We start from the raw sequence: 52026 nt of genomic DNA on the forward strand, positions 1-52026 counted from the left end.
ACAAGTTTCTTCAAATCATACAGATGGTTTTGAATTAGGAGAACAATTTCTTGGATACGATTCAATTTTAGAACAATCAACAAAGCATTCTCATAATTAAGAACACATGGCAATACTTATTAAATTTTTTTTACAATTCCTTTTAGTACCAATCATCAGTGCTTTAGCAATTATCATTCTTGGAAATATTGCGAAAGGACGAGCTTTACTAAAGAAGAAAAGACTAATAGTATTTATTTTAGTTCTCGCTATTATTTTAACGCTTCCTAGTTTATATGGATTATTAAAATACGAATTTGTTTGGGGAGGATTATTAGTTACAGTTCTGACTTATTTGTTATTGGGTTATTGTTTTAATCTATATTCCAAAACACAATTATTTCAATCAATCGGTTTTGAAAACAACAAGACTTTTATTTTTAGTTCTTTATCTGTTTCTATTTTAATCGGTGGTTGGCTTTACTATTTATCATTCTCTTATTTAAGTCAATTAAGCTATTCTATTTGGGGAGTTTTCACTTTATTTTGGTTTTTAGTCCCTCCTATTTTTAGCGTTTCAAGACAAAGATATATTGACATTCCTACACCTTTTTACAAACAATGGATTGTAGATTTAAAAACAAATGACGAAGAATTTTGGAATCATGTGGATACTTTTAAATTAATGCAGGTAAATGTAAAAATTAAGAGAAGTGAAAAAGATAATGAATACGCTTCCTTTTCTGTAAAACTACCAGAAAAAGTAGGATTAGGAGTTTGGTTTAACAGATTTGTTGAAGATCAAAATATACGATTTCCTGGAGAGCCAATTGAGCTTAAAAATGAATCCCAAACTTATGGTTGGATTTTTTATACAACAAAATGGCTTCCAATTCCATTATTTACAAAAATGCTCGATTTTGATGGAGATGTAAAAGAGAATGAAATCTCGAATAAATCTACCATTTACATTCGTAGAGTATTAACAGATAATTCCTCTTATTAAAAAAAAACTTACATGAATAATATAAAACATTTAGCAATTAACTGGACGGATGGTGTTAAAATTAATAAAGACCATTTTAAAAACAGTTATTTTCATTTAATCGAAACAATAAAAGAGCAAAACCAAATTTCATTAAACGACTATAATTTTGGTTTATTAGCTCCTTTAAATGGTTATAATAGTCCACTTGTTTTAAAAACAACAAGTGATTCTACAGAGCGTTTGACAATTCAATTAGAATCTTGTCATGCTGTAACGCAAGGTGGTTATCAAATTCTGTTTAGTAGAGAACTTTATGGAGATGATTTACCTTCTATTACTTTAAAAAATGACGTTTCAGAATCTGAAACTTCGTATCATATTCTACTAACAATTCATCCTTTTACACAAATTCCAGTTGGTGAACCAGATCCGGAAGTTATTCCATTACACCAACCATTTGTACTTCCAAAAATTACTTTAGAAGCAGTTTCAGCGGTAGATTTTAATCCAAAAGGATATAAAAATTATTATTTGGTAATTGGAAGAGTAAGTAAAAGAAATGGTGTTTTAAGTTTTGATCATTCATATATTCCACCAATTTCTCAAATTCAACATTTCGCTATTACAAATGATTTGTTGAGAACTTTGACAATGCGTTTAGTGAAAATTAAAAACTACGCTTTAGATATTTATAGAAAAAATAAAAATAAAACAGTTAATAATCCTTTAGTTACAAATACATTTTTATTAAATCATAAGATGCTTTCTTATATCAGTCATCATCTTTTTGATTTTCAAGAAATGGGAAAAAACCAACCTCCTATTTTCTTGCTTCAAAAATCTGCAATTTTAGGTCATGAATTATTATTAGAACTAGAATTGATGAGTGATAATGATAGAGAGCAATTACTTCAATATATCTATGAATGGATTGATGTTAAACCTTCTGATTTAGAAAGTACACTTTCTTCTGTTTCAGAGTTATCTTACAATCATTACAATTTGAAAAATATTTTATTCTGGATTGAAAAATTCACGAGTTTATTAGAAGTTTTATGGCGAAAGTTTAGCGATTTAGAATATATCGGTCAAAGAAAAGAAAACATTGTAATTAGTGAAGATATTCCAGTAGAGAAAAAAGTTGAAAAACAAAAAAGATCTTGGTCTATTATTGATTAAAACTAATTCACATGAAACCATTAAATCATAAAGAACTTTCTCAATCAAAGAGAAAGTTCACTATTGCATTTTCTATCAATCTTTTCATCATTGGAATAGGAATGTTTTTTACATTTTTTATCGCAAAAAAAGGAATGGAAGTTTTGACAGAAAAGCAAACATCTTATAATCATATTTTTCAAAAACAAGCAGCAATTACGTTTGAAATTGATCATATCACAAAAATGTTATATCAATTAAAAAACAAAAATAGAACACTTAGCGAGCATCGTCAATTTCAGGGAATTATCAATGAATTACGAAGCACATTGGAAGAAAATATGGAAAAAGACGGAAAACTCTCTAAAGAGTTTGAGTTATATGGCGAAATGCTTTCTCAAATTAAAGCAATTCAAAATACCATAGATATTTATGAAGAACAATCAGAAGAGTATGAATATAACAAAGAATTACTTGAAAGATGTAGAAAAAAATATCGTGAGGATAAACTTAAAATGAAAGAAGAAGAATGAAAACTTTAAATCAAATCAGTGAAATTTTTTGGAAGAAAATTAAATTCATAATGGTATTTACGTTATCTGTTTGTTTGATTTATATCGTTATCACCAAATTTATTTTTAAAGTTCCAATCACAGACAATCAAGAATTATTAGAATCTATCAAACAGCATGAAACGCTTTTGGAAGATCAGCAAATGCATATTCAAAAAATTAAAGATATAAGAGAACAAATTAAGAATATGGATTTTCAGATTCATCAAGTGCAAACTGAAGATGATATAAAGCGAGCTATATTTCAAATTCGTTCTATTTATAAAGACAATAAAATGAATTCAAAATATCTTTTTAGTATTCAATCTTCGAATTTACTTCAAATGTATTTTGACACACGAGAACAACATAGTTCATTGCAAAAAAATAAAGAAATTATCTTGAATAATTTGAACGAATGTAAGGCAAACATTTAATGTTTCGAATACGAATTTAAAACCTATTATGAAACCAAATAAACTTATTACTTTTCTACTTTTATTAATCACAATTTTATTAGCACTCGCTATTGCAATTTGGATGCCTTTTAAATCAAATATTAGTCATCTGGATTTTTCTATTATCGATTCTAATAAAAATTATCATTTTGAAAAAGGAGAACGCTTAACGATGTTTGCAAATGACAGTACGCTTACAAATTCTCATGATGTCATTTGGTATATGGGAAATGGAGATACTTTAAACAATAAAAATAGTGTTGATTATACTTATGGTTTAAGCGGAAAATATCTCGTAACTCTTGAAGTTGACGAAACATATAAAGTTTCTAGATACATTGAAATTATTTCACTTTCCAATAATAAAGCAATTGATTCTATTCCTAAAATTTATGGTGTAGATTATGGTTATGTTGGCGAAGAATTAGTTTTTTCTTCAAAAGGAGAAGGAATTACTTCTTGGCTTTGGGAATTTGGAGAAACTGGAACAGTAGACGCTTATGAAGGTCAAGTTGTTTATGTTTACAAAACTCCAGGAATCTACAATGTAAAATTAAAAACAAATACATCAAAATATCCTGTTGCTCATCGAATTGAAGTTCTTCCTCAATTTGAAGTAATTGAAGAATCACAACCTGTAGATTCTCTGTCTTTAGCTGTTTTAGATATCAAAAAAAATCTACAAGCTATTGCAAAATCTACAACTTCTGATACCAAAAAGTTTTACAGACATTTAAAATATATTCAAAACAAATATTTATGTAATCCTGAAGAAGTTGTTGTCATTGTAAATGAAACAAAATACAACGATTTCTTTAGTTATTGTCAAGGCTTACATTATTTAGAAGGCGGAGATTCTGATAGAATTGCTATTAAAGATGTTGCTATTGATACTTTTAAATGTGTACAAAGAATTGAAATCACACAAAATATTATTAAACGTTAAAGGAATTTGGAAAAAATGATAAAAATGCAACAATCTACTTTTACTTATTTTTTTGTGATTTTATGTTTCATTTTCTTTCCTCATAAAATTGTTGCACAAGTAGGAAATTATGAAAAAGTCGCCATTAAAAAAGAGCAATCTTTCAATTTAGATTCTTTAATTAAAATAAAAAAAGACAAATCACCTCTGATTGTTTATTCTGATCGTGATGAAAATAAAGCCTTTTTAGATGCTTATTCACAAAAGAAAACAAATGATCAAAAACTATTAGATGCTTATTTTATTATAAATTATAAAAATGATCATTATGAATTAGTCACTTATGATCCAAAAATGATTGGAAAACCAAGTGGAATGTTTTCTATCTTTTATGGTAAAAAAAGAACTTTTAAAGATGCTAAAAGTGTCGCTTATGTTGGTTGGGTTCATAAAGATAAATTACTTTATTATTCCAATGCAAAAATAAGTTCAAAGAATTTTAAACCTATAAAATATGTTTTAGGAATTCATGATAAAGAGGATTTGACAAAGCTTGAAAATTATTTCACAAATGATTCTGTAACCTTATATTCTTCTCCTGCTTTAAGGAAAAAAAGAGGAAAATCACTGAATTCAAACCAATTCGTTTATGTTTATAAATATAGCATGGACGGAAAAAGTGTTTTGATTTCAAATCAAGCAAATATTAGTTATCCGCAAAATGAATCGCAAATTGTCGGTTGGGTTTCTTCAAAATTAGTTCAAAAAATGGGACAAGAATTTGTTTATAAAGTAGATTTAAATGATTCTATTTTTATAAATAAAGGAGAAGTAAATTCTAGGAAAATTGCAGCGATGGAATTGGCAATGCCTTATCTTTTCAACGGAAAAGAGAATCCAAAAAATGAGGACAATGATTCTACAAATGTGGTTTTACCAATTCAGATTTGGGATTTACCAAATTTGCGACTTTTAAATATTGAAGGAGAAGATTTCTTTGCAAAAATTGTAAAACAATTAGAAAAAAATCAATTTAATTTTAATATTCATTTAGTTTTTGATGAAAGTCCATCTTTAAAAAAGTCGCGTTATCGAATGTTAAATGGACTGCAAACTCTTTGGGAATCTTTACGAAACAATCCAAAATACCAACCTTATAATTTTACTTTTAGCGCATCTTCGTATGGAGGTCAAATGCCGTTTTCGATAAAACCAACGAAAGTTTTTCCAAAATTGATTCAGAAATTATACAATCGATTTGACGAAAATGTGAAAATGGATACGATTCAATATAATTATCAATTGACGGATTATTTACCGAAAGATTTTGATAAAAATCCATATACACCAAAAATATTGATTGTTGCTGGAGCACAGAATAAATTTACATCTAAAAAGATTAATTATATTTCTAAAAAATTAGCCGATTCTAATACAAAACTAATTTTCTTACAACTTCGAAATAGATCAGACGATTCATATCAAAATTTTGTTTTAAATGCAAAACAATGGATGTATAAAACTGGAAAATATTATTCTAATGGAATCAAACCATATAGTGTAGAAGATATTCATTTTAGCGATAAAAATCAGATGATTTCTGTTCCGGTGAAAAAGGATAATTTATTTATTTACAATACACCAGACAATAGTAATTATCAAGGTGGAATTGCATTTCCAAAGCCAAATGAAACTTTACGTTCAACCTCGGTTGAAAAAGTTACAGATACAATCATTCATCAAATAATCGTACATCGAAATACACTGATAAAAGATATCAAAGAGCATATTATAAAATTTGGTTTAGTTCGAAGTGATCCAAATAAAAGTATCAAAAATATGCTGGAAGAAGACGATGAATATTTGATAAATAGAAATCATATTTTTGATCGAGTTCATGTGGAAAATAAATTGGATTCTTTACCAAAAAGTAAAGGATATTTATTAGATGAAAATGAATTAACGCAAGCAATTGAAACTTATAAATCTTTTCTGCCAATTTTTCATGGAGAAATCACAAGAAAAGAAAGACGAATTTTATTTAAAATTCTTAAACAAAATATGAAAGGTTTTAATAATCAAGCGTCTAAAAAAGTAGTTAACCGAAAAAGTAAAATAGCAGACCTTATATATTTTAAAACAGGTTGGAAAACACAAAATGATTGGTTTTCTAAGCTTCGTTTAAAAGATATTAAGAAAAAGAAGAAAATTAGTGAAAAAGAGCTTCGTGCATTTCTGGGTGATATTCTAAATAAAGTAGAGTTTTTAGAAAAAAATCGAGATAAATTCAAAGCTTCTTTGAATATTGAAAGTGATATATCTTTCTATTATTTACCAGTTGAAAAACTTCCATAATATGAAGAAAAAACATACAAAAGCACCATTGCATGAAGTTGTTCTAAGAATCATGTTTCATCAAAATAAGAAGAAAGCAGAATACATGTCTGTGAATGATATTTTATGGAAAATTGATAATCCTGATATTGCAGAACGTCAAATTAAAGAAGTTTTAGATTGGCTTGTTCATCATAGGAAAGTTGAAGTTTATCTTGGTAAATATTGTTTAGACAGAGTAGAGTTTTTGGAACAAAAAAAATTCTATGAAGATAATATCGATTTAGATTCTAATGTCGATGTTGATTTGGATGTAGAAAGTCCAAATTTTTACATTGAAGATTCAAGAAAACCAAGAAATAACAAACGAATACTTTTTTGGATTTTCATTGGAATTTATATTGTTGGAATATTTTTCTCATTTAATAGTTTAAATTCTTTTTCTGGACTTTATTCAAGAAAAGAAAATGACACTATTTTAAAAAATGAAATTAAAACTAAAATTCCATCTCTATATATTTCTTCAGATACTGTGTACAGTGTAAAGTCCGTAAAAGATATCAGAAGAGCTTTTTATAGACAAAATAAAACGAATGAAAAATTTCAATCACAAATAGATAATTTTCAAGTACAAGTAGATAGTGTTTTAAATAAATATAATAAACTACTATTACTTCAAGAACAAAAAATAGAACTATTAGAACAAAAGGAAGAGAAACAAAAATCGTTCTTTTTAGGTTTTCAAATATTTATATGTCTACTATTAATAATCGCTTTTTTCAAATAGAATCATTCAAATAATATATAATATGTTCGAAAAACTAAAGACGACAGCTTTTATAGCTGGTTCATTTATCAAACATGGTATTTTACCTACTAGAGACCACAATTTTTCTTGTCCAAATAGACAAGAATTTTCACATCATTTAAATCAGCTAAATCCTTCTGATGCACAATCTTCAGCATGGATTCAACATTTAAAATCAGTGAATATTTATTGTGATGAGCACAATGTGACTTTAAGTCCAAGAGAATTATCAGGTTTAACTGAAACTTATGCACAGAGCCGTTCTATCTCTGTTCGTGATGCAATGTCAAGAGAAGCTAATATTTTCGGAGCAAATGCAAGTGATTACCCACAAGGAAGTCTTGCTCATGATTTAAGAGCTCACCGCCCATCTGCATCTTTATTTCCAAATGGAAAAATTTCTTTTAACTAAAAAATAGGATCCGTTCAACTTATGAACGGATTTTATTAGTTTCTGAAATAAAAAAATCCTCTTATTTCTAAGAGGATTTTTAAAATAGTATGTGATCGCGATAGGATTCGAACCTATGACCGTCTGCTTAGAAGGCAGATGCTCTATCCAGCTGAGCTACGCGACCATTTGAATATATAACTTGTTTTGCTCAAAAGCGGTGCAAATATATGCAGTTTTTCTATTTATACAAGTTTTTTTCCGTTAAAAATTACACTTTTTTTATTTTATTTTTCTTCAAATTTATAATCAATTAATTTAATGAAAGTTACATTTTTTTTCAAAAAACTCTTTTTTACCAATCTAAAGTACGATTTGCATCTAATCGTACAAAAATGAATAGTAAAATTGCAAATGCCCAAAGTGAAGAACCTCCATAACTAAAAAATGGTAATGGAATCCCAATAGTCGGAAGAAGCTTTAAAACCATTCCAATATTAATCACAAAATGAAAGAAAAATATGGAAGCAATACTATAGCCATAGATTCGACTAAATGGCGATTTTTGGCGTTCTGCAACATAAATTATTCGAAGAATAAACAATGAAAATAAAAGTACAACTAATGCACTTCCAACAAACCCCCATTCTTCTCCAATTGTTACGAAAATAAAATCAGTATCTTGTTCAGGAACAAATTTTCCTTGTGTTCTATCTCCATTTAAAAAACCTTTTCCAAGAAGCCCTCCAGAAGCTATAGAAATTGCTGCTTGCTGTTGATTATAACCTTTCCCTGAATTGTCTGTTTCTTTATTTAAAACAATATTAAAACGGTCTCTATGACGTTGTTTAAATACATTGTTAAAAATAAAACTAATACTTAACACATAAAGAGAAATAATGATATAAGTTCCAATGATAGAAAACATGTTTCTTTTAAAAACACGTTGTTTTTTACTATATAAATAAATACTTAAACTTGCAAAAACAACGAAAATAAAAGCTAGTAAAGCTATATAACCAAAAACTAAGGTTGCGATAAAAAGTAAAATCGCACCTATTCCAACTGAAATATAATAGGATGGTAAACCTTCTCTATAAAAAACAAAAAAGAAAGAAAAATATACCAAGGCAGAACCTGGATCTGGTTGTAATGTGATTAAAATTACTGGTACAAAAATGACTAAAAATGCTTGTATTTGATATTTCCTCTTTTTGAAATCAAATTGTTTATCTGTAATTAATCTAGCAATTGCTAGTGCTGTAGCCGCTTTTGCAAATTCACTGGGTTGAAGAGTAAATCCACCAATCGCATACCAAGAAGTTGCTCCTTTAATCGTTTTTCCAAAAAGAAAAAGACCTATTAAAGTCAACATGGAGAGAACATAAAAAACACTGGAAAATTGTTCGTAAAACTTAGATTCTAAAAACATTACCATTAAAATCAAAGGAATACTTAAACCAAAAAAGATTAATTGCTTTCCGTATTTCGTAGAAAAATTTAGAATTTCTACATTTTCATCTGGTGAAGATGCTGCATAAATATTTAGCCATCCGATAAAGCATAAAGCGATATAAAAGAAAACTAAAATCCAATCTATGTTACTTATTATATTTTTATTTCTCGTCCTCAACTTCTGTGATTATTTTCTTTTTATATTCTTCTTCCAAACTTGTATTATACATTCTTTCTTCCATCCATGAACGTTTCACTTCTCCAGTTAAATATTTTTCAATCATTAAACTTGTGATTGGAGCAGCGATATTTGAACCAAAACCACCATTTTCTACATATACAGCGATAGCAATTTTAGGATTATCTTTTGGAGCAAAAGCAACCAAAATCGAGTGGTCTTCTAGAGAAACTTTTTTTCCATCTACTCTGATAAAGTTTTCTACTGTTCCTGTTTTTCCACAAATTTCAATTCCTTGAATTTTAGAAGCTCTTGCTGTTCCTGTTTCAAAAGTTTCTAACATTCCTTGAATTACTGGATCAAAATGTACAGCATCTACTGTTGTATATTTTTTCTCAACAAAATTTGGATTTTCAATTGCTCTATTATTAATTTTTTTCAGAATATGTGGTGTATAATAATATCCTCTATTTGCAACAATTGCAGTTAAATTAGCTAATTGAATTGGTGTTGTTAAAATCTCTCCTTGTCCAATTGCATTGGAAATTGTCGTTACTGCTTTCCAATTTTTTAATGGATAATATTTGTTATAAAACGCAGCATTTGGAACTAAACCTTTTTGTCCAACAGACAAATCATATCCTAAATAATTTCCAAGTCCAAAACTTTGAACATGCTTACTCCATGCATTCATTCCTTCTTGAGCAGTTGGATAATTTTCAATAATTCTTTTATAAGTATTTGAGAAATAACTATTACAAGACTTTGCTATTCCTTTTTCTAAACGAATTGGATAACCAACAATTCCACAGTGACATTTCATGAATTCTTGTGCTCTTCCTCCATATCTAAATCCATGATAACAAGTAAATCCTGTTTGTGGTGTGATAACACCTTCTTGCAAACCAATTAATCCATTGACAATTTTAAAAGGTGAACCTGGAGCATAAGTTGCTTGTAAAGCACGATCAAACATTGGTTTGTTTTCTTTATCTCCATAAAGTTTTGGAGAATTTTTACTTCGCTCACGACCAATCATTAAATTTGGATTATACGTTGGCGTTGAAACTAAAGCTAAAATTTCTCCTGTTTTTGGCTCAATTGCAATAATTCCTCCTCTTTTATTTTGCATTAATTGTTCACCATATTTTTGTAAATCAATGTCTAGTGTTAATGTCAAATCTTTTCCAGGAATTGCCAAGGTATCATAAATACCTCCTTTATAAGGACCAATTTCTTTATTGTGTTTGTTTCTTTGAATTCTTTTGACACCTTTCTTCCCTCTTAATTCATTTTCATAATATCTTTCTACACCAGTCAATCCGATATTATCTCCTAATTGATAATACGGTTTTTCTTCAATTGTTTCTTGATTTACTTCGCTTAAATATCCTAAAACATTTGCAGCAGAATTAATCGGATATTCTCTCAGGGTATTTTTCTGAATAAAAAACCCTTCATATTTATGCATTTTTTCTTGTAATGCAGCATAATCTTCTTTGGATACTTGTGGTAAAAATACAGAAGAACTTCGCATTGAATAACGTTTTGCTCGTTCCATATTTTTGATAAATCTTTCTTTATCAATTCTTAATAAAGAGCAAAACTCTAGTGTATCTAAAGATTTTACATCTCTAGGTATCACTTTTATATTGTAGGATGGTTGGTTTGCAACCAATAATTTATTGTTTCTATCGTAGATATATCCCCTTTCAGGTATTTCTTGTACAACTTTAACAGCAGAGTTACTCAATGGAGATAATTGATAATTATTATCTGTCATTTGCAGATAAAATAATCTACCAATAAAAGCTAAAGTTGCAAGAATTACAAATGAGATAAGTAAAACTTGTCTTTTCATTTTGTTTTCTTCTCAAATAATAAGATACTTAGAACTAATAATATAGTCGTAAAAATAGTTGAAATTGTAATTTTTGTCAATAAGTTTAAGAAATTATGAAAGCTAAAATTACTCAATAGATAAAAAACGAATTGATGAATGAATGTTAAGATTCCAACATAAGAAACCATTTTTCCAAAGGATAAACTTCTTGGATGAAATAAAACGAAATCAAACTCTCTATTTCTATGTAGGAAATTAATTACATAAATTCTCAAATAAGCAATCAATAATATAGATGCAGCATTGATTCCACCCGAATTAGAGAAAAAATCAATAAATAATCCTAAAAAGAAACTCGAAACTAAAAAGATTGTTCGATCTTTTCTAATAGGAAAAAGAAATACAAAAAGAATATATATAGCGGGATTTAAGAATCTTAAAAATTCAAAAGAATTAAATACTAAAACTTGTAATAGTATTAAAACAAAAAAACGTAAAACGTTTATTAATATAAGGTTATTCATTATCGTTGCTCCTCTCCTCTAATTGTTCTAATTCCTTCTTGTTTAAATTTGTAATTACATCTACATAACTTAAAGCACTCATATCATTGAATAATGAAATATCAATTTTCTCGTATTTATTATTATCGTATTCAAAGTCTTTTACAATACCAATCGGAATTCCTTCAGGAAATAAAAGAGAACGTCCTCCAGTTATAATCGTATCGCCAATACCAAATTTTGCTTGCCTTGGAATATCTGTTAATTGTGCAGTTGTATAACTTTCACCATTCCAAAGTAATGTTCCATAATGAGAACTATTTTTTAGTTTTGCATGAATTTTAGAATTAGAATTTAAAATCGACAAAACTGTTGCGTGATTCGAACCAACATCTTTTGTAATTCCGATTACACCAAGACTGTTCACCACAGCCATGTCTTCTCCAATTCCTTGATTACTTCCTTTATCTATTGTCAGGTAATTATTTTTTCTTGTATATTGATTATTAACAACTTTTGCTACGGTATATTTATATTCTTGGTAATAAATAGAATCTACCATAGTAAAGTTTGTTGTATCTTTTTCAGCAGAAATTCGTGCAATAATATTTTTTAATCTAGCATTTTCATTTGCTAAATTTTGATTTTCCTTTTTCAATACAAAAAACTCTTCTATAGTTGCTGTTTGCTCATAAATTCCTCCTGTAATTGCATTTGCAGAATTTACAAAATGACTTTTATGATAAGAATGACTTTGAATTGTAAATATGAGGGCAATACTTTCCAATAATAAAAAGATTAGAAAGAATTTGTATTTCAATAAAATATAAACAATAAAGCGCATGTATTCCTATAGAAGATTTCTTTAATTATTATTTCATTAATACGTTTTTGTATTTCTCTAAATCTTTTAGAGCAACTCCAGTTCCACGAACTACAGCTCTTAACGGATCTTCTGCAACATAAACTGGTAAGTCTGTTTTTCTAGAAAGACGTTTATCTAAACCTCTTAACATCGATCCTCCTCCAGCTAGATAGATTCCAGTATTATAAATATCCGCAGCAAGTTCTGGTGGTGTTTGCGATAATGTCTCCATTACAGCATCTTCAATTCTTAAAATAGATTTATCTAATGCTTTTGCAATTTCACGATAAGAAACTTGAACTTGTTTTGGTTTTCCACTTAATAAATCTCGACCTTGTACTAAAATATCATCTGGAATACTTTCTAAATCTTCCGTTGCAGCTCCAATTTGAAGTTTAATTTTTTCAGCAGTACGCTCTCCAACATATAAGTTATGTTGTGTTCTCATGTAATAAGAAATATCATTTGTAAACACATCTCCCGCAACTTTGATCGATTTATCACAAACAATACCTCCAAGTGCAATAACAGCAATTTCTGTTGTTCCTCCACCTATATCAATAATCATGTTTCCTTTTGGCTGCATAATATCAATTCCAATACCAATTGCAGCTGCCATAGGTTCATGAATTAGATATACTTCTTTAGCATTCATATGCTCAGCAGAATTTGTAACGGCTTTTTTCTCTACTTCTGTAATTCCTGAAGGAATACAAATTACCATTCTTAAAGCTGGTTTAAACAACTTTTTCTTGATTGTTGGAATGTGATTAATAAATTCCGTAATCATCTTTTCAGAAGCTTCAAAATCTGCAATTACTCCATCTTTAAGTGGACGAATTGTCTTAATATTTTCATGGGTTTTTCCCTGCATCATACTAGCTTTCATACCTGTAGCGATGATTTTCCCGGAGGTCCTATCTTGTGCTACTATAGAAGGTGCATCTACGATAACTTTTCCATTGTGTATAATAAGTGTATTAGCTGTACCAAGATCAATTGCAATGTCCTCGGTCATAAAGTCGAAAAAACCCATAAAAATGTTTTAATTTATATTGTTATATACTGCTGTTTGCAAATTTAATAATTAATGAAGCAAATGAAACCTTTAACTCTAATTTTTCCTAAGGTATTATGTTAAAAATCAAAGATAAATTATGTTAAAAGTTTCAGTTTACTTCTTTAGTGTTTAAAATGTCTTGTTCCTGTTGTTACCATTGTCATATTATTTTCATCACAATATGCAATTGATAACTTATCATTTATAGAACCTCCTGGTTGAATTACAGCATTTATTCCATCTTTATTTGCAATTTCTACACAGTCAGGAAACGGGAAAAAAGCATCACTTGCCATCACTGCTCCATCTAAATCGAAATTGAAATGTTTTGCTTTCGCAATTGCTTGATTTAAAGCATCAACTCTTGAAGTTTGTCCTGTTCCACTTGCACATAATTGTTTTCCTTTTACTAAAACAATTGTATTAGATTTTGTGTGTTTTCCAATTTTTGAAGCGAATAATAAATCTTCGATTTCTGCTTCTGTTGGTGCAAGTTTTGTAACAGTTGTTAAATCTTCCTTCGTATCTGTTTTTAAATCTTTATCTTGGAATAAAACACCATTCAATGCAGTTCTATATTGCGTTTCAGGTAATTTTATATCTTTTTGAATTAAAATAATTCTGTTTTTCTTTCCTTTCAGAACGTCTAATGCTTCTGTTTCGTATGCAGGTGCAATAACAACTTCACAGAATAATTTATGTATCTCATTTGCAGTATCTAAATCGATTGCTGTATTTGAAATTAAAATTCCTCCAAAAGCAGAAGTTGGATCTCCAGCTAAAGCATCTAAATATGCTTCTTTAACAGTTTCTCTTTGTGCAACTCCACAAGCATTATTATGTTTTAAAATCGCAAAAGTTGGTGCGTCATTCTTGAATTCTTCCATTAAGTTTACAGCTGCATCAACATCTAATAAGTTATTATAAGAAAGTTCTTTTCCATGTAATTTATCGAACATTTCTTCTAAATTACCAAAGAAATATCCTTTTTGATGTGGATTTTCTCCGTAACGTAATTCTTTTGTTTCTCCAATACTTTCTTTAAAAGTTCTTACAGTTCCTTCGTTCATATAATTGAAGATTGCTGTATCATAATGCGAAGAAACATTAAACGCTTTCGCTGCAAATTGCTTACGTTGCGCAACAGAAGTTGTTCCTTCATTTTCAGAAATCACTTGTAAAAAGTCATCATACTGATCCATTGAAGAAACACAAATTACATCTTTAAAGTTTTTCGCAGCTGCTCGAATTAATGAAATTCCACCGATATCAATTTTTTCAATAATATCTTGTTCTGAAGCTCCACTAGCAACTGTTTTTTCAAAAGGATATAAATCTACGATTACAATGTCAATTTCTGGAATTTCAAATTCCTCAATTTGTGCAACATCTCCATCGTTATCTCTTCGATTTAAAATTCCTCCAAAAACTTTTGGATGTAAAGTCTTTACTCTTCCTCCTAAAATAGACGGATAACTTGTAACATCTTCTACAGGAACTACATCAATTCCTAAGTTTTTGATAAACGTTTCTGTACCTCCTGTTGAATAAATCGTTACTCCTAACTCGTTTAGTTTACGCACGATAGGCTCTAACCCATCTTTATGAAAGACAGATATTAACGCCGATTTTGCTTTTTTTAAATTGTTCATGTTGTTGTGTTGTGATTTTTCGCAAAGCTACTAATAATCACATGGTTTTACAATAGAAAAAATAGGAATATTCTAGTTTATTTTTAATTATTTTATATAAAAATTGGAGAAGAGGAAAATAAAAATAAGTAGTTTCAAAAATCTTTTTAATTCTAAATTCGGGGAGAACTATAAAAATAAGGATAAATCTAAAATTTTGAAATATTTTTTAAGAAAAAGAAATTTCTTTGAGTTAGGGATTGCAGCGGCATCCTTTTGTGGAAGAATGGAACAAAAGATATAGCGGAAAGCCCGACCTTTTCTTGTTTTCGGAACAAGAAAAGGGAACTTCCAAAAAAATATTTTAAATAAACTCTGAAACAAGTTTACAAACGTGTTCTAAAAGTCTTTCATCTTTTTCTGAAAATGCAGAAGCTGTATTTGAATCAATATCAATTTGTCCAATATTTTCTCCATCTTTAAAAATTGGAATTACAATTTCCGATTTCACATGAATGCTACAAGCGATATAATTATCTTGTGCGTGCACATCATCTACAACAAAATTTTCATTGCTAACAGCAACTTGCCCACAAATTCCTTTTCCAAAAGGAATAATTGTATGATCTGTTTCTTCTCCTGTGTATTGTGCAAGTTTTAATTCTTCTTTGTCACCATTTTTGAAATAAAATCCTACCCAATCATAATAATCTAATTCTTTCTCTAATGTATCAGTAATTGCTTGTAATTTTTCTTCTATTGAATTGAAAAGTTTGATTTGCTCTTCAATTTTCTGTTTTAATGCTTCCATGTTTATATCTTTAGTGTAAATTTGATGTCTAAATTAACCTTGCAAAATTAGGGACAAATCACATGAAAAAAAACAAATATTTGTTGCTATTTCTATTAAAGTTTTTCGGAACATATTTTTTGTTATTTATATTTTATAATTCGTATTTAAATAGCAATCAAATCACTGCTCCATATTTTTCTTGTGAACCTATTACGCAAAATGTTGCAATGTTGACCAAACGTTTAGGAGATTTCGTCGGATTTCCAATGCGATTATTACAAAGTCAAAACGAACTTTCTGTCTTAGTTTACACTTCGAAAGAATATCCTGTTGCAGCAATTGTGGAAGGATGTAATGCAATTAGTGTTATTATTTTATTTATCTCTTTTATTATTGCTTTTTCTGGCAGATTTTTAACAACTTTCTTATTTATTTTATTCGGAAGTGTTTCTATTTATTTTTTCAATATTTTCCGAATTTTTATTCTGATTGTCATTCCAGAATATTATCCAGAATCACAACATTTTATGCATCATTATATTTTTCCAACATTAATTTATGGATATACTTTTCTTCTGTGGATTTGGTGGATTAAAAAATATGCTGGTTTTAATTTAAAAAAGAAAAAAAATGAACAAAAAGCTTAGAATTTTTCTGATTATTTGCGGATTTATAAGTTTGGTTCTCGTTCGTTTTTTATCAAATAAATGGCTACAAGATCCTTTGCGAACTTTTTTTGAAACAAAAGCAATTTCCGATGTGTTGCCAAAAATCAATTTTTGGTCGCATTTTTGGAAAAACAGTATTTTATTTTTTATAAATGAATGTATTTCTATCGCAATTCTTTTTCTTTTTTTTATGGAAAAAAATGTGGTAAAATTTTCTCTTTGGTTTTATCAAATTGCTTTCATTATACTATCTATCGCATTTTTTATTTTATTAGAAATTAACAATCCAGAATACAATCGAATTTTATTTTACATTCGACGTTTTCTGATTCATCCTTTATTTTTATTGATTTTACTTCCTGCTTTTTATTTTCAAAAAATGAAAGAATAGAACACTTATTATCAAATAGTTATTTTACACCTAAATCTTCATTTTTACTTCTTTAAAATTGTAAATTTCTTTTTTTTAAAAAACTTATTCATCTAACAAATAAATTTAAAAAAGGAAATTATGAAAAAAATTTTTACAATTTTAATTTTGTCACTAAGCTTTATTTCTTGTGATGTAGCAACAGAAAAAGAGAATAATCCACTGAATAAACAAAACGAAAATTTAGCTTTAATCAAAGAATATTTTGTGCATTTTAATAATCATCATTGGGATACAATGGCAAATATGTATGTGGAATCTGCGGAATTTAAAGATCCTTCTTTTGGAATTAAAACAGTTAAGCAAACTCAAAAAGAAATTTTCGAAAAATATAAAGAATTAAATCAAATTTTTCCAGATTTAAATGATAAAGTAATTGCGATGTATCCTTCTGGAGATAAAAATATAATTGTAGAATTTATTTCTACAGGAACTGCACCAGATGGTTCAAAATTCGAGCTACCAATTTGTACAATTTTCACAATTGAAAACGGGAAAATCACAAAAGATTATACTTATTACGATAATTTTGAAGAACCAAATTCTGAGGAAGAAAAATCTTAAATAAAAAAGCATATTGAGAAAAAATTCAATATGCTTTTATTTTTATGTTTTAAAATTATTAAACCGAAATACTTTGTAATTCATCAATTGAAATCGGTTCAATAATACTTTTATCATAATTAATTTTTACACGCAAAGCTTTCAACCCAACAATTCCTTGTAAATCTTCGATATCTAAAAATTCAATATCTTTTTTCAAGTAATTTTTCGATTGTAAAAACTGAATATATTTTACATATTCTTCCGCTTCTTTGTCTTGTGTATAAACAATTGCTAATTTTCCAGGTTGTGTCAAACGTTCTGAAGTTCCTTTAACAAGCGATTTATCAATACGTTTTTTAATTATTTCATATCGAATATTATACGCTCCATTTACATCAAATTGTTTTTCATCCATTCTAAATTTTATAGAAAGTGGCATATGATGAACTAAAACTAAAGAAGCAATTTGCAATGAAAACTGATTCTCAGATTCCAATTGTTTTGCAAGATTCTCCATTTCACAAATCACTTGCAATTGCCACAACCTTAAATTATGTAGATACAATAGATTAAAATTCTTATTTCGAACCAATGTTTGTCCGATATACATATTAAAATCTACACCATCTGTTTTAAATCGCTCAAAATAATGTGGAAACATCTGTTGTGCTTCTTCTTGTTTTGAGTCAATATAATCTGCCAAAACAGTATTTAATCTCGTTACATAATCCTCGTAAGTTTTTCGTTTTTCATAAACTACTAAAACATTCGAATCAATTCGTTCATCATAAGCTTCTACTAAAGCTTTTAATTCGCTATTAATTGTCTTTATGTAATTAAAAACTGGATAAATATCTTTCTTTAAAAAGTCTGTAATTCCAACTTCATCTCCAGATTTTATTCCTTTTCTAATTTGCCCTAAATACTTATTAATTCTAAAAATTAATTCTTCATAAATAGGAAGTTTATCCAATTTATACGTTTCCTTCAAAATTGCAATTGCCATTTCTAATTGCGCAATTAAATCTTGCTGAATTGCTTTATTTCTAGCTACAGAAGAACCTTTAATATCACATTGTCCGTAAATCGGATACACATTATCAAAAACGATATCTTCTAATTTTGCGTTTTTGATTTTGTTCATTTTTTGAATTAAATAGTTTTCTACAGCATCATGAAAACGCCATTTTACACTGGGATGAATCGAAGTATAATGTTCTTGAATTAAAGATTCAAACTGATTGTATTCTTCTTGTACTGAACGTTGAACAGCCGTGATAAATAAAGGTAAAATATCGTCCAGTTTTTGCACGTTTACAGAGTTCAATTCATGTTTTCTTCTCGAACCTAATTCCATAATTCCAAGATGTTCTTCATCTAAATCAATTGGAACTAAAACAAAACTTTGAATATCCTGTTTTTTTAGAACTGTGTAAAAATCATTATAATCATTCTTTTTACCATAAGTTTCTAAATCAGAAATAGTGAAAATTTGTTTGTGATTAAAAACATTATTTAAAATTGAACTACAGAAAAAGTGTCGTGTACATTCACAATGAATTTCTTCAAAAAGTAAACTATGTACATTTTTAACAGCTGTTTTTTGTGTTTTTTCTTCCGAAATATTGATTATCGAAAAACCGAATTCCAAATCTGGAATATTCATCAATTTTCTTAAATCTTCTTGAAAACGGAAAACAGCTTCATCATCTTTTTCTAGTAAAGTTGTATGAATATTTGAAATAATTTCCTCTGTAGTTACATCAAATAAATTCATGATTCCAAAACCATCTATGATATAACTATTTGCAGGAACTTTTTCTTTCCAAGCATCAAAGTCATGAAAATTATCCATTAAATAATTAAAATCTTCTTCTGATAATTCAGGTGCATCATCCGATTTATGAATAGAACAAAAATCAGAATTAAACGCTGCTCTATATGTGTACATTTTATTTTCATTCACATTTGGAATATCATAGAAAAAAGGTCGTTTCATATCGATATTTTTTCCATAATACATTGACAAAATAAAAGAACAACACATTACATAGAGTTTTGATTCATCGAAATTTCTAATTTTCAATTCAAAATCATCTCCTGCATTCTTGACAATATTCCTAAATCTTTCAGAAAGTTTAAACATTGTCATATCAAAAGGAACACAACCTGCTTTAATTTCGTTTGTTTCCAAAAATTCTGGAAAAAGAAAACGCATCAAAAAGTCGATTGGTTCTGCATATTTTTTTAGAAGTCGGACATCTTCAAAACCGTGCAATAAATCTGGATAATCTTTAAATATCTTTAAACCTCTCGGCGCAGCATCATACAATACACTTTTTGGATCATTTGCATGTTCTTGCAAATAATCATAAATCGCTCTAAAATGAATATTAAAACGAACAGGCAACTCTCTTTTTGTATTGTTTGAGTAAATGATATCCATATTGAATTATTACAATTTATTGTGATTTACAAAAATACTGCTTTTTTTATAAAAAGTAAAAAACGCCTCAATATGAGACGTTTTTTAAAGAATATTTTAAGTTTTTTTCTATTTTTTACGCATATATAGAGAAATTGGAACTCCTGTAAAATCGAATTCCTCTCTCAATTTATTTTCTAAGAAACGTTTATATGGATCTCTTACATATTGTGGTAAATTTGCAAAGAATGCAAATTGTGGTGTTCTAGTTGGAAGTTGTGTACAGAATTTAATCTTAATATATTTTCCTTTTGTTGCTGGTGGTGGATTTTGATCGATGATTTCCAACATTGTTTCATTTAACTTACTTGTCGGAATTCTATTTCTACGATTCTTGTGTACCTCAACAGCAGTTTCAATTGCTTTGTAAATTCTTTGCTTTGTTAATGCAGAAATAAAGATAATTGGAACATCTGTAAATGGCTCAATTTCCTTACGAACCATTGCTTCATATTTCTTCATAGTATTTGTTTCTTTATCTTCAATCAAATCCCACTTATTAATTAAAACAACAATTCCTTTTCTATTTTTCTCTGCTAACCAGAAAATATTTTGATCTTGACTTTCGAATCCTCTAGTTGCATCTACAACTACAATTGCAACATCACAATGTTCAATTGCACGAACTGCACGCATTACAGAGTAAAATTCTAAATCTTCTTTTACTTTTGATTTCTTACGAATTCCAGCAGTATCTACTAAATTAAATTCAAATCCAAAACGATTGTATTTTGTATCGATAGAATCTCTTGTAGTTCCCGCAATATTTGTAACGATATTTCTGTCTTCACCAATTAAAGCATTAATGAAAGAAGATTTTCCTGCATTTGGTCTACCAACGATTGCAAATCTTGGTAATTCTTCTACTTCTTCCTCTTCTTCAATATCATCTTTTACCTCTTTTGGTAAAACTTTCACTAAGGCATCTAATAATTCTCCTGTTCCTCCTCCGTTAATCGAAGAAATTGGATAATAATCTCCTAATCCTAAATTATAGAATTCTAAAGCATCATCTTGACGCATTGCATTATCAACTTTATTAACAGCTAAAAGAATTGGCTTTGTAACTTTTCGAAGAATTTTTGCTACTTCCTCATCCATAGGAGTAATTCCATCCACTACATCAACCACAAAAATTAAAGCATCCGCCTCGTCAATAGCTAACTGAACTTGTTTTCTGATTTCTCCTTCAAAAATATCATCAGATCCTTTTACATATCCTCCTGTATCAATTAAAGAAAACTCTCTACCAGTCCATTCACTTTTTCCATAATGTCTATCTCTTGTAACTCCACTAACCGAATCTACGATTGCTTCTCTTCTCTGTATTAATCTATTGAAAAATGTTGATTTCCCAACATTTGGTCTTCCTACTATGGCTACTATACTCATCTTCTATAAGAAATATATATTTTTTGCAAAGGTATCACTTTTTAAACAAATGAATGTTTATTATTTATTGTTTTAAAAAAGATTACCATTTCTCTCTACTTTTTTGAGAATAAAAAAACTCACTCCAGTTCGAAGTGAGTTTTTATTTCTATTTATTTTAATTTTTATTTCTCTTCAAGTTGATGATTAATCATCCATTGAATTCCGAATTTATCGGTTAACATTCCAAAATATGCTCCCCAGAAAGTTTCTGCTAATGGCATTGTTATTTCTCCTCCTTTTGCTAAAGCATTGTAAATTTTGTCGGTTTCTTCTTTTGAATCTGTATTAATCGAAATTGAAATATTATTTCCTGAAACGTCTGTTGCTCCAAAAGCTGCATGTGTATCACTTCCCATTAAAATTGTTTCTTCTGAAATTTGTAAAGTAACATGCATTATTTGATTTCCAATTTCTTCTGGAAGCGGTTCTTCAGAAGGCATTTCATTGAATCTGTTGAAATCTGTAAATTCTGTCAGACCAAATGCTTTTTTATAAAATTCAAAAGCTTCTTCACAGTTTCCGTTAAACATTATATAAGGATTAATTCGTGCCATGGTTTTATATTTTTGGTTTAAATTATTTCTATTGCATTAGGGATTGCAGCGACATCCTTTTGTTGCTTGCAGATTTGCAGCAAAAGATATAGCGTAAAGCCCGACCTATTTCCTAAACGAAGTCAAAGGAAATAGGGAATGCCATTCAAAAAATAATAATTTTAAACAGCATGTTTCAAAAATAAATTTCCAAACCGACAAAATACGTCGTTTAAAACTATTTAACTTTCAGAATTTTAGAATCCAAATCCAACTCCAAATGTAAATCGAGCTCCATCAACTGAGTCAAATAACGAAAAATTCATTGAGATACTTTCTGCACCTGTTACCCAGATTCCTCCTCCATAGGAATCATGCCATCTTCTAGAGTTGTCATCTTGTGTCCAAACACGACCATAATCGTAACCTCCAAAAATCCCGTATGTTATTGGAACTAGACTTGTAACTGTTTTTCCGATTTGGAATCGTAAATCTGTATTTTGGTAATAACTTCTTTTTCCAGTAAATCTTTCTTCACGGAAACCTCTTAAACCATTATCTCCTCCGATAGAATTTGCATGATAAAATTCAAAATTATTTCCAAAATTAAAAGCTCCATTAATTTTAGAAGCTAAAACTAATTTTCCACTTGGTATTAATCTATATTCTCCAGCCAATGTTGTATTTAAGTAACCGAAACCTTTCTTTGTTTCCGAAATACTTGTTTTCCAACCTCCAGTTATATTAAAATGAATTCCTAAAGTTGGAATTGCATTATTATTTACATTGTTATAAGAATAGCTTGCTTCTGCTCCAACATAAGATTGGTTTTCGAAAAGATATTTAGGTAAAATCCCAGGAACATTCACAAAACGATTATTTGAATCTTCTACTTCTAAAAGTTGAAAACTTGGTTTGAATTGGAAGTTTGCTCCAAATCTCCCTTTCCAGATCAAAGAAGGAGCAAATTCAATTGTTTTTAATTTTACACGATTGTAATTTCTACCAAAATCATCTTGATTATTTTGTGTATTATTTCCATATCCAAAATAATTGATACTATAATTTGGACTTGTAAATAAACCATCAATTCCTAGATTCCATTTTCCTCTTATAGCAAATTCTCCATTATATTCTATTTCAAAACCATCTGTTGCAAAATAATATTCTGCTCTCAAACTATGTCTTGAAGTAAATGGATTTCTTTTAAACCCTTCTTTTGTAAAAGTATTTTTGATTCCTATTTTAAATCCATCATCAGGATTTGAACCAATCGAAGGAATTAATTGGTTTGTTGTTTTCGTAACTTTCTTATAATTATAAGCTACTAAATCGTATTCATTCGTTAATTTAATTGGAATATTTTCTTTATTTGATTTATACTCTTTGTCTTTTTGTTGGTAAATTTTTAGATTACTATCATTTTCAATAATGTAATTATTTTTACCTTCACCTCCGATAATTCGAATTGGAATACATCCTTTTGCATTTCCGATAACTTCAAATTTATCATCATCTCCAAGACCATAAACCCAAATTTCTTTATGTAAATCTTTCGAATATGTTCTATCTAAAAGCAACGCTTCTTTTTCGCCTTTTACTTTTCTATGAATGGTAATTCTTGTTTTCTTTTCATCCAATCTTTCAATTGTAATCCATTCATCTTTATCTGTTCCTTTTACAACAGGATATTTATTTACATATTCAAAATATTCTCTTGCAATTTTCAGAATATTTCCTCTTCTCCCTCGAAGTTTTTTCTTGATTTCTTCGATTGTTTCATCCTGTAAATTTTCAGGTAAAGTAGTAAATGCTTTATCAATTACCTCATCTGTTACATTTTCTTGAATATATTTTGCTTGAGCTTCCCAAACTTCCCAATCACTTTGTACAATTAAATTCTTATCTAAAGGAAAAGGCTCATAATTAAACCATTTTACACTTCTTAAATCTTCATCATAAGATTGCATCATTCTTAAAGCAGGAATTAATCTTGTTAAAGCAGCAACTAAAACACCATCAAATTTTGAAAAAACTTGATCTCTATCTCTAGGAATCACTTTATACAATCTTTGCTTTCCTGTTTTAAATTCTGCCCAACGCCATTGGTCTTCGTGTCTATCCCAATCTCCAAGTAACATATCAAACAAACGAGCTCTAATATAAGATGGCTCGTCTACTTTATAATTATCACTTTTTTGAAGGTTTTTTAATAAATCATCTGTACTTATAATTGTATTCGTTCCACCAAAACTTTCTACATCACCATGGTTATCTGCAACACGTTCTTCAATCATGTACAATTCATTTCCGTATGTATTATTAAAAATTCCAAGTGTTTTTTGTTTTGGAATATAATAAAGCTTCGGATTTGAATGAAAAACTCCTGCTGCATCCGATAAATCACCAACAACAAAAGGCGCATAAGGATAAGCTGTTGTATAAAAATCTAAAAGAACAGATTCTACATATGTTCCTTCCATTTTCTTTGCCATATACACTTTTTTAAATGCCACAGCTTGTAAAAACTTTGTCGCACTTTTCTTTAAAGCACGCATTACATATTGCTTTTCAAACTGATTTTCCAAACGTAAAGAATTTGATTGATGTCCTCCTCCTTTTCTAACTGGATGTAAACCTCCGAAAATTGTATCTATTAAAACTCCAGGAACTGTTACTGGTTCGCTATAATATTTACGATAATGTTTTCCCCAGATGAATTCATAAAATCCGCTTTTGTTTGTTTGTTTTTTAGTATAAATCGAAGAAGTATATGTTTTTTGAAATGAAGTTGGTAATTCTCCTTCATAATCTTTTGGTTCTGGAACTAAAATTTCTGTTCTATATAAAAGTTCTTTTTTATTTCCTTTTGTTGCAAAAAACGAAACCCAAACTGAACCATTTTTATACACATCTAAAGTTGCATACCCTAAACCACCATAAGAAAATTGTCCACCATCTATTGCTCTTGCTCCAGAAGTTTTAGAACCTGAACCACTAACAATTTGCGGTGTATTATTTTTATGAATGTATTGTAAATTATGTTCATGACCAGAAACAACAATCAAATTTTCTGATTCTTGCACTAAAGTAGAAACTCGTTGAATAAATTCATTATACACTTTATTTTGCATGTCTTGTGGTGAAGCTCCAGAAGTTTTTCTCAAAGTTGTCAAGAAAGTTCCTAAAATCGGAAGTGGAACTTTTGATTTAAATGGATGAATATTATCCTTTAATGTATATTGTCCTCCATGTGGCCCGTTACTATAAAGTGGATGATGAATAGCTAAAATGGTTGTTTTTGCTTGATTTTTCTTGATTAAATCTTCTAATTCTGTATAAAACTTATCTCTAGTTTTAATAATCGAACAATTCTCATTAATTCCTGGATTTTTATCCCAATCTTCCAAAAACCATTGTGAATCTACAGTAATTACAACGATATTATCTGTCAAATTTACTTTATCTAATGGACATCCAGCTTCAGGTAAATAAACATCTTTTTTCTGTAATTGATCATTGATAAATTTCTCCTGCCTTTCCAAACCTTTAATTCCATATCTCCAATCATGATTTCCAGGAATAAAAATTGGTTGTCCTTTAAAGTTTTGTAAAATATCAGTTTGTGTTTTTAAACGATATTCTGCAAATTCTCTTCCTTCTTTATCTTTTTTTGGTGGAATTCCATTTGGATAAATATTATCTCCTAAAAATAACGCAGCCGAATTTTTAGGTGCTTTTTGTAAATCTTTTTCTAAAACTACAAGAGAAGAAAGTGAATCATTTGGCATTGCATTTCCTGCATCTCCAATCAAAAATACTTGATAAGCAATTTCATCTTTCCCATATGGAGCTTCTTTTAGATAATTTTCAAAGTTTTTTGCATATTGCACTTTTTTAGTTGCGCAACCATAAAACACTAGAAAAGTTATCGTTAGTATATAAAAAGTGATTTTATTTTTCATTATTCCCAGATTAAAAACTAAAAATTAAAAGTACAATAAATTTAATATATTTAACCTTGGATTAAAAGAGAAGCTGATGGCTGAAAATAAATTATTAAAAGATATCAAGAAATTCATTTTTCAAGAATTTAAAACCAAGTTATCTTCTGAGTTTGTTTACCATAATTACAATCATACTTTAGATGTTGTAAAAGCTGCAACAGAAATTGGTGTAGCGGAAAAATTATCAGATGAGGATTTGGAAACAGTAATTATTGCTGCTTGGTTTCATGATATAGGACATATCAATTCTTATAAAAATCATGAAGATGAAAGTAAGAAAATCGCTAAAGAATTCTTAGAAAAAAAGAAATTTCCTGAAACCAAGATTCAACAAGTTTTAAACTGTATTGAAGCAACAAAAATCCCACAATCTCCAAAAAATTTAATGGAACAAATTATTTGTGATGCAGATTTATTTCATTTTGGTTGTGATGATTGTTTTGAAAAAGGTGATTTATTAAGAGCTGAATGGGAAATTTTAGGTGTTTCTGAATTTACAGATGCAAGTTGGTATGAAAATACGATTAACTTTATGAAAGAACATCGTTTTTTCACAGATTATGCTTTTAAAAAGTTGAATGGAAAAAAAGCGGAAAATCTTTTAAAAGTTAAAGAAAAGCTTAAAAAAGCTGAAGTAAAAAGTACAGAAGCTTCTGAGAAGAAAAAAGCCAAAAAAGCCGCTGAAAAGAAAAAAGAAGCAAAAGAAAGCAGACCAGAAAGAGGTATTGAAACAATGTTTCGTGTGCAACTTCGAAATCATATTAAATTAAGTGATATCGCTGATACAAAAGCAAATATTTTACTTTCTGTAAATGCAATTATTCTTTCCTTAATGCTTTCTCAATTGGCTCCGAAATTAGACAAACATTCTAATGCTTATTTAATTGCTCCAACTTTAATTTTTCTTTGTTCAAGTTTGTTAACAATGATTTTTGCCATTTTATCTACAAAACCAAAAATCACTTCTGGCACTTTTAATAAAGACGATATTAAAAAGAAAAAAGTGAATATTTTATTCTTTGGAAATTTCCATAAAATGCCTTTGAGTGATTTTGAATGGGGAATTAATTCTATCATGAATGATAAGGAATATTTGTATGGAGCATTGACAAAAGACTTATATTTCTTAGGGAAAGTTTTAGATAAAAAATATCGATTATTAAGAACAACTTATACAATCTTTATGATTGGAATTATTGTTTCTGTGATAACATTTATTATTGCATTTTATACAATAGACAAACCAATGATGACAAATTTCTAAGATTTAAAAATATCTTATTTTTATAAATTCAAAATTCGACTTTGAAAAGCTCATTTTTTTTCATGGTCGAATTTTGTTATTTTTATAGAAAAGTGAATCGATGAAAGAAACTACTAATTTAAAGTTAGTACCACGAAAAAATCTTTTTCGTTTAGTTCTTTTCCCAAAGAGAATGAAAAAGAGTGAGAAGGAAATTATTGCAGCTAAAAACGAATTCTATAGAGCACTTACACCTTTTCAAAAATGTTTATTTGAGCATCGTGTTTTAGTGTTTATCAAAAACCATCAGTTTATTGGAAAAAACTTAAAAGTTACAAGAGAAATGGAACTTTTAATTGCTGCAACAGCAATCATGCTTTCTTTTGGTTTAGATCGTTATTTATATTTAAGTTTTGACTACATTTTAATTTATCCAGATATTTTTTATTCACAGCTTTCAAAAGAAGAACACAAAGGAGAAGCAAATCCGAAGTATAAGGTGATTGTATTCTCTTGGAAACATTTTTTAGAAGGATTTGAAGATGCTACAGACAATTTGAATCTCGGAATTCATGAATTAACACATGGATTACATTTTAGCTTTTTAAAATATCGTAATTATACTTCTAGAAGATTTATTTCAAAATACAATGAGTTATTAGAATTCTTAACAGATAAAAAAGAGCAGAAAAAAATTATTGCTTCCAAATATTTTCGAGATTATGCTTTTGAAAACCAATATGAATTTCTTTCTGTTTTGGTAGAGCATTTTTTTGAAACACCTCATGAATTTTATAGAAAGCATCCTAAGATTTATAATTATTTAAGAGATATGTTTAATTTGGATACAAGAGTTGTTTTTAAGGATTAAATTTCGGCAAGTCAACCTAATAAAATTACTAAGAAGATAATTAATAATTATTGATAATTATCACAGTTTTTCGGTTTAGTTATCAGGAAATTTACAATATAGATAAAGAAAAGAGAATTAATTAACTTTAAAAACTAAACCAATGAAGAAAAGAGAAGCAGTAAGTAAAATCATGTCTACTGACTTAATCACTATAAATTTGTCTAACACTTTAGTGGATGCTGAAAGACTGTTTAAAGAAAATAGCATTCGTCATATTCCTGTTGTTTCTGGCGATAATTTAATTGGGATTTTAAGTTTAACAGATCTAATGAGAATTAGTTTTGTGGATGCATACAACGAAGAGAATGGGGAAGCTGCAGTTGATACAGCAGTGTACAACATGTTAACAGTAGAACAAGTAATGGTGAAAAATTTAGTAAAAGTTGATGTGAATACAACTATTAAAGAAGTAGCTGAAATCTTATCAGAGAACGAATTTCACGCCTTGCCTGTAATGAATGGAAATAAAATCGCAGGGATTGTAACAACAACTGATTTATTAAGATACTTATTAGAACAATACTAATATCAACCAACCAATTTTTTCTGATTCCTCAAAATAAAAAAAGCTTCTCAAATTTGAGAAGCTTTTTGCGGTCTGGACGGGACTCGAACCCGCGACCCCATGCGTGACAGGCATGTATTCTAACCAGCTGAACTACCAGACCGTTTGCTTGATTGCGATGCAAATATACAAGCTTTTTTTATTTTCACAAGTCTTTTTCTAAAATTTTATACCCTTTTTTTTGAATAAATTTTCTTTTTTAATATTAAGTTTTTGTAAAAACTTTTTATGTTGCTCAGATTCAGGATTAAAAGGCTTATGTTGTATTCCTTTTTGAATGGAATCAATTTCTTTCATTGTTGAAAATTCTTCAGAATCAATCCAAGTTTTTTGAAATTTATCCCAAATATATTCGATTGCTAAGTCATTTGGGTGTAAAAAATCATCTTTATAAAAACGATAATCTCTTAAATCGTCCATCATTATTTCAAAAGAAGGAAAATAAAAACAGTTTTCATTTCGATCAATTATCGTATGAATAGCACTTAAAAGATTTGCTTTACTCCTCATATTTTCTACAATACCATTTTTTATATGTCGAACTGGACTTACAGTAAAAATGATAGAAACTTTCGGGTTTTCATTTTTTAGTCTAAAAATAATTTTATTTAAACTACTCTGAATTTCTTTTACACTTAATAATTCTTTCTGAAACTCTTTTTGTGGAATTTTATGACAATTTGAAACCAGTTTTTCTGTTTTTAAATATCTATAAACCCAAGCAGTTCCTAAAGTGATAAAAACATGTGAAGCATTTTTTAATTTTTCTTTTGTTTTAAAATTAATTTCAGAAGTATTTTTAATTAAATCTGAAAGAGAGGCATTAGAAAAAACAGAATGGTGTTTAAAACTATGCCATCTTTCATTTTGAAAAACAAAATCGGAATTTATATATTTTCGTTCTTCTACAATATCTCGAACAGCATTTTCAATTGCAACAGGATGAAATAAAATTCCAAAAGGATTTTTAAGAATTAGGAATTTAAAATAATTCAACTTCTCCCCTATATTTTCTACAAAACAAGAACCAAAAGTTACAATAGAAGAATTGTAATTGATTTTATTCTCAGCTTCTAAAATTTTTATTTCTGTTCTAAAATTCATCTTCAAAGTTTTTGTTTTAAAATAAAAAACACCCTTTAAAATTAAAGAGTGTTTTTCAAAATATATGTTTTAATCTTATTTTCTATCTCCTAAAAATCTTAATAAATAGATAAATAAGTTAATAAAGTCTAAGTATAATGAAAGTGCACCCATAATTGCACCTTTCTGCTCCATTTCTGTATCTCCTTGCGCAATTTGTAATCCCATTTGCTTGATTTTTTGGGTATCATAAGCTGTTAATCCAACAAAGATAATTACCCCAGCGAAAGATGTAATCCAGTATAATGTAGAACTGAAGAAGAAAATATTTACAATTGACGCGATAATCAATCCTATTAATGCCATCATTAATAATCTACCCCAAGAAGTTAAATCTTTTTTCGTATAATATCCATAAGCACTCATTGCTCCGAATGTTCCTGCTGTAATAAAAAATGTGGAAGCAATGGAAGCATTCGTATATGCATAAAATATGAAAGAAAGTACAACTCCTGTAATTACAGAATAAACTAAAAACAGTAGAGTTGCCACTTGTGCAGATATTCTATTGATTGCTCCAGCAATTCCAAATACTAAAAGTAATTGTACTCCAATTAAACCAAATAAAACCAATCTATTTGATGTAATCAAGGTAGAGATTGTTTCATTTCCAGCTGCCCAAACAGCAGTTAAACCTGTTATAACTAAAGCTAAAGTCATCCATCCATAAACTTTTGTTATGAAATTTGCTTGAATAGCTTGTGCTTCTTCATGTGTTAAATGTGAATTTATCATTTTCTCAATTTTCCTTTTTATAGTTGTTCTCTAATTTTAATTAGTTCTGCTTTTACAGCTTCTAATCTAGAAATAATTTCAAAGTTTTTCTTCGTTTTATCTGGAGTTGCTTTTAATCTTTTTTTTGCTCCATCTAAAGTAAAACCTTTTTCTTTTACCAAATGAAAAATCAATTGAAAATTCTTGATATCATTTTGAGTAAAAAGTCTATTTCCTTTACTATTTTTTTTTGGTTTTATGACGTCAAATTCTTTTTCCCAAAAACGTATCAAAGACGCATTAACATTAAAAGCTTGTGCTACTTCTCCAATTCTATAATATCGCTTTTCTGGTAAATTGACATTCATAAAAATATAGTTTTAGTCTAAAGATTGTCCTTCTTCGTGAGATGCTTTTAACATCTTCTCAAATTCTTCTGGAGTTAAATCTGCATAATAATAGTAAACTGGATTTACAGGTTTTCCATTCTTATGTACTTCATAATGTAAATGAGGTGCAGCAGAACGTCCTGTATTTCCAACAAAACCAATTACATCTCCTCTAAGAATTTTCTTTCCTTTTTTCGTATTCATTTTACTCATATGCGCATAGATTGTTTTAAATCCATATCCATGATCTATGATTACATGATATCCAAAAGTTGCACTTCTTTGTGCTTTCACAACAGTTCCATTTCCAGTTGCATAAATTGGTGTTCCTTTATTTGCAGTAAAGTCCATTCCGTTATGCTTCTTTCTATATTTCAAAATTGGATGCATACGCATTCCAAATCCTGAAGCCATTCTTTTTAAATCATTATTTTTAATTGGCTGAATAGCAGGAATTGATGCCAACATATTTTCTTTATCCTCTGCCAATTTGACAATTTCATCTAAAGACTTTGATTGCACATAAATCTGATTTGCCAAATTGTCTAAATCTTGTGTAATATGAATTACTTTATCAGAAGAAGAATAATTTTCTAGCTTTTTATAACGATTAACTCCTCCAAATCCTGCTTTTCTTTGTTCTGTAGGAATTGGATTCGCCTCTAAATATTGTCGATAAATATTGTTATCTCTTTCTGCTAATTCATCTAATAAAGTCTGCATTTCTGCAATTCTTTTTGCATGTAATTCTTCATTAAGCTTTAAATATTCAATCTCTCTTTTTAAGTGTTTCTCTTTAGGAGAACGAACAAAAGGTGTAATAAAGAAATATCCCCAAACCATTAATAAACTTCCAGCTATAACTAAAGATACAGCTTTTGTAATTTTTTCTTTAGGTTTTACTTTTATTTTTTTATAAGATAATGTTTCTGGATCGTAGTAATACTTTACTTTCGTCATAATATGAAAAATATATTATTTTTGCATCAAAATAGGTGCCAATTTTCTGTAAATTGCACCCTCATTAAAAAGCAAATTTACAAAATGTTTTACAAATGCTTAAATCTTAGCTTGCGTAAACATAAATATATAATTAACATTTTATGAAATCACAGAAAATTAGACAGCAATTTTTAGACTATTTTGAGTCAAAAAAGCACAAGCTAGTTCCTTCAGCGCCAATAGTAATTAAAGATGATCCAACTTTAATGTTCACAAACGCCGGAATGAACCAGTTCAAAGAGTTTTTCCTAGGTCATGGAAAACCAGAATCTGTTCGTATTTCTGATACTCAAAAATGTTTGCGCGTTTCAGGTAAACATAACGACTTAGAAGAAGTTGGTATGGATACTTACCATCACACAATGTTTGAAATGCTTGGAAATTGGAGTTTCGGAGATTACTTTAAGAAAGAAGCAATTGCCTGGGCATGGGAACTTTTGACAGAAGTATATAAAATTGATAAAAACAGTTTATATGTTTCTGTATTTGAAGGAAGCGAAGATGATGGATTAGGCTTAGATCAAGAAGCATTTGATTTATGGAAAGCTATTGTTCCTGAAGACAGAATTATTTTAGGAAATAAAAAAGACAATTTCTGGGAAATGGGTGATCAAGGACCTTGTGGACCTTGTTCTGAAATTCATGTGGATATTCGTTCGGAGGAAGAAAAGAGAAAAGTTCCTGGAAAAGATTTAGTAAATGCAGATCATCCACAAGTTGTTGAAATTTGGAATTTAGTATTCATGCAATTCAATAGAAAAGCAGATGGTTCTTTAGAAAATCTTCCTGCTAAACATGTGGATACAGGAATGGGATTTGAGCGTCTTTGTATGGTACTTCAAGGTGTTCAATCGAATTATGACACAGATGTATTTACACCATTAATTCGCGAAATTGAAACAATCACTCATTCAAAATATGAAAATAACGACGAAAAAGTAGATGTTGCAATTCGTGTAATTGCAGATCACGTTCGTGCAGTTTCTTTTGCAATTGTTGATGGACAATTACCTTCAAACAATGGAGCTGGTTACGTAATTCGTCGTATTTTAAGAAGAGCTATTCGTTATGGATTTACATTCTTAAACCAAAAAGAACCGTTTATCTATAAATTAGTTGAAACTTTAAGTAAACAAATGGGAGATGCTTTCCCAGAATTAAAAGCAAATAAAAACTTAGCGATTAATGTAATTAAGGAAGAAGAGCAATCTTTCTTACGTACATTAGGTCAAGGTTTGGTTTTATTAGATAGAATTATTGAGGAAACAAAAGGAAATATCGTAGATGGACAAAAAGCTTTTGAACTTTATGATACTTATGGCTTCCCAATTGATTTAACTTCTTTAATTTTAAGAGAGAAAGGATTAGATTTAGACGAGGATAAATTTAAAGAAGAGATGGAGAAACAAAAGAATAGATCTAGAGCTGCTTCTGCTGTTGCAACAGATGATTGGGTTGTTCTTTTAGAAGATCAAGCGGAAGAATTTATCGGATACGATTTATTAGAAGCAGATGTAAAAATCACTCGTTATAGAAAAGTTGTTTCTAAAAAAGATGGTGAAATGTATCAAATCGTTTTCAATATGACACCTTTCTATCCAGAAGGTGGAGGTCAAGTTGGAGATAAAGGATATATTGAAGTTTCAAATGGAAATGTGATTTATGTTGAAAACACAAAGAAGGAAAACAATTTAATTGTTCATTATACAAAAAACATTCCTTCAGATCCAACACAAAGATTCCATGTTGTTGTAGATACAAAACAACGCCATAGAGCAGCTTGTAATCACACAGCAACACATTTACTTCATCAAGCTTTACGTACTGTTTTAGGAACTCATGTAGAACAAAAAGGTTCTTTAGTTTCATCTAGATATTTACGTTTTGATTTTTCGCATTTCTCAAAAATGACGGAAGATGAAATCAAAGAAGTTGAAAACTTTGTAAATGCAAGAATTCGTGAAAATTTACCTTTAGAAGAACAAAGAAGTATTCCTTTCCAAAAAGCAATTGATGAAGGAGCTGTAGCTTTATTTGGTGAAAAATATGGAGCAAATGTTCGTGCAATTCGTTTTGGGGAAAGTATGGAATTATGTGGTGGAACACATGTGCAAAGTACTGCTGCAATTTGGCATTTTAAAATTACTTCAGAAGGAGCTGTAGCAGCTGGAATTCGTAGAATTGAAGCAATTACTAAAGATGCTGCACAAGATTATTTTGCAGAACAAGATGTGGTTTATGGAAAAATTAAGAAATCGCTTAAAAATCCAAAAGACCCAGTAAAAACAATCAATACTTTACAAGAAGAAAACACGAATTTAAAAAAGCAAATCGAACAACTTCTTAAAGAAAAAGCATTGAATTTAAAATCTAATTTAAAAAATGAAGTTGAAAACATTAATGGAGTTAATTTCATCGCTAAAAAGTTAGATTTAGATGCTGGAGGAATTAAAGATTTGGCTTTTGCTTTAAATGGTGAAATTGAAAATTTATTCTTCTTTGCTGCTGCTGAAAATGGTGGGAAAGTAACATTAACTTGTTCTATCGCTAAAAATTTAGTGGAAGAAAAAGAATTAGATGCAGGAAAAATCGTGCGTGAGCTTGGAAAATTAATCCAAGGTGGCGGAGGAGGTCAAAAATTCTTCGCAACTGCTGGAGGTAAAAATCCAGCTGGAATTCCACAAGCATTAGTTGATGTAAAAGAATATTTAAACTAATTTTTGCTTTACTAAGTTTATAAAAAATACTATTGTAAACGTTTAGCAAATTAAAATATTTAGAAGAGGTTATATTTTCGATATAACCTCTTTTTTTGTTATTTTTTTGTAAGATTTCGAGGGTTTTCTTTCAAAGGAACTTGTTGAAACATATCTTTTAATAAAGCATATAGTTTAGGATGTTCTCTTTTTAATTTCTCTGGTTGTTCAAAAAAGTATTCTCCAATTACAGCAAAAAATTCAGCTGGATTTGTTCCGCCATAAGACCTAATATCCGATTTATTTTCATGAATTAATTTGATATTTTTTCGAATATATTCCATCCATAAAGCGCTGTATTTATGTTTAATCAAAATTTCTGGAACACCATTTACATCATAATCTTCTTTATCTAATAAATGTAAAAACTCATGTATTGCTACATTTTGTTTATCATTTGAGATATCAAATCCATGGTGTAACGCAGGTTTTGACAAAATCATCACACTATTTAAATGTCCATTCCCAACCATTCCTGAGATAAATTCTTTACTATTTTTATCTGTAAATTGTTGTTCTTTATTAAAAGTTTTTGGATAAATAAGTACTTCTTCCAAATAAGTATATTGCCATTTTGGAAAAGCAAAAATGGGAATAATTGCACCAGCTGCTACAAGAATTTTATCTAAATCATCAATTTCTGTTTTTACACCAATTACTTTTACATGAGCAAGAAAATACATAACTCTTTTCTGAAAATCTACTTTCAGATTTGGAGAAAGCTTTTGATAATAACGTACGTGTTTTTCAAGTAATTCTTTCCAATTATCAGGCATTGGAAGTTCTTCCCTTTCTCTTAACTTTTTCTTCTTTTTGTATCTATAGAAAACGAATAAAATCAAACATAGAATAAATATAAATACAATCATTTCAATAATTTTTTAATTTTTTATTTGTAATAATAGTAGAAAAAATAGTAATTTAAAACTTAAACTAACCAAAAACATACTATTTAATTAACTAATGAATAAAGAGGGAAGCGATATTTATTTAAGACCCAGATTCCGTTTTGAAATAAATAAAGACAAAGAAGTACTTATTGAAAACTTTAAAAAATTGAAAAAAGATCCAGAATGCATGTATCCAATTAAAATTGTTGATCATCATATTGTGGTCGATATTCCTTTGGATGAAAATCATTTTTGGTCTCCACAACTACATTTTGAAATCTTGGATGGTGAAGAAAAAGCAAGTCTTGTCAAAGGATTATTTGGACCAAAACCTCATGTTTGGACTATGTTTATGTTTATTCACTTTGCAGTTGCATTTGCTTTCACTGTATTTTTTGTCATTTTTTATACCGAATGGAGTTTAAACAAAGATTACACACTTTCTTTATCTTTTATGATTGGATTGCCAATTTTATGGTGTATTCTTTATGTTTTAGGACAACTCGGAAAAAAAACTGGTAGACCACAAATGATTGAACTTTATCAATTTTTCATCAAAGGAATGAACATTGACGAATCAGTTTATCATGGAACAGAAACAACATCAGAAAGGATAGTTAATTCCAATGTTAACAACTGATTTTTTGAAGTTATAATTCGTAAACCAGCGATTATGTTCTAAATAAGGTTCGTAAGTTTTAAATCCGAAATCCACACGAATCACTAAGAAATTTACATCATATCGAAGTCCAAAACCTGAACCAATTGCGATATCTTGTAAAGATTCAAATCCTGTGAATTTTTCGTCATCTGGAGTGAATGAATTGTTTGTAATATCCCAGATATTTCCTGCGTCGATAAAGAAAGCTCCATTAAAACTTCCAATCACATTAAACCTATATTCTAAACTAGATAAGATTTTAAAATTCCCTACATTATATTCCAAACCATTTTTGGTAGAACCTGGACCTAAACTATAAACTCTCCACGCTCTCAAATCGTTTGGCCCTCCAATATAATAAGCTTTATTAAATGGAATTCCTTTTGAATTTCCGTAAGGAATTGCAACTCCTGTAAAGAATCTATATGCTAAAGTTTGCTTTGGTCCAAATCCCCAGAATTTTCTATATTCAAAATCAATTTTCGAATATTGCGCAATTGGAATTCCTAGTAATTCTTTTGTTTCTTCTCCTGCTTTTTTCTTAACCAAAAGAGAAGATAAATTTCCAGCTGTTGCTGCTCGAATTCTTAATGAAGAAAAATTATTATCCTTAATTCCTTTACTATTATTATAATTAAAATTATAAACAAAAGCAGGAATTAAATAATCTTCTGTAATAATATCATATCTTCTTTTAATATTTTCAACACTTGTATAATCTTCTGGAAATTGTGTTGAAAAATTATTATTTGGATCTAAAACATAATCGATATAAGCAAGAGGAATTATATTTCCATTTGGATCTTTTGTGCTTTCTGGAGCTGGAATATCTGTATCTGAAATCCCTACTAAAGTATTGTAATCTGTTCGATAAATATTAAAATAAGAACTAACATTTAAATTACGAATATATTGTAAATTGAATAATTCAATTGAATGTTTTGTCTTACTTGTTGGTGTCCAAGAATAAGTGATTGATCCAGTAAAATTTTGTTTATCTAATCCTATATTTTTCTGAAAATTCGTTGCTAATAAAAATTGAGTTTTTGGTGACATATCTTTACTTACCCATTTTTCTGTTTTGAAAGGAAGTAAAAAACGTGGAATTTTTAAAGAAATATCTCCTCCAACTTCCCATGCATTGAAAAATGTGCTTACATCAGTGGCATCTTGAGAATTTAAGAAAGAACCTTGAATGGAAGTTTTTATAATTTCTGCACCTTTAAAAATATTTCGATTTAAAATAGAAACTCCACCAGAAACTCCAAATGGACGAATATTTGAATGTGTCAATTCTGTATTTAAAGCCAAACGAAATTTCTCATAAGGTGTCAAAAAAATAGATGCTTCTAAGGTTTTATCTTCCAATTCTCGATAACGAATATCAATCAATTTAAAGTTTTGTAAACTTCGCAACTGAGTTCTTGTATTTTCTCTATCTATGTCACGATATAAAGAATCAGGTTGAATAAAAATTGCATTCGAAAGTAATTTCGGATTGTATTTTGATTTTTCGTGACTTATATATTTAATTCCATTATGAACTAAAGTATCTAAATATGGTTTTCCTCTTTCATTAAAATAATAATCCGTATAAACTTTAACTTTAGAAACTTTTTGTGTGATATATGGTTCAAAAAAGATAGAATCTCCTTCATGAATAAAACGATCTGCAATCTGTAATTGAATATTCGCATGATATTCTTTTTGTAAAGTATCTACACTAAAACGAATGGAATTTGCATCAAAATGATACACTCCTTTATTTCTAAATAATTTCGTTATTCTATCTCTTTCTGCTTCAAAATGACTTAATTTTAATAAATCTCCTGACTTAATTCTTGGTTTTTCTTCACTTATATTATAAATAGAATCCAATTCATGAGAAGAAATTTTCCTTGTAATGGAATCAATAATAAAAGGTGTATTTTTCTCAATATAATATTCAACCTCAGCTTTTTTATTTGGCAAAAGAATTTCTTTATAATCAATTTTCACATTATAATATCCTTCATTTATAAAAAAAGATTTTAAATTTTTTGCTGTAGCAGTTGTTTTCTCTGAATCTAAAATTACTGGAGCTTCTCCTTTTTCTAAAAACCATTTATTAATTCCTTTGTAAGTATTATTCATAGACACAACTTGCTTTCGAGAAAAAGCTTTGTCTAAAAACCTTAAAGTTTTCGGATGTCTATCTAACCAGTTTACAAAAGTTGTATCATAGCCTTTATTTCCTAAGTTATAAAAGTATAATGGAAACTTCACTAACAATACAGATTGATTTGGTCTTTGGATTATATAATCGTGTGCTTCTTTAAATCCCTTATTTTTACCATCGATGTATAATTTATTTTTCACTAATAAATGCTCTCCTTTCGGAACATATTTTACTGAATTGCAAGCTGTAAAAGAAAAAAAGCTTGCTAAAATTACGATTAATATTATAATGTTGTTTTTCAATAAATAAGGATTTAAATTTGTCTCAAAAATAACACATTTCTAAATGTTATCTAAGAATCAAATAAAATTTATCAATAGTTTACATAACAAAAAATTCAGAATAAAGCACGGATTGTTTATTGCTGAGGGTATAAAGGTAGTAAATGAACTTTTAGATTCAAATCTGGAACTTCATGAATTATATGCTACGGAAGATTTTAACATAAAATTAAACATTCCTGTTCAAGAAATTTCAGAGCAAGAATTAAAGAAAATTAGTGGATTAAAATCGCCTAATAAAGTTTTAGCTTTATTTAAAATTCCTGAAAATAAAGAATTAAAACATGAAGGTTTAATTGTGGCTCTTGATACAATTAATGATCCTGGAAATTTAGGAACTATTATTCGTTTATGTGATTGGTTTGGTGTAGAACAATTAATTTGTTCAAAAGACACAGTTGATTGTTTTAATGCAAAAGTTGTGCAATCTACAATGGGTTCTCTTTCAAGAGTTGAAATTATTTATACAGATTTAGAAAATTATCTAGAATCTTATCCATATGAGATTTTCGGAGCGGATATGGATGGAGAAATTGTTTATAAAACTGAAATTCCTAAAAATGCACTTCTTGTAATGGGGAATGAAGCAAATGGATTAAGCAAAAAAATTGAAGAAAAAGTTACGCGTACAATCTCAATTCCAAGATTTGGAAAAACACAAGTAACAGAAAGTTTAAATGTTGCAACTGCAACTGGAATTTTATTAAACGAATTTAGAAGAAATAGTATATAAAAAAATGAGACTGAACTCTAATAAAAGAGACAGTCTCATTTAAAATTAAAAATAAGAATATTATTTGATTACCACCTTTTTGATCATTTGTTTGTTTGAAGATTTCACTTCGAAAGAATAAACTCCTGCTTCCAATAATCTTGTATCAATCATATTTTCACCAGTAACATTTACAATTTGTTTGTGAACTAGCATTCCAATTGCATTGTAAACTTTCAACTCTGCTTTTTGAGTTACTTTTACAATTACAAAATTCTGTGCTGGATTCGGATATACTTCAAATTTAGTGATTGCATCTTCTTCTACAGAAAGACCATAATCCTCATCACAAGCATTTCCAACTCCATCTCCATCTTCATCTGCTTGATCTTCATTTGCTGTATATTGACAATTATCTTCTTCGTCTAAGATTCCGTCGTTATCATCGTCATCATCACAAACATCTCCCATTCCATCTTCATCATTATCTGCTTGATCTTCATTTGCTGTATATTGACAATTATCTTCTTCATCTAAGATTCCGTCGTTATCATCGTCGTCATCACAAACATCTCCCATTCCATCTTCATCATTATCTGCTTGATCTTCATTTGCTTGATATTGACAATTATCTTCTTCATCTAAGATTCCATCGTTATCATCGTCGTCATCACAAACATCTCCCATTCCATCATTATCATTATCTGCCTGGTCTTCATTTGCTTCATATTGACAATTATCTTCAACATCTGCAATTCCATCGTTATCATCGTCATCGTCACAAACATCTCCCATTCCATCTTCATCGTTATCTGCTTGATCTTCGTTTGCTGTATATTGACAATTATCTTCTTCATCTAAAATTCCATCATTGTCATCGTCATCGTCACAAACATCTCCTATTCCATCTCCATCGTTATCTGCCTGATTTGGATTAGGAACATCAACACAGTTATCTTCTGAATCAACGATTCCATCATTATCGTTATCATCATCACAAACATCTCCTATTCCATCATTATCACTGTCCGCTTGATCTTCATTTGCTGTATCTTGACAGTTATCGTCTTCATCCAAGATTCCATCATTATCATCATCATCATCACAAACATCACCAATTCCATCACCATCATTATCTGCCTGATCTTCATTTGCTTCATATTGACAATTATCTTCAACATCTGCTATTCCATCATTATCATCATCGTCATCACAAACATCTCCCATTCCATCATTATCATTATCTGCTTGATCTTCGTTTGCTTCATATTGACAATTATCTTCAACATCTGCTATTCCATCGTTATCATCATCGTCATCGCAAACATCTCCTATTCCATCATTATCATTATCTGCTTGGTCTTCGTTTGCTTCATATTGACAGTTATCATCTATATCAGCAATTCCATCATTATCATCATCATCATCACAAACATCTCCAATTCCATCTCCATCGTTATCTGCTTGATCAGCATTTGCAACATCAACACAGTTATCATTTTCATCTGCGATTCCATCACCATCCATGTCATTAATTGTGTTTGAATTATCTTCACCACAAATATTTAATGTCCAAGAATTTAATTGACCTCCATCAGCACTTGGGAAACTATCATAAATTTCTAAAGTCCATTGTCCCACAGAGCTTGAGTTATTAAATGCACTTAAAGCTTGTTGTGGAATATAAGATCCTGGGAATGGAGCAGTTCCATCTGCGATTGCGATACCAGCATCATCATCGAAAAGTGTATCTGTATAATTATCACCTGAACTTCCATTTGCTTCTGTTAAAATTACTTCAGTTCCATCAGGAGAAATTAGAGTTAATTTTAAGTCCCAAACATAAGTATGGTCAATATTAACAGTAATATTTACATCTGAAATTGTTATATCATCAGAAATTGTTATTGTTGAAGTTAATGTTTCCGCTGCACTTGCATTTGCACTAATAAAAACAGGAACATCTGTAGAATCATAGTCATTACAACCAGTTTCCGAAATTGAAACATTAAATGTTGAAGAATAATTACTTTCAGAACAAGAATTTGTTGCTTTTACTCTCCAATAATATGTATTACCAGCAGATAAACTATTGCTTACAAAAGAAGTTTGTGCAGTAGTTGAAGTTTGTACTATTGATGTGAATCCACTATCTGTAGCTATTTCAATCACATAGTTATCTGCATGTTCAACTGCTTCCCAAGAGAAATTAATTGTTGCAATTCCTGTTGAAGAGTTATTTGCAGGTGAAGTTAATGTAACAGTCGTTCCATTTTGATCTAAGTTATAAACAAAAGGACAAGGATCATTATTATCATTGATTCCATCATTATCATCATCATCATCACAAACATCTCCCATTCCATCATTATCATTATCTGCTTGATCTGTATTTGGAATGTCAACACAATTATCTTCTGAATCTACAATTCCATCATTATCAGCATCATTGTTTGAATCTCCAATTGGATTTCCACAAATATCTAATGACCAAGAAACAATTTCACCTCCATCTTCAGAACCAAAATCATCAAAAACAGATAATTTCCATTCTCCATTTGCATTTAACCCATTAAAAGTTGCTAAAGAACCTTGTGGACTATATGTTCCTGTAAACGGAGCTGTTCCAGCTGTAATTGGTGTTGTAGCATCATCATCAAAAACTGTATTTGAATAATTATCTCCACTTCCACCATTATCTTCAGTTAAGATAATTTCTGTTCCATCAGGAGCAATTAATTTGATATCTAAATCTTCTACATAAGTATGTGTAATATTGATATTTACATTAACATCTGTAATTGTCATATTTTCATCAACAGTTAAAGTAGAAATAACTGTCTCAGAAACTGTAGAACTAATTGTTAATGGAACATCAGAAGAACCAAAGTTTTCACAGAAATTATTTGTAGTTTCAAACATATTTGCATTTGAATAATTTCCATCAGCACAAGGACTGCTTGGTTTTACTCTCCAATAATATGTTGAAGAAGTACTCATTCCAGAAACTTCAATACTTGTTTCAGAAGTTGAGCCTGAAAATACAATATTATTAAAGCTGGCATCAGATGCAACTTCTACTAAATAGTTTGTAGCATTTGCTAAAGCTTGCCAAGAAAATGTACTATTTAATTCCACTCCAGAAGCATTATTTGCTGGCGTAGTTAAATTTACATTTCCTGAAATTTGGTCTAATAAAATATTTAAAGAATAATCATATGTTTTTGTTACACTTGGTGAATCTCCAATAATTTCTATATCATATTCTCCAGCATTTGAAGACGAAAGTCCAGTTAATGTTAGCTGAACATTTGTATTATCTGCTGAAGCTGTACTTGGAGAAAAACTTGCTGTTATTCCACTTGGTAAACCTGTCACAGAAAAAAATGTCGTTTCTGTAAAAGAACCAAAAGTATTATATGTAAAATTAATTGTAGTTGAACCATCTGATGCACAAACATTAGTTTCCATTGAATCGAAATTCATTTGGAAATTATCTACAAATAAAATCGTAATTGGTTGTGTATTTACAGCGTAAAAAATATTATTAGATGCTTCTACGATAATTCTACCATTTGAGGTTCCAACATTCGGAGCTGTAATTGTATGCTCTCCATCATTTGGAACATTTAAAGCTAATTCTTCTGTTGTTATACCATTATCTGTTGTGAATAAAATGTTTACATTAGATTCATTAACACTACCTGAGTTTGTTCCTGCAACATCCCAAGTAATTGTTTGTTGCGAACCTCCATTCCAGTTTTCACTAGAATTTTGAGAAGTAACTTTAAAAGGACCTGAATTTCCGTCCACAGTTACTTTCATATAATCTATATCATTTTGACCTGCACCAGAAGCATTATCTCTTACTGTTAAAGCAAAATTTAAAGTTCTTCCAACTGAAGGAGTAACTTCCCATTGTGTACTTAAACTATTTGAGAAAACAGTCTCCCTTTTTGGTAAAAATCTTCTATTATCTTCTGTTGGAGAAAGAGATCTATATGTCGGTCCAGAAGTACCTGTTGCAGATGGGAAAGATCCAAAATAACTTGCAGGCGCAACATCATTTTGTTCCCAACAATACGTTAAAACATCTGAAGCATCTGAATCTGTTCCTTCACCAGATAAAATATATGCAGTTGATTTTGGAATTGTATAATCAAATCCTGCATCAGCTGATGGTGGATTATTTGAAATTGGTGTTTCTGTTTGGCAAGAAGTACTTTTCACATAATTTGTAACCTGTGTTACGTTGAAATGATGGAAATAATCATCACTATGTGGTTGTACATCCGTTGACCCTGTAATTCCAGCATATCCCATAATTGTAGATCCACTTCCTGGTTCTGATTGTGCACCAGTATTTTCATTCCAACCATGCGTATGTGTATGATTTGCTCCAAATTGATGTCCCATTTCGTGCGCTACGAAATCTACATCAAAATTATCTCCTTCAGGAACTGTACTTGTAGTAAAACCACTTCCTTTTTGATTATCCACACAAACACATCCGATACAACCTGCATTTCCATTATTTCCAATTGCAGACATCAAGTGACCTATATCATAATTTGCTTCTCCTATATAACTCGTTAATGTACTCTGTAAGTCTGAATTATAATTATTATCATTTGAAGCATATGGATCTGTTGATGCATTTGTAAAAATTACATCATCTGTATTATCAATTAAAACCATATTTATTGCGAAATCTCTTTCATAGATTCCGTTTACTCTGGTCATTGTTTCATTGATTGCTGCAAGTGCTGAAGCTTTTGTTCCACCATGATAATTTGTATATTCTCCAGTAACAGACATCGCTAAGCGGAATGTTCTTAAAGTCTTATCATCGGCTTTATTAAAAAAATTAGAATTATTTTGAACTTTTGCTGCAACATTGGAAAAATCATCTGTTAAACAAGTCAATTTATTTTGAATTGTTGCAGTTCCATTTCTTTCATAAACAGCATAAATTTCATTTTCTGTATCTATACATTCGATAAATCTAGATTTACCTTTTGTAGAAAATACAGTTAGACTCAACCCTTTTTGAGGTGATAAACTAAAACGTATCACTTCTGAATTATTTCGAAGAGAATACCCAATATAAGAACGGATTTCAGGATATTTACTTTGAAGTTCATCTGACATTACAGATGCTTCTTCAATGCGATAAGGTGTTAGAGAGCCATCAATATTCGGAAATTCAATAATAACATTAGAAGTTTTTGAAGAAATAAAACTTCTTTCGGGAGCGTTTTCAAGCTTGCTAAAAAGCGTACTTGTTTTTAATGAATATACCTTTGAGTATGTAGGTATATCATTCGTAATTAATTCTTTTTTGTTATTAAAATTAGTATTTTCTGTCCATAATCTCGAGTTTTGAGAAAAAAGAGTGAAAAAACTGAAACAAAATAAAATTAATAATGTGTAGTTTTTCTTCATAATGAATGGATTTTGATAAAACTAAATAATGAATTTTATTTCAATCAAATTAATACTATTTTAACAAAATTATTGCATTTTTTAACTTTTATTTTTGGTAATATTATTATTCTATTAATATAAACATCAACTATTTAGTGATTTTTTTAAACGATTTGTAAGTTATTTACTTCTAAATATATCTACCTTTGTAAACAGAAATTCAAGATTTTATTTACTTAAATTGAATTTCTCATTTCATAAAAAATAATATAAGAATGAGTATTGAAAAACAATTACAAAGTCGAAGCAATTCTACTTGTGAATTATGTGGTTCTGAAGAAGGATTAACGGTTTATACAGTTGCTCCAGCTTCAAAAGAAAGCATGAAAGATTCTATTTACGCTTGTAAAAATTGCGTAGAACAAATAGAAAGTCCTGAAAAAATGGAAGCAAATCATTGGCGTTGTTTAAATGATAGTATGTGGAGTGAAACTCCAGCAGTTCAAGTAATTGCTTGGCGAATGCTACATCGATTAAAAAAAGAAGGATGGCCACAAGATTTGTTAGATATGCTTTATTTAGAAGAAGAAACTTTAGAATGGGCAAAAGCAACAGGTGAAGATGTTGATGATAGTGAAAAAATTATCCATGTAGACAGCAATGGTGGAATTTTACAAGCTGGTGATTCGGTTGTTTTAATCAAAGATTTAAATGTAAAAGGAGCTAATTTCACAGCAAAACGTGGAGATTTTATGCGAAATATTTCTTTAGTACATGATAATGCAGAACAAATTGAAGGAAAAGTTAACGGTCAACATATCGTAGTTCTTACAAAATATGTTAAAAAGACAAAATAGAAATAAAAAAGGTTATCAAAATTGATAACCTTTTCTTTTATAATTGTTCAAATATAATGTGAAGTCTTTTTTCAAAGTTTCTTAATTGCTTGATTTCAGAAGTCGAAACAATCGCTAAAGAAACTCCTTGTCTTCCTGCTCTTGCTGTTCTTCCACTTCGATGCGTATAATACTCATCTTTATCTGGCAATTCATAATGAAGTACAAAATCTAAATTCGAAACATCAATTCCTCTTGCAGCAATATCCGTTGCGATTAAAAGTTGTGTTCCTTTATTTTTAAAAGAACGCATCACTTTATCTCTTTCTTTTTGAAGCAAATCACCATGAATTCCGTTTGCAGAAATTTTTTGAGAAATTAAAAATTCTGTTAATTCCTTAGTTGCATTTTTCGTTTTACAGAAAATAATCCCTTGTTCTTTTCCAATTGCTTTTAAAATTTGCATCAAATCTGTCTTTTTCGTTTCAGGCGAAGAAACAATATATTGATGTTTAATATTTTTATTTACAATATTCTTTTTACTTAAATATATTTTCTCTGCTGTTCTACTAATATGATCTTTTACAATTTCTTGAATTCCCATTGGAATTGTTGCTGAGAACAACCATTTATTCTGAACATTTGATAAGAATTTTAAAATCTTGTCTAATTCTTTTCGGAATCCCATGCTCAGCATTTCATCCGCTTCATCTAATACAATTGTTTGTACACTTTCCAAACTAACTGCTTTTCTTTGTACTAAATCAATTAATCTTCCTGGTGTTGCAACTAAAATATGTGTTGGTCTCTTTAAAGAATTAATTTGTTTATCAATTTTTTCTCCACCATAAACAGATTCTGTAAAAACCTTATCTGTATATTTTGTAAACTTAAAAAGTTGTTTTGCGATTTGCTGTCCTAATTCTCTCGTTGGACAAAGAATTAAAGCTTGAGGCGTTTTAATTTTAGGATTAATTCTTTCTAAAATTGGCAATCCATATGCAGCAGTTTTCCCAGTTCCTGTTGGAGCTTGAACTACAATATCCGTATCTTGATTTAACAATAATGGGATTACTTGATTTTGAACCTCAGTAGGTTTTTTTATGTTTAATTCATTTAATCCTTTGATTAAATCTTTTGATATTCCTAATTGTTTGAAGTTTTCCAAAACATTCTTGTATTAAATTCGGTGCAAATTTACTCAATAGTATGAAATAGAACTCTAAGTTTAACAAGTTCTTTTTCATAAAAAAAGACTTTCCATAAAAATAGAAAGTCTTTTAAATATTTTAATTGTATTTCTTTTCTTAGTGAAATGCAAAGTTTATAAAGATTCCTCTAGTTCCGAAATAATCTATTGGACCTGTCCAAGGACTATTTGGATCTTGATCTCGAACTAACTCATTATTAATTGCAAATACTCCTCTAATAGAAGGTGAAAAAATAAAATATGGCATGTAAAGATCAACTCCAACACCAAATTCATACATAAAATTATTTTTCTTCATTCTAAATTCTCCAGCAGAGTTATCTTCTGGATTATCTTGATTACTTGAAAAATTGTGGTCAATTGAAACTCCTCCTATTAAATAAGGACGCATATTTCCAAGTCGAAGTGCATTATATTTAATTAATAATGGCACATGAAGATATGTTCCTCCAACTTGTCTCACTCTATCTCTTTCACTTCCCTCAATATGCGTAAACGTTAATGTTTTTGTGTTACTAGAAAGTCCTGGCTCCAAACGAATACTGAAATGGTCATTAATTCTCATTCCTCCGATAATTCCTACATTGAAACCAACTTTTCCATCAACCTTTACAAAAGCATTAGGTTTTTGGTAATTTATTTTAAAACTCTTTTGATTTAAACCTAAATAATATCCAAAATGGAATTTACGTTTAAAAAAACGAGTTTTATATTCTACTACTTCTCTTTGCGCAAAAGCATTCGCACAAAGTAAGAGGGAAATACATAAACAAATATTTTTTAATTTCTTCATAATTTATTTTGTAGCTGTATAAATGGATGCTATTCCAAAAGTTACAGGTTTATCTTCTGCATTTATAAACCCATTTTTTTCTAAAATATTGTTGAAAGCATTACCAAATGGAAAAGCAGCTACAGATTCTGGTAAATAGGTATACGCAGAATTATCCTTCGAAATCATTCGTCCAAAAATTGGTAATATTCTCTTTGAGTAAAAACCATATAATTGTTTCATTGGGAATTTTGTCGGTTGTGAAAATTCTAAAACAATAAATGTTCCTCCAGGTTTTAACACTCTGTAAATTTCTTTTATTCCTTTATTAAGGTTTTCAAAATTTCTAACTCCAAAAGAAACTGTAATCACATCAAATGAATTATCTTCAAATGGTAAATTCTCTGAATCTCCTTGAATCATTTCAATTAATGAATCTAAATTTCTTTCTTTAATTTTCTTCTTTCCTACTTCAAGCATTCCAGCAGATAAATCTAATCCAACAATCTTTTCTGGTTTTGCTTGTGATAAAAGAATTGCAACATCTCCTGTTCCTGTAGCAATATCTAAAATTGTCTTTGGTTTTTTAGATGCTACTATTTTTAGAACTTTTTTACGCCATCTAATATCAATTCCCATCGATAAAAAGTGATTTAAAAAATCATATTTACCTGAGATATTGTCAAACATTTGAGCAACTTGCTCTTTTTTTCCTAATTCGGAATCTTTATATGGTTTTACTTTTTCAGACATGAAAGTATTACTTTTTTATTTGGTAAAGCATAAAACTTTACAATATTATTGATTTATTGCCACCACTTCTGAAATTTGATTTGGTAACATTTCTTTTAACATGGTTTCGATACCATTTTTTAAAGTGATTGTAGAAGATGGACATCCGCTACAAGCTCCTTGTAAAATTACACTTACAACTTTAGTGTCTTTATTATATTCTTTAAATAATATATTTCCTCCATCTGAAGCTACAGCTGGTTTTACATATTCATCAAGAATTGCTACAATCTTCTGAGAAGTTTCATCTAAATTTACTTCTTCTACAACTGTTTCTTCCGTTGTTTCTACTTTTTCTTCTGAAACTAAAACAACTGGTTTTTCATCTAAAATATATTTTCTAATAAATGAACGTAATTCCATTGTGATATCATTCCACTCTATAATATCATATTTTGAAATGGAAATATAATTTTCAGAAATAAAAACTTCTTTTACAAAAGGAAATTTAAATAAATCTTGTGCTAAAGGTGAATTTTTAGCTTCTTCTATATTCTTATATTCTTGATCTTTTGTAACTAATAATTTGTTCGAAACAAACTTCATTACAGCTGGATTCGGCGTGATTTCAGCATAAACTTCCACAGCAATAGCTGTTTTCTTTGCTGTATCATTTAATAATTTTCCACCTTCATTTAAAAAGCTCTCTAACTTCTCTTTAATTCCATTTTCTATTTCACTCCATTCAACGATATTGTATTTTTCAATAGCAATAAAATTAGCCGTTATATAAACTTTCTTAATAAACGGTAAATGAAATAGTTGTTGTGATAAAGGAGATTCTTGAGCTTCTTCAATATTTCCATACTCAAAGCTTCCATTTGTTAGTACTTGATTCGTAACAAATTTCACAATAGATTCATTATTAGTTTTCTCTACTGAAAAAATAAAATTAGCCATAATAAAAAATTTTTTGCAAATATATTAAAAACTAATTGTTCAGTTTAATATATTTGTCTTTATAACATCTATTAAATTTTTACAAAATGATTAAAAAAATACTAGTATGTATGATTTTTCTGCTAGGTTTTGGTCAAATTTATTCACAGGATCCTAATATGTTGGAAGTGAATCACCCAAACTCGCCAGGAAATTTTCATCTCTTACCTTTAAAAAAGCTTATTCAACAAAAATTTGTTGATTCTGAGTGTATTGAAACTACGTGGGTAGGTTCAGTAGAAAACCCACAATATTCGTCAGCAGACTATGATGGTAAAAGTTACGGATACTTTAGAAGACCTCCAGGAGTAGATTTTCCTTTTGATGAAGGAATTGTTCTTACTTCAGGAAATGCCTACGATGTAGGTAACACTGTTATTCCTGGAACTTTATCAGAAACAGGTGTTGGTTGGAATGCTGGGGATTCTGATTTAGAAGCACTTGTAAATAGTACAAGTATTAGTAATGTAACTTCTTTAGAATTTGATTTCGTTGCGACTGTAGAGGAAATGAGTTTTAGATACTTATTTGCTTCTGATGAGCATGGAGGAAACTATCCTTGTACTGGATATGATGATGCCTTTGCATTTATTTTAAGTGGTCCTGGTATTCCAGAGATTAATACTTATAACCATGATTCAAAAGCAAGTACTCCTGATATTTCTATTGATTTAGGTGGAAAAAATATTGCAACTGTTCCTGAAACAGATGCGCCAGTACCTGTAAGTGTTACTACAGTTCACAACTTAACTTGTGCTCCAGGAAATACAGGTTTTGGTGCTGATAATAACTCTACTTATTTTGCTGGAGATTTAGATGCAATTAACCATGAAGGTGCTACTGTTCCTTTAACTGCAATAATGTCTGGATTAATTATCGGAGAAACTTATAGGATTAAATTAGCTATTTCTGATGATAGTGATAGTGCTTTTGATTCTGCGGTTTTCTTAGAAGCAGGAAGTTTTAAAATTCCTAATCCAGAAATTACAGAACCTTTCATTTCTTCAAATGATAATGTTGTTTGTTATGGAGGAAGTTATGTATTAGGAGGAGATAGCTCTGAAGGTGCAAACTATCAATGGTATCTTTATGTTCCTGAAATTGATTTTTGGGAGCCAATTGAAGGTGCAAATCAGTCTACTTTCGAAGTTTTTGAGCCAGGTAAATATAAAATTATAGCTACATTTGGTTCTGAATTTTGTCAAAAAGAAGCTGAAACTGATGTTGAATTTGTTGAACCTCCTGTTGCTCCAGGTCCTATTGATGACATGGTAATTTGTGATGATGGAACTGGTTCTGGAACATTTGACTTAACAACAAAAGAAGCAGAAATCTTAGGTATAAATAATCCTAATAAATTTACTGTTTATTTTTATGAAAATGAAGATGATGTAAATGATTTAGGAGCTGCAATTACTACTAAAACAATTACACCTGCTGAAAGTCCATTCCAAATTTGGGCACAAATCAAAAATAATTTAGAAGGAAACTTAACAGAGTGTTATGAAACTGTAACTTTTAACTTAGCATTTATTGAAATGCCAGGTGTAAATCCAGTTACCGCTTTAGAAGTTTGTGATCAACCAATCACACCTACTAATTTAGCTGGAATTGAAGAATTTGATTTAACTACTACTACAGCAGATATTTTAGGAGGTTTAAATCCTGCATTTTTTGATATCAAATATTACGAAGATGCAACTTATACTACAGAAATAACTAATCCTACTACATATTTAAATACAACTGCATTTAATCAAACTATATATGTAAAAATAACAACTGCTGGAGGAAGTGCTCCTTCAGGAACTGTTTGTGAGGTTGAAAATTCTTTTGAATTAATTGTAAATCCTTTACCTACATTAACAACACCACCAAATATTGTTCAATGTGCAGATAATTTAACCTTCGACCTAACAGTCCAAGATGGATTAATCACAACAGACACTGGAGTAACAATTACATATTATGATGCATCAGGAGCAGAAATCACAACTCCAACAGCTTATACAGGAGCAGACGCAGAAGTAATCACAGCTACAGTTGTAAATGATACAACTTCATGTGAGGATTCTATTACTTTTGAGTTAGAATTAAATCCACTTCCAGTACTTACTCCAACGTTTACACTTAATGATTGTGATTTAGATAATGATGGATTAATCACTTGGGATTTAACACCAAATACAGCTACCTTAAACGGAGCCGGAGCTTATAATGTTACTTATTATACAGATGCAGCTTTAACAACTGAGATTACAACATTAAATGCATATGTTGCAGGAAATTCAGCTGTTTATTACCAATTAGAAGATATTACAACTTCTTGTGTGAATTCAGGAAGTTTCAATTTAGAAATCGGAGAACAACCAGTTGTGGATGCAAGTTATACAATCGAAGAGTGTGATGATGCAACGCCAGATGGAATTCGTTCTTTTGATTTAACAACAATAAATGCAGAGATTTTAAATGGATTGTCAGATACAGCAATTTCTTATTATGAAGTATTGGATTTCGCTCCAGGAGCAGATCTTCCAACT

General features: G+C 29.3%; 42 protein-coding genes and 2 tRNA genes (1 of these 44 only partly in view). 20 read left to right on the plus strand and 24 right to left on the minus strand.

Annotated elements, in window-relative coordinates; genetic code table 11:
- The 9 genes in view from I1A51_RS06625 to I1A51_RS06665 are tightly spaced (at most 28 nt apart) and all read left to right on the plus strand, a layout consistent with a single transcriptional unit that may run on beyond the window.
- Nucleotides 1-100 carry the 3' portion of a hypothetical protein gene (locus tag I1A51_RS06625; protein ID WP_196892297.1) on the plus strand. It extends 836 nt beyond the left edge of the window, so the window shows 100 of its 936 coding nt (coding positions 837-936); its start codon lies beyond the left edge, outside the window; its stop codon occupies nucleotides 98-100.
- A 6-nt stretch (nucleotides 101-106) separates the two neighbouring features.
- Nucleotides 107-985, plus strand: coding sequence for a TssN family type VI secretion system protein (locus I1A51_RS06630; RefSeq protein ID WP_196892299.1), 879 nt, complete (start codon nucleotides 107-109; stop codon nucleotides 983-985).
- Between the two features lie 12 nt (nucleotides 986-997).
- Nucleotides 998-2146 carry a hypothetical protein gene (locus I1A51_RS06635; RefSeq protein ID WP_196892301.1) on the plus strand — a complete coding sequence of 383 codons (1149 nt, stop codon included), beginning with the start codon at nucleotides 998-1000 and terminating at the stop codon, nucleotides 2144-2146.
- A gap of 11 nt (nucleotides 2147-2157) precedes the next feature.
- Nucleotides 2158-2658 (plus strand): type VI secretion system TssO, encoded by a 501-nt coding sequence (gene tssO, locus I1A51_RS06640; protein WP_196892303.1) that lies wholly within the window; start codon nucleotides 2158-2160, stop codon nucleotides 2656-2658.
- Entirely contained in the window at nucleotides 2655-3113 is a 459-nt protein-coding gene (tssO, locus tag I1A51_RS06645) for a type VI secretion system transmembrane protein TssO (protein WP_262895820.1), read from the plus strand. The genes tssO (I1A51_RS06640) and tssO (I1A51_RS06645) overlap by 4 nt, the downstream gene beginning before the upstream one ends.
- Nucleotides 3114-3141: 28 nt before the next feature.
- Nucleotides 3142-4080 (plus strand): PKD domain-containing protein, encoded by a 939-nt coding sequence (locus tag I1A51_RS06650; RefSeq protein WP_196892306.1) that lies wholly within the window; start codon nucleotides 3142-3144, stop codon nucleotides 4078-4080.
- A gap of 24 nt (nucleotides 4081-4104) precedes the next feature.
- Entirely contained in the window at nucleotides 4105-6414 is a 2310-nt protein-coding gene (tssR, locus tag I1A51_RS06655; RefSeq protein WP_196892308.1) for a type VI secretion system protein TssR domain-containing protein, read from the plus strand.
- A 1-nt stretch (nucleotide 6415) separates the two neighbouring features.
- The gene (locus I1A51_RS06660) at nucleotides 6416-7180 is read left to right on the plus strand and encodes a DUF5457 domain-containing protein (protein WP_196892310.1); all 765 of its coding nucleotides are present in this window, start codon (nucleotides 6416-6418) and stop codon (nucleotides 7178-7180) included.
- Between the two features lie 22 nt (nucleotides 7181-7202).
- The gene (locus I1A51_RS06665; protein ID WP_196892312.1) at nucleotides 7203-7613 is read left to right on the plus strand and encodes a hypothetical protein; all 411 of its coding nucleotides are present in this window, start codon (nucleotides 7203-7205) and stop codon (nucleotides 7611-7613) included.
- 92 nt (nucleotides 7614-7705) lie between these two features.
- Here I1A51_RS06665 and I1A51_RS06670 read toward each other — a convergent pair.
- The 8 genes from I1A51_RS06670 to I1A51_RS06705 all read right to left on the minus strand — a co-directional run bounded on the left by I1A51_RS06670 (nucleotide 7706) and on the right by I1A51_RS06705 (nucleotide 15938).
- Nucleotides 7706-7779 (minus strand) — tRNA-Arg (locus I1A51_RS06670).
- A gap of 168 nt (nucleotides 7780-7947) precedes the next feature.
- Nucleotides 7948-9225: a rod shape-determining protein RodA gene (gene rodA / locus I1A51_RS06675; RefSeq protein ID WP_196892314.1), complete on the minus strand. Its 1278-nt coding sequence runs from the start codon at nucleotides 9223-9225 to the stop codon at nucleotides 7948-7950.
- Entirely contained in the window at nucleotides 9209-11086 is a 1878-nt protein-coding gene (mrdA, locus tag I1A51_RS06680; RefSeq protein ID WP_196892316.1) for a penicillin-binding protein 2, read from the minus strand. The genes rodA and mrdA overlap by 17 nt, the downstream gene beginning before the upstream one ends.
- Nucleotides 11083-11592: a rod shape-determining protein MreD gene (gene mreD, locus I1A51_RS17755; RefSeq protein WP_196892318.1), complete on the minus strand. Its 510-nt coding sequence runs from the start codon at nucleotides 11590-11592 to the stop codon at nucleotides 11083-11085. Before mreD ends, mrdA begins: the two co-directional genes overlap by 4 nt.
- Entirely contained in the window at nucleotides 11585-12415 is an 831-nt protein-coding gene (gene mreC / locus I1A51_RS06690; RefSeq protein WP_196892320.1) for a rod shape-determining protein MreC, read from the minus strand. Before mreC ends, mreD begins: the two co-directional genes overlap by 8 nt.
- A 28-nt stretch (nucleotides 12416-12443) precedes the next feature.
- On the minus strand, nucleotides 12444-13472 hold the full coding sequence (locus I1A51_RS06695; protein WP_196892322.1) for a rod shape-determining protein: 1029 nt from the start codon (nucleotides 13470-13472) through the stop codon (nucleotides 12444-12446).
- A gap of 146 nt (nucleotides 13473-13618) precedes the next feature.
- Complete coding sequence (purH, locus tag I1A51_RS06700) at nucleotides 13619-15148, minus strand: bifunctional phosphoribosylaminoimidazolecarboxamide formyltransferase/IMP cyclohydrolase (protein ID WP_196892324.1); 1530 nt, start codon at nucleotides 15146-15148, stop codon at nucleotides 13619-13621.
- A gap of 343 nt (nucleotides 15149-15491) precedes the next feature.
- Nucleotides 15492-15938, minus strand: a complete 447-nt coding sequence (locus I1A51_RS06705; protein WP_196892326.1) for a GAF domain-containing protein — start codon at nucleotides 15936-15938, stop codon at nucleotides 15492-15494.
- A 62-nt stretch (nucleotides 15939-16000) separates the two neighbouring features.
- On the opposite strand from I1A51_RS06705, the gene xrtF reads away from it, so the two are divergent.
- The 3 genes from xrtF (at nucleotide 16001) to I1A51_RS06720 (ending at nucleotide 17582) form a co-directional block, all read left to right on the plus strand.
- The gene (gene xrtF / locus I1A51_RS06710; protein WP_196892328.1) at nucleotides 16001-16567 is read left to right on the plus strand and encodes an exosortase family protein XrtF; all 567 of its coding nucleotides are present in this window, start codon (nucleotides 16001-16003) and stop codon (nucleotides 16565-16567) included.
- Nucleotides 16551-16979 (plus strand): exosortase F system-associated membrane protein, encoded by a 429-nt coding sequence (locus I1A51_RS06715; RefSeq protein ID WP_196892329.1) that lies wholly within the window; start codon nucleotides 16551-16553, stop codon nucleotides 16977-16979. The genes xrtF and I1A51_RS06715 overlap by 17 nt, the downstream gene beginning before the upstream one ends.
- A gap of 120 nt (nucleotides 16980-17099) precedes the next feature.
- The gene (locus tag I1A51_RS06720) at nucleotides 17100-17582 is read left to right on the plus strand and encodes a nuclear transport factor 2 family protein (RefSeq protein WP_196892330.1); all 483 of its coding nucleotides are present in this window, start codon (nucleotides 17100-17102) and stop codon (nucleotides 17580-17582) included.
- A gap of 58 nt (nucleotides 17583-17640) precedes the next feature.
- On the opposite strand, the gene I1A51_RS06725 is transcribed toward I1A51_RS06720, so the two are convergent.
- The 4 genes from I1A51_RS06725 to I1A51_RS06740 all read right to left on the minus strand — a co-directional run bounded on the left by I1A51_RS06725 (nucleotide 17641) and on the right by I1A51_RS06740 (nucleotide 25981).
- Nucleotides 17641-20010 (minus strand): GAF domain-containing protein, encoded by a 2370-nt coding sequence (locus tag I1A51_RS06725; RefSeq protein WP_196892331.1) that lies wholly within the window; start codon nucleotides 20008-20010, stop codon nucleotides 17641-17643.
- Nucleotides 20011-20118: 108 nt separating this feature from the next.
- Complete coding sequence (gene der / locus I1A51_RS06730; RefSeq protein WP_196892332.1) at nucleotides 20119-21441, minus strand: ribosome biogenesis GTPase Der; 1323 nt, start codon at nucleotides 21439-21441, stop codon at nucleotides 20119-20121.
- Between the two features lie 164 nt (nucleotides 21442-21605).
- Nucleotides 21606-22037 (minus strand): VOC family protein, encoded by a 432-nt coding sequence (locus I1A51_RS06735; protein WP_196892333.1) that lies wholly within the window; start codon nucleotides 22035-22037, stop codon nucleotides 21606-21608.
- 236 nt (nucleotides 22038-22273) lie between these two features.
- Complete coding sequence (locus tag I1A51_RS06740; RefSeq protein ID WP_196892334.1) at nucleotides 22274-25981, minus strand: metallophosphoesterase; 3708 nt, start codon at nucleotides 25979-25981, stop codon at nucleotides 22274-22276.
- Between the two features lie 76 nt (nucleotides 25982-26057).
- Between I1A51_RS06740 and I1A51_RS06745 the strand changes: the two genes are divergently transcribed.
- The 3 genes from I1A51_RS06745 (at nucleotide 26058) to I1A51_RS06755 (ending at nucleotide 28705) form a co-directional block, all read left to right on the plus strand.
- Complete coding sequence (locus I1A51_RS06745) at nucleotides 26058-27287, plus strand: Pycsar system effector family protein (RefSeq protein WP_196892336.1); 1230 nt, start codon at nucleotides 26058-26060, stop codon at nucleotides 27285-27287.
- A 172-nt stretch (nucleotides 27288-27459) separates the two neighbouring features.
- The gene (locus I1A51_RS06750) at nucleotides 27460-28137 is read left to right on the plus strand and encodes a zinc-dependent peptidase (RefSeq protein ID WP_196892338.1); all 678 of its coding nucleotides are present in this window, start codon (nucleotides 27460-27462) and stop codon (nucleotides 28135-28137) included.
- A 142-nt stretch (nucleotides 28138-28279) separates the two neighbouring features.
- Entirely contained in the window at nucleotides 28280-28705 is a 426-nt protein-coding gene (locus I1A51_RS06755; RefSeq protein ID WP_196892339.1) for a CBS domain-containing protein, read from the plus strand.
- A gap of 68 nt (nucleotides 28706-28773) precedes the next feature.
- On the opposite strand, the gene I1A51_RS06760 is transcribed toward I1A51_RS06755, so the two are convergent.
- The 5 genes from I1A51_RS06760 to I1A51_RS06780 form a co-directional block, all read right to left on the minus strand.
- Nucleotides 28774-28847 (minus strand) — tRNA-Asp (locus I1A51_RS06760).
- A gap of 56 nt (nucleotides 28848-28903) precedes the next feature.
- On the minus strand, nucleotides 28904-29848 hold the full coding sequence (locus tag I1A51_RS06765) for a GSCFA domain-containing protein (RefSeq protein WP_196892341.1): 945 nt from the start codon (nucleotides 29846-29848) through the stop codon (nucleotides 28904-28906).
- 75 nt (nucleotides 29849-29923) lie between these two features.
- Entirely contained in the window at nucleotides 29924-30622 is a 699-nt protein-coding gene (locus tag I1A51_RS06770) for a Bax inhibitor-1/YccA family protein (protein ID WP_196892343.1), read from the minus strand.
- 17 nt (nucleotides 30623-30639) lie between these two features.
- Nucleotides 30640-30969, minus strand: coding sequence for a MerR family transcriptional regulator (locus I1A51_RS06775; RefSeq protein WP_196892344.1), 330 nt, complete (start codon nucleotides 30967-30969; stop codon nucleotides 30640-30642).
- 12 nt (nucleotides 30970-30981) lie between these two features.
- Nucleotides 30982-31950 carry a M23 family metallopeptidase gene (locus tag I1A51_RS06780; protein WP_196892346.1) on the minus strand — a complete coding sequence of 323 codons (969 nt, stop codon included), beginning with the start codon at nucleotides 31948-31950 and terminating at the stop codon, nucleotides 30982-30984.
- 143 nt (nucleotides 31951-32093) lie between these two features.
- On the opposite strand from I1A51_RS06780, the gene alaS reads away from it, so the two are divergent.
- A complete protein-coding gene (gene alaS, locus I1A51_RS06785) occupies nucleotides 32094-34709 on the plus strand; it encodes an alanine--tRNA ligase (RefSeq protein ID WP_196892348.1) in 2616 nt (871 codons plus the stop codon).
- A 98-nt stretch (nucleotides 34710-34807) separates the two neighbouring features.
- Here the strand turns inward: alaS and I1A51_RS06790 are convergent, their stop codons facing one another.
- Nucleotides 34808-35617 carry a M90 family metallopeptidase gene (locus tag I1A51_RS06790; protein ID WP_196892350.1) on the minus strand — a complete coding sequence of 270 codons (810 nt, stop codon included), beginning with the start codon at nucleotides 35615-35617 and terminating at the stop codon, nucleotides 34808-34810.
- Nucleotides 35618-35804: 187 nt separating this feature from the next.
- Between I1A51_RS06790 and I1A51_RS06795 the strand changes: the two genes are divergently transcribed.
- On the plus strand, nucleotides 35805-36278 hold the full coding sequence (locus I1A51_RS06795) for a GTP-binding protein (RefSeq protein WP_196892352.1): 474 nt from the start codon (nucleotides 35805-35807) through the stop codon (nucleotides 36276-36278).
- On the opposite strand, the gene tamL is transcribed toward I1A51_RS06795, so the two are convergent.
- Complete coding sequence (gene tamL, locus I1A51_RS06800) at nucleotides 36243-38759, minus strand: translocation and assembly module lipoprotein TamL (protein ID WP_196892354.1); 2517 nt, start codon at nucleotides 38757-38759, stop codon at nucleotides 36243-36245. The genes I1A51_RS06795 and tamL overlap by 36 nt on opposite strands.
- Nucleotides 38760-38802: 43 nt before the next feature.
- On the opposite strand from tamL, the gene I1A51_RS06805 reads away from it, so the two are divergent.
- A complete protein-coding gene (locus I1A51_RS06805) occupies nucleotides 38803-39531 on the plus strand; it encodes a TrmH family RNA methyltransferase (protein ID WP_196892356.1) in 729 nt (242 codons plus the stop codon).
- Nucleotides 39532-39591: 60 nt separating this feature from the next.
- On the opposite strand, the gene I1A51_RS06810 is transcribed toward I1A51_RS06805, so the two are convergent.
- Nucleotides 39592-44955 carry a thrombospondin type 3 repeat-containing protein gene (locus I1A51_RS06810; RefSeq protein ID WP_196892358.1) on the minus strand — a complete coding sequence of 1788 codons (5364 nt, stop codon included), beginning with the start codon at nucleotides 44953-44955 and terminating at the stop codon, nucleotides 39592-39594.
- Nucleotides 44956-45212: 257 nt separating this feature from the next.
- Here I1A51_RS06810 and I1A51_RS06815 point away from each other — a divergent pair, with 257 nt between their 5' ends.
- Nucleotides 45213-45794, plus strand: a complete 582-nt coding sequence (locus I1A51_RS06815; RefSeq protein ID WP_196892360.1) for a PhnA domain-containing protein — start codon at nucleotides 45213-45215, stop codon at nucleotides 45792-45794.
- Nucleotides 45795-45831: 37 nt separating this feature from the next.
- Here I1A51_RS06815 and I1A51_RS06820 read toward each other — a convergent pair whose 3' ends face one another.
- The 4 genes from I1A51_RS06820 to I1A51_RS06835 form a co-directional block, all read right to left on the minus strand.
- Complete coding sequence (locus tag I1A51_RS06820) at nucleotides 45832-46941, minus strand: DEAD/DEAH box helicase (protein ID WP_196892362.1); 1110 nt, start codon at nucleotides 46939-46941, stop codon at nucleotides 45832-45834.
- A gap of 139 nt (nucleotides 46942-47080) precedes the next feature.
- Entirely contained in the window at nucleotides 47081-47776 is a 696-nt protein-coding gene (gene porT, locus I1A51_RS06825) for a type IX secretion/gliding motility protein PorT/SprT (RefSeq protein ID WP_196892364.1), read from the minus strand.
- Nucleotides 47777-47779: 3 nt separating this feature from the next.
- Nucleotides 47780-48508, minus strand: a complete 729-nt coding sequence (gene ubiE, locus I1A51_RS06830; protein ID WP_196892365.1) for a bifunctional demethylmenaquinone methyltransferase/2-methoxy-6-polyprenyl-1,4-benzoquinol methylase UbiE — start codon at nucleotides 48506-48508, stop codon at nucleotides 47780-47782.
- A gap of 45 nt (nucleotides 48509-48553) precedes the next feature.
- Nucleotides 48554-49447 carry a NifU family protein gene (locus tag I1A51_RS06835; protein WP_196892367.1) on the minus strand — a complete coding sequence of 298 codons (894 nt, stop codon included), beginning with the start codon at nucleotides 49445-49447 and terminating at the stop codon, nucleotides 48554-48556.
- A gap of 110 nt (nucleotides 49448-49557) precedes the next feature.
- Between I1A51_RS06835 and I1A51_RS06840 the strand changes: the two genes are divergently transcribed.
- The coding region (locus tag I1A51_RS06840) for a choice-of-anchor L domain-containing protein (protein ID WP_231373977.1) at nucleotides 49558-52026 on the plus strand (2469 nt) is incomplete at its 3' end.

It is taken from the genome of Aureivirga marina (assembly GCF_015767265.1).
Lineage (GTDB): Bacteria > Bacteroidota > Bacteroidia > Flavobacteriales > Flavobacteriaceae > Aureivirga > Aureivirga marina.

Excerpts from the sequence above, each read along its gene's own strand:
- I1A51_RS06725 (WP_196892331.1), bottom strand. The coding sequence starts at position 20,010 with ATGGATATCATTTACTCAAACAATACAAAAAGAGAGTTGCCTGTTCGT.
- I1A51_RS06735 (WP_196892333.1), bottom strand. The coding sequence starts at position 22,037 with ATGGCACGAATTAATCCTTATATAATGTTTAACGGAAACTGTGAAGAA.
- alaS (WP_196892348.1), top strand. The coding sequence starts at position 32,094 with ATGAAATCACAGAAAATTAGACAGCAATTTTTAGACTATTTTGAGTCA.
- tssO (WP_196892303.1), top strand. The coding sequence starts at position 2,158 with ATGAAACCATTAAATCATAAAGAACTTTCTCAATCAAAGAGAAAGTTC.
- ubiE (WP_196892365.1), bottom strand. The coding sequence starts at position 48,508 with ATGTCTGAAAAAGTAAAACCATATAAAGATTCCGAATTAGGAAAAAAA.
- I1A51_RS06770 (WP_196892343.1), bottom strand. The coding sequence starts at position 30,622 with ATGATAAATTCACATTTAACACATGAAGAAGCACAAGCTATTCAAGCA.
- I1A51_RS06635 (WP_196892301.1), top strand. The coding sequence starts at position 998 with ATGAATAATATAAAACATTTAGCAATTAACTGGACGGATGGTGTTAAA.
- I1A51_RS06790 (WP_196892350.1), bottom strand. The coding sequence starts at position 35,617 with ATGATTGTATTTATATTTATTCTATGTTTGATTTTATTCGTTTTCTAT.
- porT (WP_196892364.1), bottom strand. The coding sequence starts at position 47,776 with ATGAAGAAATTAAAAAATATTTGTTTATGTATTTCCCTCTTACTTTGT.
- purH (WP_196892324.1), bottom strand. The coding sequence starts at position 15,148 with ATGAACAATTTAAAAAAAGCAAAATCGGCGTTAATATCTGTCTTTCAT.
- I1A51_RS06705 (WP_196892326.1), bottom strand. The coding sequence starts at position 15,938 with ATGGAAGCATTAAAACAGAAAATTGAAGAGCAAATCAAACTTTTCAAT.
- I1A51_RS06765 (WP_196892341.1), bottom strand. The coding sequence starts at position 29,848 with ATGAATTTTAGAACAGAAATAAAAATTTTAGAAGCTGAGAATAAAATC.
- I1A51_RS06695 (WP_196892322.1), bottom strand. The coding sequence starts at position 13,472 with ATGGGTTTTTTCGACTTTATGACCGAGGACATTGCAATTGATCTTGGT.
- I1A51_RS06815 (WP_196892360.1), top strand. The coding sequence starts at position 45,213 with ATGAGTATTGAAAAACAATTACAAAGTCGAAGCAATTCTACTTGTGAA.
- I1A51_RS06780 (WP_196892346.1), bottom strand. The coding sequence starts at position 31,950 with ATGACGAAAGTAAAGTATTACTACGATCCAGAAACATTATCTTATAAA.
- I1A51_RS06810 (WP_196892358.1), bottom strand. The coding sequence starts at position 44,955 with ATGAAGAAAAACTACACATTATTAATTTTATTTTGTTTCAGTTTTTTC.
- mreC (WP_196892320.1), bottom strand. The coding sequence starts at position 12,415 with ATGCGCTTTATTGTTTATATTTTATTGAAATACAAATTCTTTCTAATC.
- I1A51_RS06835 (WP_196892367.1), bottom strand. The coding sequence starts at position 49,447 with ATGGCTAATTTTATTTTTTCAGTAGAGAAAACTAATAATGAATCTATT.
- I1A51_RS06745 (WP_196892336.1), top strand. The coding sequence starts at position 26,058 with ATGGCTGAAAATAAATTATTAAAAGATATCAAGAAATTCATTTTTCAA.
- tssR (WP_196892308.1), top strand. The coding sequence starts at position 4,105 with ATGCAACAATCTACTTTTACTTATTTTTTTGTGATTTTATGTTTCATT.
- I1A51_RS06740 (WP_196892334.1), bottom strand. The coding sequence starts at position 25,981 with ATGAAAAATAAAATCACTTTTTATATACTAACGATAACTTTTCTAGTG.
- I1A51_RS06805 (WP_196892356.1), top strand. The coding sequence starts at position 38,803 with ATGTTATCTAAGAATCAAATAAAATTTATCAATAGTTTACATAACAAA.
- I1A51_RS06630 (WP_196892299.1), top strand. The coding sequence starts at position 107 with ATGGCAATACTTATTAAATTTTTTTTACAATTCCTTTTAGTACCAATC.
- mreD (WP_196892318.1), bottom strand. The coding sequence starts at position 11,592 with ATGAATAACCTTATATTAATAAACGTTTTACGTTTTTTTGTTTTAATA.
- I1A51_RS06650 (WP_196892306.1), top strand. The coding sequence starts at position 3,142 with ATGAAACCAAATAAACTTATTACTTTTCTACTTTTATTAATCACAATT.
- I1A51_RS06665 (WP_196892312.1), top strand. The coding sequence starts at position 7,203 with ATGTTCGAAAAACTAAAGACGACAGCTTTTATAGCTGGTTCATTTATC.
- xrtF (WP_196892328.1), top strand. The coding sequence starts at position 16,001 with ATGAAAAAAAACAAATATTTGTTGCTATTTCTATTAAAGTTTTTCGGA.
- I1A51_RS06720 (WP_196892330.1), top strand. The coding sequence starts at position 17,100 with ATGAAAAAAATTTTTACAATTTTAATTTTGTCACTAAGCTTTATTTCT.
- mrdA (WP_196892316.1), bottom strand. The coding sequence starts at position 11,086 with ATGAAAAGACAAGTTTTACTTATCTCATTTGTAATTCTTGCAACTTTA.
- der (WP_196892332.1), bottom strand. The coding sequence starts at position 21,441 with ATGAGTATAGTAGCCATAGTAGGAAGACCAAATGTTGGGAAATCAACA.
- I1A51_RS06660 (WP_196892310.1), top strand. The coding sequence starts at position 6,416 with ATGAAGAAAAAACATACAAAAGCACCATTGCATGAAGTTGTTCTAAGA.
- I1A51_RS06750 (WP_196892338.1), top strand. The coding sequence starts at position 27,460 with ATGAAAAAGAGTGAGAAGGAAATTATTGCAGCTAAAAACGAATTCTAT.
- I1A51_RS06715 (WP_196892329.1), top strand. The coding sequence starts at position 16,551 with ATGAACAAAAAGCTTAGAATTTTTCTGATTATTTGCGGATTTATAAGT.
- I1A51_RS06755 (WP_196892339.1), top strand. The coding sequence starts at position 28,280 with ATGAAGAAAAGAGAAGCAGTAAGTAAAATCATGTCTACTGACTTAATC.
- tssO (WP_262895820.1), top strand. The coding sequence starts at position 2,655 with ATGAAAACTTTAAATCAAATCAGTGAAATTTTTTGGAAGAAAATTAAA.
- I1A51_RS06775 (WP_196892344.1), bottom strand. The coding sequence starts at position 30,969 with ATGAATGTCAATTTACCAGAAAAGCGATATTATAGAATTGGAGAAGTA.